39 protein-coding genes (2 of these 39 cut by a window edge) are annotated in these 57,671 nt (G+C 62.2%); 24 read left to right on the top strand and 15 right to left on the bottom strand.

Annotated features, from left to right (window positions below; translation table 11 throughout):
• The 4 genes in view from I6F17_RS22945 to I6F17_RS22930 are tightly spaced (at most 3 nt apart) and all read right to left on the bottom strand, a layout consistent with a single transcriptional unit that may run on beyond the window.
• On the bottom strand, positions 1 to 551 hold the beginning of the coding sequence (locus I6F17_RS22945) for a 3'-5' exonuclease (protein ID WP_225127892.1). The gene continues 1,645 nt to the left of window position 1, outside the view; the window shows 551 of its 2,196 coding nt (coding positions 1–551); it begins with the start codon at positions 549 to 551; its stop codon lies beyond the left edge, outside the window.
• Complete coding sequence (locus I6F17_RS22940; RefSeq protein WP_225127893.1) at positions 548 to 6,943, bottom strand: DEAD/DEAH box helicase; 6,396 nt, start codon at positions 6,941 to 6,943, stop codon at positions 548 to 550. Before I6F17_RS22940 ends, I6F17_RS22945 begins: the two co-directional genes overlap by 4 nt.
• On the bottom strand, positions 6,940 to 11,754 hold the full coding sequence (locus I6F17_RS22935) for an N-6 DNA methylase (protein WP_225127894.1): 4,815 nt from the start codon (positions 11,752 to 11,754) through the stop codon (positions 6,940 to 6,942). Before I6F17_RS22935 ends, I6F17_RS22940 begins: the two co-directional genes overlap by 4 nt.
• 3 nt (positions 11,755 to 11,757) lie before the next feature.
• Positions 11,758 to 14,703 (bottom strand): DEAD/DEAH box helicase, encoded by a 2,946-nt coding sequence (locus tag I6F17_RS22930; RefSeq protein WP_225127896.1) that lies wholly within the window; start codon positions 14,701 to 14,703, stop codon positions 11,758 to 11,760.
• A 278-nt stretch (positions 14,704 to 14,981) separates the two neighbouring features.
• On the opposite strand from I6F17_RS22930, the gene I6F17_RS22925 reads away from it, so the two are divergent.
• Positions 14,982 to 15,476, top strand: coding sequence for a hypothetical protein (locus I6F17_RS22925; RefSeq protein ID WP_225127899.1), 495 nt, complete (start codon positions 14,982 to 14,984; stop codon positions 15,474 to 15,476).
• A 435-nt stretch (positions 15,477 to 15,911) separates the two neighbouring features.
• On the top strand, positions 15,912 to 18,011 hold the full coding sequence (locus I6F17_RS22920; protein ID WP_225127901.1) for an ATP-dependent helicase: 2,100 nt from the start codon (positions 15,912 to 15,914) through the stop codon (positions 18,009 to 18,011).
• Positions 18,012 to 18,702: 691 nt separating this feature from the next.
• Here the strand turns inward: I6F17_RS22920 and I6F17_RS22915 are convergent.
• Positions 18,703 to 19,080 carry a DUF1127 domain-containing protein gene (locus I6F17_RS22915; protein ID WP_225127903.1) on the bottom strand — a complete coding sequence of 126 codons (378 nt, stop codon included), beginning with the start codon at positions 19,078 to 19,080 and terminating at the stop codon, positions 18,703 to 18,705.
• 103 nt (positions 19,081 to 19,183) lie between these two features.
• Between I6F17_RS22915 and I6F17_RS22910 the strand changes: the two genes are divergently transcribed.
• Entirely contained in the window at positions 19,184 to 20,764 is a 1,581-nt protein-coding gene (locus tag I6F17_RS22910; protein WP_225127905.1) for a winged helix-turn-helix domain-containing protein, read from the top strand.
• Positions 20,765 to 21,008: 244 nt separating this feature from the next.
• Here the strand turns inward: I6F17_RS22910 and I6F17_RS22905 are convergent, their stop codons facing one another.
• Complete coding sequence (locus I6F17_RS22905) at positions 21,009 to 21,593, bottom strand: cupin domain-containing protein (RefSeq protein ID WP_225127915.1); 585 nt, start codon at positions 21,591 to 21,593, stop codon at positions 21,009 to 21,011.
• A 211-nt stretch (positions 21,594 to 21,804) separates the two neighbouring features.
• Here I6F17_RS22905 and I6F17_RS22900 point away from each other — a divergent pair, with 211 nt between their 5' ends.
• Positions 21,805 to 22,560, top strand: a complete 756-nt coding sequence (locus I6F17_RS22900; protein WP_225127917.1) for a ThuA domain-containing protein — start codon at positions 21,805 to 21,807, stop codon at positions 22,558 to 22,560.
• A gap of 865 nt (positions 22,561 to 23,425) precedes the next feature.
• Positions 23,426 to 23,974: a recombinase family protein gene (locus I6F17_RS22895; protein WP_225127919.1), complete on the top strand. Its 549-nt coding sequence runs from the start codon at positions 23,426 to 23,428 to the stop codon at positions 23,972 to 23,974.
• Positions 23,975 to 24,864: 890 nt separating this feature from the next.
• On the opposite strand, the gene I6F17_RS22890 is transcribed toward I6F17_RS22895, so the two are convergent.
• The 7 genes from I6F17_RS22890 to I6F17_RS22860 form a co-directional block, all read right to left on the bottom strand.
• Positions 24,865 to 26,220 (bottom strand): primase-helicase family protein, encoded by a 1,356-nt coding sequence (locus I6F17_RS22890; protein WP_225127921.1) that lies wholly within the window; start codon positions 26,218 to 26,220, stop codon positions 24,865 to 24,867.
• Positions 26,207 to 29,269, bottom strand: coding sequence for a toprim domain-containing protein (locus I6F17_RS22885; protein WP_225127924.1), 3,063 nt, complete (start codon positions 29,267 to 29,269; stop codon positions 26,207 to 26,209). The genes I6F17_RS22890 and I6F17_RS22885 overlap by 14 nt, the downstream gene beginning before the upstream one ends.
• 57 nt (positions 29,270 to 29,326) lie before the next feature.
• Positions 29,327 to 30,154, bottom strand: coding sequence for a hypothetical protein (locus I6F17_RS22880; RefSeq protein WP_225127926.1), 828 nt, complete (start codon positions 30,152 to 30,154; stop codon positions 29,327 to 29,329).
• A gap of 5 nt (positions 30,155 to 30,159) precedes the next feature.
• Positions 30,160 to 30,453 (bottom strand): hypothetical protein, encoded by a 294-nt coding sequence (locus I6F17_RS22875; RefSeq protein WP_225127937.1) that lies wholly within the window; start codon positions 30,451 to 30,453, stop codon positions 30,160 to 30,162.
• A 60-nt stretch (positions 30,454 to 30,513) separates the two neighbouring features.
• Positions 30,514 to 30,813 carry a hypothetical protein gene (locus I6F17_RS22870; protein ID WP_225127939.1) on the bottom strand — a complete coding sequence of 100 codons (300 nt, stop codon included), beginning with the start codon at positions 30,811 to 30,813 and terminating at the stop codon, positions 30,514 to 30,516.
• Between the two features lie 154 nt (positions 30,814 to 30,967).
• Entirely contained in the window at positions 30,968 to 31,249 is a 282-nt protein-coding gene (locus tag I6F17_RS22865) for a hypothetical protein (protein WP_225127940.1), read from the bottom strand.
• Between the two features lie 764 nt (positions 31,250 to 32,013).
• Positions 32,014 to 33,273, bottom strand: coding sequence for a tyrosine-type recombinase/integrase (locus tag I6F17_RS22860; protein WP_225127942.1), 1,260 nt, complete (start codon positions 33,271 to 33,273; stop codon positions 32,014 to 32,016).
• A 381-nt stretch (positions 33,274 to 33,654) separates the two neighbouring features.
• Here I6F17_RS22860 and I6F17_RS22855 point away from each other — a divergent pair, with 381 nt between their 5' ends.
• The 5 genes from I6F17_RS22855 (at position 33,655) to I6F17_RS22835 (ending at position 40,279) form a co-directional block, all read left to right on the top strand.
• Complete coding sequence (locus tag I6F17_RS22855; protein WP_225127944.1) at positions 33,655 to 34,461, top strand: enoyl-CoA hydratase-related protein; 807 nt, start codon at positions 33,655 to 33,657, stop codon at positions 34,459 to 34,461.
• A gap of 43 nt (positions 34,462 to 34,504) precedes the next feature.
• The gene (locus I6F17_RS22850; protein WP_225127946.1) at positions 34,505 to 36,376 is read left to right on the top strand and encodes an AMP-binding protein; all 1,872 of its coding nucleotides are present in this window, start codon (positions 34,505 to 34,507) and stop codon (positions 36,374 to 36,376) included.
• 158 nt (positions 36,377 to 36,534) lie between these two features.
• Complete coding sequence (locus I6F17_RS22845) at positions 36,535 to 37,662, top strand: acyl-CoA dehydrogenase family protein (protein ID WP_225127949.1); 1,128 nt, start codon at positions 36,535 to 36,537, stop codon at positions 37,660 to 37,662.
• Positions 37,663 to 37,780: 118 nt separating this feature from the next.
• On the top strand, positions 37,781 to 39,025 hold the full coding sequence (locus I6F17_RS22840; RefSeq protein ID WP_225127952.1) for an acyl-CoA dehydrogenase: 1,245 nt from the start codon (positions 37,781 to 37,783) through the stop codon (positions 39,023 to 39,025).
• Positions 39,026 to 39,034: 9 nt separating this feature from the next.
• Positions 39,035 to 40,279, top strand: coding sequence for an acyl-CoA dehydrogenase (locus tag I6F17_RS22835; protein WP_225127954.1), 1,245 nt, complete (start codon positions 39,035 to 39,037; stop codon positions 40,277 to 40,279).
• Positions 40,280 to 40,346: 67 nt separating this feature from the next.
• Here I6F17_RS22835 and I6F17_RS22830 read toward each other — a convergent pair whose 3' ends face one another.
• On the bottom strand, positions 40,347 to 41,942 hold the full coding sequence (locus I6F17_RS22830) for an ABC transporter substrate-binding protein (protein ID WP_225127956.1): 1,596 nt from the start codon (positions 41,940 to 41,942) through the stop codon (positions 40,347 to 40,349).
• Positions 41,943 to 42,140: 198 nt separating this feature from the next.
• On the opposite strand from I6F17_RS22830, the gene I6F17_RS22825 reads away from it, so the two are divergent.
• From I6F17_RS22825 to I6F17_RS22770, 12 genes are all read left to right on the top strand, one after another.
• Positions 42,141 to 43,802, top strand: coding sequence for an ABC transporter substrate-binding protein (locus I6F17_RS22825; RefSeq protein WP_225127965.1), 1,662 nt, complete (start codon positions 42,141 to 42,143; stop codon positions 43,800 to 43,802).
• A 245-nt stretch (positions 43,803 to 44,047) separates the two neighbouring features.
• Entirely contained in the window at positions 44,048 to 45,001 is a 954-nt protein-coding gene (locus I6F17_RS22820) for an ABC transporter permease (RefSeq protein WP_225127967.1), read from the top strand.
• 3 nt (positions 45,002 to 45,004) lie between these two features.
• On the top strand, positions 45,005 to 45,910 hold the full coding sequence (locus I6F17_RS22815) for an ABC transporter permease (RefSeq protein ID WP_035997066.1): 906 nt from the start codon (positions 45,005 to 45,007) through the stop codon (positions 45,908 to 45,910).
• A gap of 3 nt (positions 45,911 to 45,913) precedes the next feature.
• Positions 45,914 to 46,975, top strand: coding sequence for an ABC transporter ATP-binding protein (locus tag I6F17_RS22810; protein ID WP_225127969.1), 1,062 nt, complete (start codon positions 45,914 to 45,916; stop codon positions 46,973 to 46,975).
• Positions 46,972 to 47,169 (top strand): hypothetical protein, encoded by a 198-nt coding sequence (locus I6F17_RS22805; RefSeq protein ID WP_225127988.1) that lies wholly within the window; start codon positions 46,972 to 46,974, stop codon positions 47,167 to 47,169. The genes I6F17_RS22810 and I6F17_RS22805 overlap by 4 nt, the downstream gene beginning before the upstream one ends.
• The gene (locus I6F17_RS22800) at positions 47,166 to 48,581 is read left to right on the top strand and encodes an amidase (protein WP_225127990.1); all 1,416 of its coding nucleotides are present in this window, start codon (positions 47,166 to 47,168) and stop codon (positions 48,579 to 48,581) included. Before I6F17_RS22805 ends, I6F17_RS22800 begins: the two co-directional genes overlap by 4 nt.
• Positions 48,578 to 49,555, top strand: coding sequence for an ABC transporter ATP-binding protein (locus I6F17_RS22795; protein WP_036040492.1), 978 nt, complete (start codon positions 48,578 to 48,580; stop codon positions 49,553 to 49,555). Before I6F17_RS22800 ends, I6F17_RS22795 begins: the two co-directional genes overlap by 4 nt.
• 102 nt (positions 49,556 to 49,657) lie before the next feature.
• Positions 49,658 to 49,927, top strand: a complete 270-nt coding sequence (locus tag I6F17_RS22790; protein ID WP_035997080.1) for a GlsB/YeaQ/YmgE family stress response membrane protein — start codon at positions 49,658 to 49,660, stop codon at positions 49,925 to 49,927.
• A gap of 254 nt (positions 49,928 to 50,181) precedes the next feature.
• Positions 50,182 to 51,930, top strand: a complete 1,749-nt coding sequence (locus I6F17_RS22785; RefSeq protein ID WP_035997082.1) for a type I secretion system permease/ATPase — start codon at positions 50,182 to 50,184, stop codon at positions 51,928 to 51,930.
• Positions 51,931 to 51,940: 10 nt separating this feature from the next.
• Positions 51,941 to 53,272, top strand: coding sequence for an HlyD family type I secretion periplasmic adaptor subunit (locus I6F17_RS22780; protein ID WP_225128001.1), 1,332 nt, complete (start codon positions 51,941 to 51,943; stop codon positions 53,270 to 53,272).
• Between the two features lie 264 nt (positions 53,273 to 53,536).
• Positions 53,537 to 55,006: an AMP nucleosidase gene (locus I6F17_RS22775; RefSeq protein WP_128266493.1), complete on the top strand. Its 1,470-nt coding sequence runs from the start codon at positions 53,537 to 53,539 to the stop codon at positions 55,004 to 55,006.
• 45 nt (positions 55,007 to 55,051) lie between these two features.
• Positions 55,052 to 55,360 carry a DUF1488 family protein gene (locus I6F17_RS22770; protein ID WP_225128003.1) on the top strand — a complete coding sequence of 103 codons (309 nt, stop codon included), beginning with the start codon at positions 55,052 to 55,054 and terminating at the stop codon, positions 55,358 to 55,360.
• A gap of 16 nt (positions 55,361 to 55,376) precedes the next feature.
• Here the strand turns inward: I6F17_RS22770 and I6F17_RS22765 are convergent, their stop codons facing one another.
• Complete coding sequence (locus I6F17_RS22765) at positions 55,377 to 55,859, bottom strand: CinA family protein (RefSeq protein ID WP_225128005.1); 483 nt, start codon at positions 55,857 to 55,859, stop codon at positions 55,377 to 55,379.
• Between the two features lie 145 nt (positions 55,860 to 56,004).
• Here I6F17_RS22765 and I6F17_RS22760 point away from each other — a divergent pair, with 145 nt between their 5' ends.
• Positions 56,005 to 57,063: an amidohydrolase family protein gene (locus tag I6F17_RS22760; RefSeq protein WP_225128008.1), complete on the top strand. Its 1,059-nt coding sequence runs from the start codon at positions 56,005 to 56,007 to the stop codon at positions 57,061 to 57,063.
• A 24-nt stretch (positions 57,064 to 57,087) separates the two neighbouring features.
• On the top strand, positions 57,088 to 57,671 hold the 5' portion of the coding sequence (locus tag I6F17_RS22755; RefSeq protein WP_035997110.1) for an amidohydrolase family protein. Its footprint extends 529 nt past the window's final position; only the first 584 of its 1,113 coding nucleotides appear in the window; the start codon lies at positions 57,088 to 57,090; its stop codon lies off the right edge, out of view.

Below are 57,671 nucleotides of genomic sequence, written 5' to 3'. Positions count from 1 at the left end.
GCCACGAGCGCAAACAGGATATCGTAGCTGGTTGCGTCGAACGCATCCTGGCTCTTGTCGAGGTCCTCCTGGTCGCGCAACTGTCGGACCTTCAAAAGTTCTTCGGCAAGGATCCCAAGCGCCAGAAGCCGTTCATCCGGAATCGCGGCGAATAGGGCGGGAGCTTCCGCGGCGGTCGTCTTTGCTGCTCCGACTTCTTGCTCGACGTCGACGGCCTCGACCACTCGGATTCTGTTTGTGGCGGCGTCGATGCGCACGTCTCGCTTCTCGGCCCAGCGATAAGCATCATCGTGGTTGTTCACGTGCAGAAACATGACGTCGGTCCCGGTGATGAACGCGATCGCGCGATAACCCTGGTCGATCCGGACTGACTTGACGCCGCGGTCACCGGTGCCCCTCACGCTCTCGAAATTCAGGCCGTGAGCCGAGGGGTCGCTCATGAAGCGCGTCATCATGTCGAGGAACTTCGCCGATATGCGGTCGGGAAGCTTCTTCAGCGATCGCAGACAACCGAGGTCGTAGGAGACCCTGTATTGTGTTGCGGCATTCATGCGGCTCTTCCTTCAATCTTACGCAGCACCATGGCGACAACCTGCGTTACTGACTGGCCGGTTTCAGGCTCGAACACGATGAGGTCCCACTCCGCTGTCTCGAAAGGCTCTTCGCAGATGGCGAGGCGAGCCTGCGACCATCCGAGCTCGATCATGCCGACGACCTCCCCCTCGCTAGTCACGTCGAAGCCTTGCCGATCGGGCACCGGCGCATCGGCTGCCCGCAGAGCTTCAACCAACGACCTGAAGCCTTCGCCCGCGAGGGACAGTATCTCGAGCCAGGCGCCCTCAATCGGGGCAGTTCCCACAGTATCGACATCGGGCGCCTCAAGCGTGTCGAGGCCTTGGAATTCGACGTGGAAGCCGGGCAGGTCCTGCAGAAAGTTGACGAGGCGCCACAGCCCGCGCCAAGCCTCGGAGTATCCGGGCGCGACGGTCTGGTCGCCCGGAACACCGGGCAACGTGCCGCGCAGCAGCACTCGGCAGTCATCGACCTCGTCGCGCCAGCTGCTCGGCGCTACTTTTTTCGTCGAAAGGTAGACATCCAGGTTGCGGTCGACGATGTGGCCAAACAGGTCGGACTCTTCGAGGAAGAGACGACCGTCATCGGACAGTGCCGAGATGCGGGGCAAGGTGGCGATGTCGCGGCCACGTCCGACGACGGTGCGCACGAGAACGGAAGCCGCGGCTCCGCAATCGATTTCCGGGTACGAGAGGAGATAGAAAAGACCCTCTAGTGATGTTCGATTCTGCAAGAAGTCTATTTCCGTCTGCAGGTCGGCCATTTCCGGCCTCGCGAGCACGTTTGCCAGGATGCCCGCGTGCGCGGCACCAAGCCGAGCTTCGGTGAAGGGGTTGGGCGGGGCCGCCGCGCCTTCCTCTAGATCCTGCCAGCCCAAGGTCCAAACGCGCGTATGGCCTGACCGCATGAGGAGCAGCCGTGTGGTAAGATCCTCGACGACCGTGTCCGCGTGGTACTTTAGTCCATCCATTTCTACAACGATCGGCCTCGCATTTGAGCCTCCGATCGGGCTGAAAAGGAAGTCGACGCGTTTTCGAGGTACGTCGCGGAAGCGCCTATCGATTTGGACCTGTGTTTCGATGTTCCAGAAATGGCTCCTATCGCCTTCGCTGATCTTGAGGACATGGCCCTTTCGACCGCCCTCGAGTACGTGCGGCTTGACGCAGCCTTCCCCGAAACGCTCGACCAACTTCTGGATGAAGCGCGACTCAAGCTTGCTTTCGACAGCGAAGTTGCGCACCCGAGCGTCAATGCCGGTCTCCGTTCGCGTCAGGTTGCTCCAGCTGGCGAGGATACTGTCCATCATCTGCAGCGCGGTGTCGCGATCCGGCTCGCCGGCGCCAAACTGGGCCCGATAGGATTTGACGCAGCGGAAGCAGCCCGTCTTGCCCTCGACCGCAACGCAGGGGCAGGTTCGCAGTGCCTGCGCGGCAGCCTCCACTACGGTTCGCATTGAGTCAGGATGCTGGGCGAGTTGCCGTAGATAGCCGGATCCTCCAGGGACCGCGTCATATAGAAAGAGGCTGCGGATGGCGGCAAGGCCGTCGAGTTGGGCTTCAACCACCGTACTTCTGATGTGGTCGACCTTTCCTGCAAAATGTGTGCGCATGCCAAGGTTGATGCCGGCAACGAAACTCTTGATGTCGTCATGGGAGGCCTCCCCCATGACGGGGACGATCATCCGGATCGACTCGGTTTCGAACTTTCGCATCAAGAAGACTTCGGCTTCCCAAGCCTCTCGTGCTAGCTCGCCATCATCGTCGCGCTTCACCTTGCACCGGGCCGTGTGCTCGCCAGGGTCGTCATCGCCACGGGGCGGCCGTTGAACAGTCCCGCACTCACAGCAAATTCTGAACGGGCGCGATTTGCGGTTCTCACCCGCAATTCTCGGTCCGACCGGTGCGGAGGCACGTGGCCCAAAATTAAAGTCACGAAAACCGCAACGCGCGATGAATTCGAATCCGAAGGGAGCGGTGGAGCCGTCGTGATCCTGACCGTACCAGGACGTCTCGATGTCGGCCGGACCATAGAAAGGAACAAGGCTACGGTCATACCGCTTTTGCTGCCGTTCGTCCGAATCCCTAATCGCGGCCTGTTGCTCGCTGGTGACCGCAATGACTGTCCTCAGATCGATGGCATTGTGCGTTGAGCCTCCGTCTCCCCACATTTCGTCGCCGCAACGCGGGCAATTAGCGGACGCCTCGGCTGTCGCCGTGAACTCCACATGTGAACAATTCTGGCAGAACCGAAATGTAGTCTGATCTTGCTTGTTAAGGTCGATGCGTTCGATCTGGACCTCGCGACCGCTGGCGTAAAACGTCTGGCCGAGCGCAAATTCCGTAAGCGCGTTGCTTGCAGGTCGCACGTACTCGCGGGTGACGAGATTGTCTCCGTTCTCGATTCGGCGCCCATCGTCCGATTGTCGCGACAGGATCGACTTTAGTTTGACGCCTTCTTCCGGGAAGGCGTAGTTCGGCAGCACCCCCTTGTCCGTCAGGTAGCGCAGCACTGAAACGTCGTCTATGCTCTGGCGGATCGCATGGTTGATCTGCCCCTTGTCACGCTTAATCTCTGCAAGACGCTCGTTCAGCTTTTCCTCGGTCATTTCGTGCGCGCGGCGCTTTACCCGTTTTGCCTCAGCATCGAGTTCGTTCCGGCGTGTGATAAGCTCCTCGCGTTCGGTCCTGGCTTCGTCGAAGATCGAGCGGATCTGCCAGATCAGCGACTGATCGTCCCGTCCGGCGAGATATTCGGTTATGCGGCGCGAAATCTTGGGTCGTATTGCGACTTCGGCGGGCAGCAATGCAATGAAGCGCTTGGCGATCTCTGCACCGTTCTGCTCGAGGAAGAGGAACCAATCGAGTGGGAAGCCGTCGCCGCGGCTTTCATCGAGCTGGCGGAGGACATTGCGCACTTTGCCATAGTCGCCCGTCTGCTCGCCGGTCGCGACGAAGCAATCGAGTGAGAAGGCGGCCGCTTGGCGCAGCAGCACCGACAGGGCCCCGATGTACACCCCCGGCGCGCGGACTCTACCCGACAGCATGGCCTGCGGATCTTCCCAGAACTGCAGGTCGTGTTGCCGAGTGGTTGCGATCGTGAAGTTCAGCGAATTGCCGTCGCGCCGGCCGGAGCGGCCGATCCGCTGGATGTAGTTGGCCTCTTCGGGCGGCACCGAGCAGAGAACCAGTGTCGACAGATCGCCGATGTCGATGCCCATTTCAAGGGTGGGCGTGGCCGAGATCAGGTTGGGGGCCCAGGGTGCCTCCTTGTCAATGAAACCCCGCTCGATTTCGCGGCGCTCATCGACCTCCAGGATGCCGGTGTGTTCGAAGCCGACCACGCGATGATTGCGGTCGGTGTCGAGCAACGCGGTCGCCGACGCCGGAAGGATGTGATCGTCCTTTTCGAGGGTACCGTGGCAGGCGATGCGGGTGCAGGGCGATCCGACGACGGAGGAACTGTCTTCGAGTGCGATTTCCCGCCGGCGGCAAGCATTGCACCGCAGATGGACCACACGATCAGTGACGGTGATGACTTCGGGCTCGATCACATAGCCATGATCGGTCGAGGGACCGACCCTGTCGATCCGACGGACAATGCTTGCGGCCTCGAGGCAGTCCATCGTCGTCTTGAAGATGATGTCGTACTGTGAAACCAACGCGAGCGAGATCGCCGGGAAGAATTTGTCAGCCCAGTCGCGATACCAGTTGGTGGAATGGTCCTGCAACAACGGCTGATATCCTGCGCACGAGCGGAGCAGCGTCACCGGCGCCGGCGCGGGTCCTTTGCGATGATTAGGGATGGGTAGCACATCCTTGATGCCAAGTGATCTGGCAGCCGCAAAATAGTTGGGTCCTCCTATGTTCCGCGGCGGGCTTTGCATCCCCTTGACGATATACTCATGTCCGACCGCGCCTCGCCGCCGCATCTGTTGCAGTAGTCCGCAGATGAAACGAGCGGCGCTCTCGCGGCTCATCTCGAAGTGACCCGATGCGACGTTGGCAAGTCGGCCTGGTAGGCTCTCCGCGACAACATCGACCATGTCTGGCGAGACATCTGCCACCGCGATGCCGGAGGCCTCGAGCGACGATGACATATGAGACAGGTAAGTTAGGTCCTCGAAGTACTCCCAGCCGAGCATCCACTCGACATGAGACATAAACCGGTCGCCGTCCGGCAGATGGTCGCTTCGCAGGAGCTGTTGATAGGGATCCCGCCAGGTTTGGTCGCGCGTTATGAAGCTTGCCGCAAAAGACTCGTCGCCGAGTTCGGCCCGAAGCTTCGCGGGCAGTTTCTTGATCACGTCAGACAGCGTTAGGCCCTGCGTCTCGCTCTGCCTCAGCGCCTTGAAGAGGGACTTGCGGACCACCGAGACGGTGTTGCGAATTTCGGTCACCGCCGCGCGCTGTGCAGCGTCCTGCACCGAGTCGGAGAACATCAGAAGACGCGGCTTGGCTTGCGGATCCTCCTCGTTGTGCTGAGAGGCATAGAGCGTGTTGGCGAGCGCCGCAGTTATTCGCGACGCGCGCAGGCCGAACAGTAGAAGGCCGTGACCATAGCCGCACGCGGGGCAGGTGCGGTCGACCGAGCCGCCGGCGGTCGGATCGTATAGCCACACAGGGCTGCGTGTGCCCGGCTCCAAGCCGTTGTCGTGGTCGCCCGGAATGAATTCGAGGCTCTCGCAGTCGAGCAGTCCGGTGACGACGCCGCCGCGACCGGAGGTGCCGGCTTTCCGGCTGACGCTCTCGTGGTAGATCATCCGTAGCCGGGTCGACCTGTCGTCGAAGTACTCCTCGTAGAGCTCGTTGAGCGGCGCGCCGAGGCTATTGCCAGCGGGAGGCAGCCGGCCGATATGTGCCGTGGTGCCACAGCGCGTGCAGTTCACGAGTGGCAGCATGCGCTTCAATGCGCTCTCTTCGCGGTCGCGCGCGTGGGCGAGGTCGATTGGCGAACGCTTGTTGTCGGCCTGCCAATGCGGCAGCGTTGCGACCATGCCTGCCATTTCCCGCACCCAGGTCTGGATGCGCACACCAAACAATGGCTGCGGCACGGCTTCAGAGCCTGATCGCGCCCACGCCACCAGCGAGACGATCAGTTCGGCTAGTCGGACGCGCGCATCGAGTGTCCTCTTCGAGAGCGCCTTGACCTTGCCAAGCTGCTCGGCGATGGCGCCGAGCTCGAGAGGCGCCTGGGCTTCGGCAATGATGCGCACGACCCTCTGGGTCGCGACGTGTTCGCGCAGCAACCTTCCGAGAAGCAGACGCCAGGCGATCGATGCAGGGTCACCTTTGTGGATCTGCTCAAGCTCGCCATCATCAGGCTCAGGGAAGAGACACTTGGCGAGGTAGCGCGCCGTCTCTGCCTGGCTCAGTCCCATCGAGCGATCGAGCGCCGTCTCGACCTTCGCGTCATCGGGCCACTCGAAATACTCAGCCTCGGGGAAAAACTCGTCCGGCGTCTGGCGCGTTTCGCGGATGACGGCTTCCTCATCGAAGGTCTCGCCAAAAATCGTGCCAGCATATGCGCGCAGTTCCGCGGCAGCATCCGCGCCTGAGCCTAGCGTTGCGGACGATCCCACGCAGACTAGATGTCCAGCAGGCGTGCCGAGGCGATGCTTCAGCCGGCGGATCAGCAGCGCGAGGTCCGCGCCTTGAGCGCCGTCGAAGGTATGCAGTTCATCGACCACAAGGAAGCGCAGCGTTTCCGGCGCGTTCGTCGCCCAGAGCGGCTGGTCCCTGCCGCGCAGCAGCAGATAATCGAGCATCTTGTAGTTGGTCAAAAGGACGTCCGGCGGCCTCTCCCACATGGCGGCGCGCCGCGTAATGACCTCCTGCTCGGTCATCGCGTCACTCGGGGAGACTGGCTCGGCGTCGGCATAGATGCCCGCCCGCACGCCATTCAGCGAGGGAATCTCGTTGATGGCGCGCGCAATGCGCCGCGCCTGGTCGGTCGCGAGCGCGTTCATCGGGTAGATCAGGATCGCTTTGATGCCCGGCTTGCCTAGGTTGACGCGGCAGTGCTCGAGGATCGGCCAGAGGTAGGATTCGGTCTTGCCGGAGCCGGTGCCGGTCGCGACCAGCGTCGATCGCGGGCTCTTGCCGCCAAGACGTTCGAAGGCCGTCAATTGGTGCTGGTAGGGGGCAAAGCGCAGCGGCACCTTCGGGAACGGCTGCTCGAACGGTTCGCCTGGCGCGACCGACTGCTTGAAGGGCATCGCGACCGAAATCCACGGCCCCTTGATGTAATTGGCGGGTTCGGCGAGGAAGCGCTCGACCGTGCCGTCGAAGGCGAGGCTCGTGGTGTTGAGCGTCGCGCGAACCAGATCCTTCAGGCTCTGTTCGACCTGGCGGCTGAGAATGATAGGATTCATGCCGCCTCGCGCTCTTGATGCTTCTCAAAATAGGTCCAGGCGCGTTTGTAGTCCTCGACACGATCGCAGGTATCAAATGGTCCTTCGTACGTTCGAACGACCTTGTGCGGCCCACCAGGCATATAGTCGACCACGGCCTCGCATTCGAGATACGTCTTGCCTGACGTGAGGATTTCCTCCCACCTCCTGCCGCTCGGGCTTCTACCATCTTCCAAGAAGCCTATGCCGGGCAGGCCCTTAGAGCATGTCCACACGATCCTGCCATTCCGGTCATACCAAGTGCCGGCCTCGTTCTGCTGTAGGACGGGAAAGTAGATTCGGTAAATGTCGATCAACTGATCGAGCTTCAGTCCGAGAGCTTGAGCTACTAGAACATCAATTTCCACCAGCGCCATGCGGCGAGCGAAATCAGTGCGGAGCGCGGCTGTGCGATCCCATGTGGCCGGGCCTTTCAGAGGGCCGTCGATGGCGAGGCGTGGATCAGCTGAATGCCAATGATTTGGCGTCAGCGCAGGAGCCTGCTCGTTCCAGAGGTCGGCATAGGCGTTCGTCAGGCATGCTAGACGGAGGGCGCGATGCCTAGCCGTGTCCCCGGGGTCGACGAAGGGCAAGTTAGCGATCACGCTCGCATATATGTTTCCTTGACGAAGCCCCTTAATCAAGAAGTCCAACGGAATAGCACTGGTCAACGCGCTGAACGTCAGCAAATCGCACTGCTTTGAGAACCCCATGCTCTCTAGCGAGTTAATGTGCGCAGTCTTAGGGGGAATGATAGCTGTCGATAAACTTCGTTCCGTTCCCAGATCAACGCGACGTCGATACGCCATTCGATACGTATCAATGTGGGAGGCTGTTTTGTCCCATTCGCATTTTGGCAGCAGTCTCCGAACGTCAGTCTCTGACTTTGCTAGCTGATAGTTTGCACGCGGTCGGTATGCATCATCTATTAGATGAAGATCTATCGGATCATAATCCTGAGGTACCCGACAAACTCTTCTTGGAGTTTTAGCAAGCGGATTTCCGCAGAAAATCACAGGCGACGACAATATGATTGTCCGATCATCTCCAACCCAATCCGTCCTTTTTATAATCGTTCCTGCGTCTTGCGCTCCGCTCTCATGTAAAAGGCCATCGCTTTCGAAAATAACGCCGCTTTCTCGAAGAGTTGGTAGACTGGAAAACAATAGGAACGCGTCCTGAATATCGGCGCTTAAGAATTGATAAAACACTGGATCGTGGGACTTATCAGCGTCACCTTGCTTTGTTGAAAGATTCAAAAACTCATTATCAATGTGAAGAATACGCTTCTTGTGGCCTCGCGTATCCCACGAACCGTTCCATTTGATCCCAGGGACTTCACCCGCACCATCATGTCGATATGAATCCTCCACCTGAGAGGCAAGGAACGCATTTGTAAATTGTTCGAATGCGACTGGAGCCGACGCTCCCCTGTATACGTTCAAGCTAAAGAACTTCGTATGTAGAACTTCCGAGAAATTCTTCGCTACTATTTGATTGCTAAAATTGAAATGCTTTGAGATGCGTGAATACCAATGCTTTCTGAACTCCCCACCTTTGGTCTCAGCCAAGTGGCCGTCCTCGTGGATAAGGCCTATTGAACCCGTCTCAGAGACGAGGCGGAATGAAAGGTCAACGAAGCAACGGTACAGATTGTTGTGACCACCTCCGGCAAAAGGGTTCATCACTGCCGACCCCGTGGCCGTCATCGCTCCCTTCGTCGTTGCGTAAGCATCCAAAAATGCCTTTCGGTCAGCACCCTTTGAAAGAAGACCAGGTAACGCCTTGCGCGTATCGAACGCAGAAAGCCCACGAACGACAAAGCCCGGATCAATGTCTCCGAGCATATCGGCTTCGTTCCACACGGGCTTCGCCCAAGGAGGATTGCCAACAATCACGTCGAAGCCGCCGCGCTCTCTCAGGACATCAGCAAAGATCAGGTCGTAGTGCGTGAACCGCTCGCGCTGAGCGACCTCGCATGCAACGCTGAGCCATTCGACCTCCTGGATAAGCGCATCGACGTTAGTTTCGTGGAAAAGCGCTGCCTGCTTCTTCTTTGGCGCCGGCTGCGAGCCTGCATTCTCATTGGCCGTGATCTGGTCGAACAGATCGCGCTCAGGTGCGGAATATTCCTCGATGCTCGGAACCGCGATCGATCCGTCCGGTAGGAAGCCGCCTTCAAGGATCAGTGTCATGCCGTGCAGAAATTCCTGACGCGACGGCAGCAGATGCGCCTTGTCGAGCGGCCACAGCCACAGGGCGCACCAGGCGTCCATCGCCGTCTTCAGTCGCTTGTAGGGCAGCGTGTTGGAGGCGCGGTCCGCGCCGATCAGCTTTTGCAGGTGCCGGTCCTTCTCGTGGAAGTCGAGCCCGCGAACGCCAAGCATTTCTTTGTCTGGCCAGATCGTGATCGCGTCATTGGTCGAAGCGCGGCTTTTTGCGAGATCGTCGGCCACGATGTTGAACAGGTTCTCGGCGATGCGGCTCAACTTCTGCAGCAGTTTGATTTCATGGGGCTCGAGCCTGGTGAAGAAGCCGTCCTTTCGCCAGGCCTTGATCTTTTTCTGCGCGTCGGCAGCAAATCCGGCGATCGACTTGTCGGAGTCGAACCGTGCCATATCCTCGGCTGGCAGCAGGAACTGCCAGATGTGATCTTCAGGCAGGCCGCCGCGCCAGCCGATCTCCTGCGGCTTGTGGCTGTACCAGAGATCGTCCTTCTTTTTCGCCGACATCAGTAAGGGTGCATAGGACGCGCGTCTCGCGCCGACGAGCGAATTGCCAGCGTGGAGCTGGTCGCGGAACCAGGGCGAAAACTCGCTGGCATGCAGGCCATTGAGCCACAGTGAGATCGCGCCGAGCTCGGTCGCGACTGGGTTCAGGTCAACGCCGAAGCAATTGCGATCGGAGATGAAGGCCCGAACTTTCTGCTTTTCCACCGCGACCTGGTCCTGCGGGACCGTCTTGCCGGTCTCCTTCTGCTTGCGCTCGAGATAGATGTCGGCGAGCTGGTTGGTCGCTTCCACCAGGAATGCGGCCGATCCCATTGCCGGCTCGAGGATCTTCAACTCAAGGATCTCGTCGGCCGCAAGGTCCTTGCAACGCTCCTGCAGCGCATGTTTCACCAACAGCCGCGCCAGCGCCTCGGGCGTGTAGTAGGATGCCGACTTCTCGCGGTCGCGGCCGGCCAGGCGGTAGATAAAGCTACCCTTGGGATAGACCCGGGCCTCTGGCCCGTTGAAGACGAGCTGCTCCGGCTTGAATTCGGCGGCGCGACTGCGCGGCACGAAATAGCTCGGTGCCAGAAAGTCGACATCATCCTGTCGCGACACGGTTTCGGCTTCGCGCTCTTCTTCGCCGTTTTCGTCTTCCTCATCATGACTCGCATTGGATGATTCCTCATCCTCTTCGGCATCCAGCGACCCGCGACCCTTCGGCGGGCGAAGCTCGATCAAATCCTGCTTAGCGACCACACCGGTGAACGAGATCAGCGTTTCGTAGACGGCGCCGAGCTGACCGATGCCGAGCTTTGCGTATGAAATCCGCGCCGTGCCGTTGCTAGATTGCTTGAGTGAAAGGAGACGGATGACTTTTTGTACGGCCTCGTTACGAAGCCTGATCGAGTTCAGGATCGGCGTGCTTTCGGGATCGAGCAGCGAGACCTTCACGGCCGGAAGGCGCATCGCACCCCCGCTGCCGCTGTAGAGTAGGCCGAGCGTACGCTGCAGGCTCTCCCAGAGATAGGTGCCGTTCTTTTCGGCCGGCGTGCGCAGGCGGACGGATTCTAGTTCGCGTAACGCCTCGATGCTGTAGCCGCTGGCGTAGACTGGATCCTTGAGGTTCAACACGTTCAGCCGCGGATTGGCCTCGGCGTAAAACAGAAACAGTAGGCGATACATGTAGCGCAGGCATTCGAGCGACAGTTCTGGTCCGTCGATCCAGACGCCTTTGCGCGGACCAGCCGGATACTTGCCCTCGGTGACGTCGAGTACCTCCTGGCCGAGGATCTCGATAGCGTCTCGGACAGTCCGCTTCAGCGAGGTCGTGACCGTATTTGCGTTGCGCTGGGCCTCTTCCTCGATGCGGTCGGCGATGGGTACGCCCTGATGCGGCACCCGCGCCTCGCGCGACAACAGGCACGCCATGGTTGCGAGTGTGTCCTTGTCCTGGCGCGAGAAGATCTCCTGCAGATCGAACCGGAGGACGGAGCGCGCCGGCCACTTGTGACGGTCGACCAGCACGATCTGGGACAGCCCGAACACGATGACGAGCCGGGGAGGACAACGCAGCTCGAAAATGCCGTCGCCTAGGATTTCCTCGATCGCACGCTCGGTCTCGGCGAACTCGCGTTCGTCGTACGGGAACTGCTCGGCCCGGAAATTCAGCGACAGCGGGTCCGTGCTCTCGTCATCGACGCTAACGAGCGGTGCTTCGATCAGCCAAGCGACATCGCGTCCCTCGACATCAGCAACGGTCGCCAACGCCGGGATAAGGGTCTCGCCCTGGAGCGCAGTATGCAGGCTCTTTCGTTCGTACTCATAGCCGAGCGCCGTCACGAGCGCGTAAGTGATCTTCTGGCGCCACTCGGTGCCGTTGGCGGCATCGGCGGCGTTGCGGATCTTACGCAGCGCAACGAGATACGGCTCACAGCAGCCCGCGAGGCGATCGACCGGGTTTTCGCCATCGACAGCCTTGGACCAGCGTGATGTGATCTCGCGCAGCTCGTCCTGCAGCGAGTCCGAAAGTGCGCCAGCCGGGAAGAATTCGGCCTCGTTCTCGATACCGATCAGATCCATTGCTCACCCAACGAACACGGCCTTGATTGCAACGAACGGATTAGGGTCGTCCACTATCCGCCGCCGGCTTGAGTGCCAGGCTGCGAGGTCGGCGAAGATTGTGTCGATCTCGGCCGCGCGATTCTGGCGCCGGGTTTTCTGACGACGCTGCTGGATGGTCAACTGCGAACCGTTCTGAGGGACATCCGCAAATTTCATATCGAGATCGGCGCGGAAGCGCGCCTCAAGGCCGGCAAGTCGTTCGAGCGTGGCGTCGAGGCTGGTTTCGATCTCGGCCTGGCGCTCTTTGCGCAGCTTGACGAGGTGCGACTGGAACGCATCGACAGCCGGCGCGAGCGTCCTGGCCGCGGTCTCCTCGTCCGGCTTGCCCTTGTTCGGGATGCTTCCTGAAAGGCCGGTACGGGCCACGAAATCACTGACCTGCTCGATGCCGGTGACACGGCCGTTTCGCAGCGTCACCGCCGCCCAGCAGTCCACTACCGGTGCGCCAAGTTCATTCGGCACGGCGCCATGCAGGATGACAGCGACCTCGCCCTCGGCAAGGCGGCCACGCAGGTTGCAGAGCGGCGCGCTCATTTCCGGGAAGAACGTCTCCGCGCGGTTGCCGAACCAATCAAGGATCGGATGGCCGTCCCACAGATACTGGACGTGCGGCCAACTCCGCTCGTCGGTCTTAGCCTGCGCGATCGCGGTGTTTATGACGTCGGCGCGGTCGGACAGCTCGACCGTGCCGCCCTTGCCGACGGCTTCGACCGGCATGTAGCGGTCGTCCACTTCGTCGGTTCGACTATAGCCAAGTCCGCCGTCGCTCATCATGTCGCCCGGGATTGGAAGGCTGATAATGCGGGCAGTCTGGTCGACGTCTGGCGCGGTATCGAAGACCCTCTCGTTCGGTTCGGCGAGCCTTTGCAGCATTGCCTCGGTGTAGGCGAATGTGTCCGGAAAAAGCCGTGGCGGCATTTCCACGCGCGACGCACTTGTTGTCGGCGCGGCCAAGGAGCTGTCGACGCCCTGATAGTCGCCAAACAGCGCGTCGAACTCATCGTCGACGGTCCTGACCCTTGATGCATTTGCGGCGCGTTGATCCATTTCGCCGGCGAAGGTTTCCGCGCCCCTGCCATCGCTGACGGCCCTGGCGACGACTTCCTCTTCGCGCTCTACGTCGCCGGCACCGAGGAAGACGGCGGGATCGCCGACGCCGTCCTGGGCCGCCTGGTCCTTCTCAACCAACTTCTCAAGCACCCACATGTCGCGCACTTTTGGATGACGGCTTTCGCCGACGAAGTAGTAGATCTGCGGCGGCCGGTCCTGCCCATAGCGGTCGATGCGCCCGTTGCGCTGTTGGAAGCGAAGCAGCGACCAAGGCAGGTCGAAATGGACCAGCCGATGGCTCTGAAAATGCAGATTGAGACCTTCGGAGGCCATGTCGGAGGCGAGCAAGATGCGAAGCGGCGACCGCTCCTGGCCGAAATCCTCAAGCACCTGCTGTGTCTTCACGTCCGCCTCGACGCTGGCACCGTCGACGCGTCCGATCATCTCAGGCGAGAGGCCAAGATCAGCGGTGAGGCGCTCCTCCAACCATGCGAGCGTCCGGATGCGTTCGGAGAACACAACAAGACGATCGCGCGGGTCCTTGCCGGTCCATTTGATGTCCTTCACCAGTTGCAGGAAGTCTTGGTATTTCCGAAAATCACTGGGTTCGATTGAGGTAAGCAGTTCGGCCAGATCGGATAGCTTCTGCTTGTCGGTTTCGCTGCCTTTGCCTGTGCCCCGCTCAATGCGGGCAATCCGTCCCCTCACGGTCTCGAGGCAGGCAGCGGGGCTGGAGAAAATCGCTTTCGCAAGCGTCGTGCGGAAAAGATCGATGGCGCGGCTTGCTGGTGCATCCATGTCGAGATCTAGCTTGAGCTCGGCGATCATGGTGTAGGCCGCTTCCTCCTTCTCGCTCAAAGGGAAACCGCGGCGATGAAGCTCGCGCGGCGGGATCGTCGACCCGAGCGCCGCCAGCACTTCGGGGGAAGTCCGGAAGCGGCGGATAACGAGATCCTCGATGTCGTCGCGATGCAGTTTTTCGGGATCGGGGACTCGTGTCGGGTCCAGCATCTCGATCAGGCTTGCAAAGCTTTCCCTGGAGCCGTCATGCGGTGTCGCGGTCAGCAGCAACAGCGAGTCGGCCTTGCGCGACAGAAGCTTCGCGAGCTTCGATCGAAGGCTCAGATTGCCGCCGCCCCTGACTCGCTTGGCGGCGTTGTGGGCCTCGTCGATGATGATCAGATCCCAGCTTGACTGCTCGATCGCTGCCCGGATCTGGCTGTCCTGCTTCAGAGTGTCGATCGAGACGATCGATCGGTCGAACTGATCGAACACGTTGTAGTGCGCGGGGATCTGGTTGCGCATCCGCCGGATAGCCGCGCTGTCGAGGCGCGACAGCGGGATCGAGAAGCGGGTCCAGAACTCCTTCTGGAACTGCGCCAGCATGGCGCGGGTGGTGACGACCAATATCCGCTCGGCCCGGCCCCTGAGAATCAGCTCGGAGGTGATCAGGCCGGCCTCTAGCGTCTTGCCAAGACCAACGTCGTCGGCGATCAGCAGCCGCACCCGGTCCTGCGCCAGCGCCATTTTTACCGGGACATGCTGGAAGGCGAGATCGTCGATAGCGGCCTTGCCGAGCGTCAGTGGTTGCGATGTCGTGGTTGGCGTGGACCTGAATGCCGACTCCAGGAACAGCTTGGTGTCGAGAAAGCCGGCCGAGTGGTCGCGTTCGAGCGCAATCTTCGCTGGGTCGAGCACAGCGTAGTCGTCCTCGAGTTCGACAACAAACCGCGCCGTCTTGCCCTTCACGAGGCCGGACATCCCGCGGCAGGAGACGACATTGCCGTGCGCCCGCCGCTCATGGCCCGTGACCTTCCAGGTCGACGACCGCACCCGGATTAATGTACCGACGTTCATGGAGTTACCCGTCCCAATGGCAGACGGTCCCTCAAACAGCCTGAGAGTTCAATAGGTTTTTGGGGTCCAAGTCATTGATCTTTTGGATAAAAGTGAATCTGTGGAAAACTGTTCGCCGGGGAGCTCAGGTCCATTCCTCCACGCACGCGCGAAGGACAAAAAATCGCACGGCCGCTTCGGGTCCATCAGCCGCCGCCAGCCGAGAACAGCCTTTGTCCGGTCCCACCCGCTGCGACTTAGTGCGCCTTCCGTCCCTCCGCGCGGTTCACGACAGTCTCTTGCTCAGCCAGAGCAAGGTCAAGCAGCATGCGACCCTCCTTCGGCAATCCCCCGAGCGCCAGTTTCTCGATGGCCATCATCTGCACCAACAGCCCCTCGATCTCGGCGCGAGGGACCTGCTGTATCCGCTGCCCGACACGTTCTTCGGCGCTCAGCGCGTCCTTTCCATTTCAGGTATACTGGTCGCGTCACTGAAGACAGGAGGCGACCATGACCAGCACGAGCGGAAGCGGCGCATCATTAACCTGCTCGACAGTCTTGCGCGTCAGGAGGCGGACCTCGGCGCGAAGGGGACGAGCTGGAAGAGCTCATCCGCGATGTGCTGTATCGGCTCAACGATGTTCGCCAGGGAAGTGCCGAGTAACCGCATGATCGTGCGCCATCTCAAAGGTCTGCGCGAAGGCAGTCAGCTTGGCCGCCTGATCTTTGAAGAGTTCGACATGGGAGATCGACCATGGGTGCCCCCTGAGGTGTATGGCTGGGATCCCGATTGATCGGCCAGACCACCCATAACACCGGGTGCGCGACGCCGCCTCCGATCTCGCTTCTGACCAGACCGCGCCGCACGATCTTCTCCCGCGGCAAGCCGGTGATGCGTGCCTCGTGCGGGTCGCTTAAGATCGGTCGCGTGTCAGCCCATCTGGCGCTCACGACTTAGTTTAGGACGCGATTTCATAAATCTCCCCGGCGGACCGCTTGGCAGCGTCTGCTATCTCCCGATAGCGACTAAATTCCGCCGCGCAGCGAAATGACGTGATGGGCCACTGGACTCGGCCAGGGCCCCTTCATACTCCTTGGAGCCATTGCCTGACGGAGCCAAGCGCGGGTCGCGGGCGGCACCCCGACGTGGGAAATGGCTTGCCAAAGCAACGCCTGGTTGATCTAAATGGCTATTTCTTATTGATTGTTTGTCCGGCGAGAGACCACCCATGGGTACCGTCACGACCATCAGGCCGACGCTGTCGCTGGACGACGAGTTCGCTAACTTCGATGTCCGGGAGGAGCTCGAACAACAGCTTGAGCAGCGGTTGCGCGAAGTCGACGTGGACACACGGCCCGCTCTCAAGGCCTTTCAGCCTGCAGCGGACGATGACCAGTTGTCCCTCATTCACGCGCCGCACCAAACGCTGCGGCTCATCGCCCCGGCCGGGTCAGGAAAGACCCAGACGATCATCAACCGGGTGTTACACCTCGCTAAAAAAGGCACCCGGCCCGAGCGCATCCTGTGTCTGACGTTCGACAACTCCGCGGTGACCGCGTTACGCGAGAAGGTCACCGAGCAACTCGCTGCTCTGTCCGCTCCTCACCAGAGCTTTCAGATCAGCACGCTCAATGCCTTCGGCTACCGGCTTTTGCGCGAGCACTTTCAAGCCGAGCACAAGCAGATCATCGAGGCGCCCCGCATCTGGCGGTTGATCAAGGAGCTGAAAGAGACGCTGGCGTCGACAGACGAGGGGCGGAAACGCCATGATGCGCTCCCGGCCTCGTTGCGATACCGGTTCTACAGTGAGTTCTTCGGTCTGCTGAAGAACGCCCTGTTTGATCCCCGTGCCGCAGTGCCGCAGAAACTTGCGGACTTCATGCTCACGAGCAAGAGCGCCCAGGTCTTCTTCCAAGCGGGGTCAACCTCCGAAGAGAAGAAGTTTGTCATCCAGGCTGTCTATTGGTTGTTCAAGGAGTATGAACGCCTGCTTCAACGCGAACAGCGCATGGACTTCGACGACCAGAAGCTCCGCGCCTTGCGATGCCTTGAGACCTCCACAAGCGTGCTGGCACTGGTACAGCGCCAGTTCGACGAGATCATCGTCGATGAGTTCCAGGACATCAACGAGCTGGATTTCGCCTTCGTGGCGCTCATCGCCCAGCGAGCCCGACTGGTCATCACCGGCGACGACGACCAGGCCATCTATGGTTTCCGGGGCTGCACGCCCCGTTACATCATCGAGCTGGAAAAGCACCTCGGCCGTCCAGTCGAAAACTTCGAGCTCAAACGCAACTACCGGTGTCCACGCAATATCGTCGATCACGCGACGCGCCTGATCCGGCACAATCAGTGGCGCGTCGAGAAAAATCCCATTGCGCATCGCGCCGACGATGCCACGATCAAGGTCATCGAATCCACCACGGCCACCGCCGAAGCCAAGATGATCGCCTCAACGATCGAGCGGGTGCGCAGGCGCAACAAGGATCTTCGGCCCTCGGATTTCGCTGTCCTCTACCGCACCAACGCCCAGAGTCTACCCATCCAGTTGCAGTTCATCTTGCGTGACATCCCCTACAATGTGCGAGAGCAAGACAATATCCTGCACAACGACGAGCTGGAAAAGCTCCTTGGCGTCCTGCGTGCCAAGCTCGCGCTGAATAAGGGTCAGCAGCCCGACTCGGGCGATGCCGTTCTCAGCTTGCGATCCTATTTCCAATACGTCGATGAACGCATTCTGGGGCAGCTCGAGCGGGCCTTCGACGCCGCCCCGTCCTTCTTCGACGCCCTCTCCAGCCGACCGGTGCTGGCGCTCCTGCCGAAACTGCGGGAGAGCAGGTTCGCCGCCGTGATGCAGGAGGTCGTCAAGGCGCCCTCCCTGTTCAAGACGCTCGACATCCTGGCCAAGGATTTCCGGGGTCTGCGCGGCATGGTGGGCAGCCTCGAAGACGTCGTCGACAACGAAGTGCCGCTCGGCGAGGTCTACGAACTGGCGGCCAGCTTTCGCGGCCGGGTTGACGCGTTCGTGGATACAGTCGACGGCGCACTCAAGCGGGCCAAGGAAGCCAAGGCCGGTGACGAGAAAGATGGCGTCGCCCTGGCCACCTATTTCAAGGCGAAGGGCCTGCAATGGCATACGGTCATCCTGACCAGTTGCAACGAAGGCCTTATTCCGCACAAGCGCGCCCCCGTCGAGGATGAGCGGCGTCTGTTCTATGTCGCGCTGACCCGTGCCTCCTCCAATCTGATTGTCAGCTACCTCAAGACCTCCTGCAAGACCCGGGTGCCGCCGAGCACGTTCCTCGCCCAGGCGGGGCTGCATGGCTAACTCCTACCCGCGCCGCTGTCGCTATTGCAACCGTTGGATCTCCATGCGGCAAATGCCACATGGGCGATACGTTGCGTTTGAAAACAACGAACCTCACAGGTGTGAAGTCGTTCCGGCGCCGCCGCAGCCTCGGCCCGCGCAGCGACCGGCTCCTGTCGATCCGCTTGACTTTCCAGACATTGACATTCCGGAGACCGTCGTTGAGCCTGTGCGTCCTGCTCCGCCCGCGCTCGAGCCGATCGTGCGCTCATCTCCCCCGCCGCCGCGCCCGCATCCGATGGAGCCGCCCGTTTCGCCGGCGCCGCGGCCCCGCCCGTCACCACCGGTCAGTCCGCAACCTCGGCCGCAGCCCGCGGGCGTCAGTTCACCGTCGCAAAGGCCGACCGTTGCGGTACCGGCGCCTGAAGTTGCTGCGCGTTCGCGAGTACGGTTCACCGATCTACTTGGCATGGGAGCTTACAGTTTCTTTACGGTTTACGTCATGATTGGAGTGCTACACTCTATCGCTTTTTCGCTCTTCGTTAGCCGCGTGACCTGCGCGACGACCGCCAAGACGATCATCTCGATCTTCTGTAATACGGGCATCGGCTTTTCCCATCTGGTCGCCGCGCTCGGGTGGCCTTGGTATTGGCTGTAGGCCAGTTCGCCTGAAACAAAGGCCGAAGACCGCGATAGTTTTCCGCGCATTGCATTAGCGCGGTTTGACGCGTGTTTCTGGAAGGTGCTTGTCCCAATGTGGGTGGATTTGGCCGTCCACTGTTGGCTGGTATTGGACCCATTCGGCTCGTATGCCTCTCGGGTCGATATCTCTGTTCGACACGACGTAGTCAATCTCGCTTCGCGTCGTGCTAATATCCATTAGCTCGCGGTCCGTCAGGCGGCTTAATTCCGATTGCAGCCTCCGGCCTTTGCGCCACACCTGAAATGCCTGCCAGTAGGCTTCGAGCGGACTATAGACCGGCTGGTTGGTAGTTGCTGGATGCTGCAACTTGGCGATCTCGTGGACGATGCAATTGCGGTGCGTCCTGTCTGCTTTTTCACAGGATGAACATGCCGCAGGGTGAGCCACCGCGCCTGACGTCCGGCTTACATTTTCCTTACCGCCGGCTTATTCTTTGACCCCCGAGCGCCGTCAAAGCGCGAAAATAGAAGGCCACCTAGGGGATCCTGAAATGCGCTATTTCTTCGAGGAGTACGCATTCGATACTGACCTTCGCGAGCTACATCGTGGGTCGATCCCTATTCCCATCGCGCCACAGGCCTTCGACCTACTCCAATATTTGATCCGGCACAGGGAGCGCGTCGTCAGCAAGGACAATCTCATCAACGCGGTTTGGAATGGACGCATCGTCTCAGATGCCGCGCTGACGACCCGCCTGAATGCCGCTCGGGCAGCAATCGGCGACGACGGTGACAAGCAGCGCCTAATCAAAACATTGCCGCGCAAAGGCTTCCGCTTCGTCGGCGCAGTGCAGGAAATGCAGAAACCCGCAACTGCGCCGGTTAGCTCGGCAGCGCAGAGCGACGACACGGCGCAAAAGCCGTTTTCGCCACCTCGTCTTTCGATCGTGGTGCTGCCTTTCGCCAATCTCGGCGGCGATCCCGAACAAGACTACTTCGTGGATGGCGTGACCGAAAACCTCACGACGGACCTATCGCGTATAGGTGGCTCGTTCGTCATCGCACGTAACAGCGCCTTTTCATACAAAGGTAAAGCCATCGATGTACGGCAGGTCGGACGGGAGCTGAACGTCCGCTACGTGCTCGAAGGCTCTGTACAGCGAAGCGGCAACCGGCTTCGGGTGAACGTGCAGCTTGTCGATGCCGAAACCGGCAATCACCTGTGGGCCGAACGCTTCGATAAGCCAGTTGCCGATCTGTTTGACATGCAGGACGAAATCGTATCGAGGCTCGCCCATGCGCTACGCGATCAACTCAATGTAGCTGAGGCGCGGCGAGCAGAGCGCTCGCTGCATCCGGATGCACTGGACCTGATCTTTCAAGGCAGGGCCTGCTTTTGCAGGGGGAACGCCCCCGAGCACCTGACACAGGCGAGCGACTTCTTCAATCGTTCCTTGGCCATCGACCACCACAGTATCGGAGCATTGGTCGGCATTGCACTCGTCGATCTGACAATGGGGATGTCACTATTAACTGACGACCGAACCGCGCGTCTTTCGGCCGCCGAGACAAATGCGGTCAAAGCACTCTCGCTCGCGCCTGACCATGCCGGTGCCCATGCGATTTTGGGTGGAGCGTATATTTCTACAAACCGCGCGGCTCAAGGAATCGCTGAGTGCGAGCGAGCGTTGGCGTTGGATCGCAATCAAAGTACAGCGCATGCTCAAATCGGTCTCGCAAAATATTTTCTAGGACGTGGGGCAGAGACTGTCGCCCATATGAATGAAGCAATTCGCCTCTCTCCTCGCGATAACTTCGCCTACAGCTGGCTGGTAGTGGCCGGCTTCGCCAAGTTGCAGCTTAATGCGGACCGCGAAGCAGTTGACTGGTTTCTCCGCAGTATCGAAGCTAATCGCAATTATCCTTTAGCGCATTTTGGGCTTGCAGCTGCACTAGCGCTGCTTGGCTCGTTGGATCAGGCAAGAGCCGCGGCAAAGGCAGGACTTGCACTCAATCCAAGCTTTACGATACGTCGCTTCAGCGAGGGCGCATCGAGTGATAATGCAACCTACCTCGCCAATCGCCACCGCGTTGCTGACGGCATGCGTATCGCGGGGGTGCCGGAGGCATGATGTCTGCCATCCGTCTTGGCCGTGTGAAAAACGCCAGGGCGCCTGACGGCGATAGAATACGTTATTCGTTCAAGACCGTCTTAGCGGTAAGCCTCGCAAGCGCATTCAGCGCAAGCGAATTCAACTTAGAGGTCGACCTGAAGAACATCATTCTTCGTCGCGTTTTGATTTTTGAGTTTTCACACAGCCAGGGTCAATTTCGGACTCAGCGTCTTAGCGCTTGGAGGCAAATCTCTGAGGGCACCTAGTATTCTGTCCCATATTTGAGACCGATTGCGTTGATCTGCTCCCGCGTCAATTCTTTTCGCGGTTCGCCGGGTCGGCTGCAGGTTTCGCGAAAGAAACCGTCGAGGCCTGGGGGCACCATGATCCACAGCAGAACCATTTCCTGATCTGGACTACTGAAACCATGCCAGGTGTTCCTGGGTATGAAAATCGTTCCACCTCTTTCGCAAGAATGATGCACATCGTTGAGTGTGACCGTGCCACTGCCTTCCAGAACATAGAAGGCTTCGTCCCTGTCGAGATGTCGGTGAACTGGAATGCCTGAGCCCTTGGGTAGCTGCTGAATGCCCAGGCCAAGATTATTGGACCCCGTTACCGGGTCGGCCTTGATGAAGATGTTGCCGCCATCACGAAAATGGATCAGGTGTTCACCCTCTCCGGGACCAAGCACATAGCCCTGTGGCACCGGGTTAAGCGACTTCGCCTCGATCTCCTCGCTGTTTGGCATCGCGTGCTCCATTGGCCGATATTCAACAATGAAAAAGCCACAATAGCAGAATGCTCCACTACGAGCGACGCCCATGGTCAAACGGCTTTTGGTCAAAGGCTGCCCTCGGCGTCTCCACGATGGCTTTCCGCTCAGCCGTCGGAAGCGGACGGTGCGAGGCCAAGAGCGGAGGTCAGCCACGGGCCATTAAGCGACATTGTCAAGTCGAGGCTATCAATTGAACCTCGGGCGTAGGGCGGCGCCGCAGGCGCGCGGCGCGCCGATATGTGCTAAGCTTTTCTGGCCGGTTAAGCATCGGGAGAGGATTGTGACGCGACGCGAGTTCATCGCACTCGTCAGCAGCGCGGCGGCAATCCGACCGCTCGGCGCGCGTGCAGAGCGCCCGCCAGAACGTGTCCTCTATTTCACATACTCGGCCGGCTATCGGCACGACGTCATACCACTTTCCGAAGCAATCCTGACGCAGCTTGGAAGGAATTCCGGTGCCTTTGAAGTCATCGCAACGGAAGACTTGTCTGAATTTTCGATCGGGAACCTCGAGCGGTACGCCGCCGTGATGTTCTACACAAGCGGTGAAATTCCGATGAGCGGCGCCCAAAAGATAGCACTTCTCAACTTTGTGCGCTCGGGCCGTGGCTTTCTCGGTGTTCACTCGGCCACGGACTCATTCTACACCTGGCCAGACTACCTCGATCTGATCGGCGGCTACTTCAACGGTCATCCCTGGCATCAGGGTGTGACCATCGAGGTGGCTGATGTTGCAGATCCAGTGGTGGCGTTTCTGGGGAATTCGTTGCAGTTGAACGATGAAATCTACCAGATCAGCGACTTCGACTATCGCGGATCACGCGTGCTCCTGCGCCTCGACCAAAGTTCGGTGGACCTCAATAAGGCCGGTGTGAATCAACGCTTCTATGGTTGGCCGCTCGCCTGGAAACGATTTTACGGGGAGGGGCGAGTATTCTATTCGGCGCTTGGCCACGAGGCGTCGGTCTGGCAGGACCCGCGCTGCCAGAAAATCCTCACTAACGCTATCCTCTGGTCTACGAGAAGGTTGGCCTAGAGCAACCGGACTGCTGTGCCGCTTGTGTCTTCCCAGAAGCGGACGTCGGGTTCATTCGCGGGCTTTCGAGCAGCCTTCCCTACCCCTCACGGCTCAAGCGCTGATCACCGTGAACCTGCCCATCGCACGCCGTCTGGACTGCCAGGCCTCTGCGTCAGATTTGCGATGCATATGAAGATGGCGCTCCGGCGTGAGTACCAAAACACCACGCCCCAATCCTCACCGACCGCGCAAAGAGCAACAGCGGCCTTACACGTCACCCAGGCAAACAGGCGCCCGGGAGATAAATCTTCGGAGACATTTCTGGGCTGAACCACTGTCCACCTCGCAAACCTTTCTTCGAGGCGCACCGACGGTCAAAGAATAACACCGCCGACTACGCCCTTCCCACGGTAGCCATTCAGGCCGCTGGCACTCGGGCTCCATAGCGGGCGGTGTCTGGTCAAGGCTAGTGGGGGAAGGAAGCGATGGCAAGAGTGGGCGAAGGCCGCTTCTGGTGAGTCAATTTGACTCACCACGCCACGACCGCAACGCGCCGCAGTTCGCAAAAGGAAAATTTTGCCGCGGAGTATTGCGAACGTTTCAGATCCCGATTTTGGGGGCCACCAGGGGGCGGTGCCAGAGCCATGCCCTCGGGCCGGTGCTTCGGCAGTCTGCCGGGCGCCCGCTGATAGGTTCCTCTTGAGACGCAGCCGCAGATACCGGTCACGATCACACCCCCCGCGGACCATGCATCGGGTCGCTGATTGTCGCCTCCGACGACACCGCATCTTTCAAAAACTCTACGTTCTGAAAGATCGAAATTGCCCTTGCATTATCGCGCTTTTTGGATTCCAAAAGTGTCTTTTTCAAAATGGGGGAAGAAATGAAAATTGGATATGCGCGAGTCAGCTCGGGTACGCAGGATCACGCTGCGCAGATCGAGGTCCTGAAGGCCGCCGGATGCGAACGCGTGTTCAGCGAAAAGGTCTCCGGCAAATCGATCAACGGTCGCCCAGAGTTCGCCAGGTTGATGAAGACCATCGCCCCAGGCGACGTGCTTGTCGTCTCGAAACTGGACCGCTTGGCACGGTCGAGCCGCGACCTACAAAACATTCTGCATGACCTACAGGAACTGAGCTGCGACTTTGTCTCGCTCGGCGAGAGCTGGTGCGACACCACGACCGATGTTGGCCGGCTGGTCATGACGATCATGGGCGGCATCGCCGAATTCGAACGCAACTTGATCCGCAAGCGGTGTGAAGAAGGTATCCAGAGGGCCAAGCGAAAAGGCACGAGATTCGGCAGGCCCGCGGCGCTCGATCCCGGTCAGCGCAGACGTGTTGCGGAGCGCTACGCTGCTGGTGAGACGATGGCGGAGCTCGCCCGGGAGTATGAAGTCGGTGAAGCGACGGTCTGGCGGGCACTACAGTAGCTTTTAGCGATGCTTCTGAGGGCGGCTGCCTGACAAGCAGCCGACGACCTCTCCAATGCGATGCAGTGCCCCGTGATGAGTCGTGAGAGTCGGGCCTGAACATCCCGGCGCCGTCGCACAAGGCCCTTCCAGGGCCTCCGTAGAGTCTTGCCGACTATGTTCTGTCGGCCTGCGTTGCCGCAGCACGCCCACAAAAGCATGTAGTGGCAGGAGTTGTTCGAGGCGCTACCCAGCGAGTCCTACAATTGATGTGGAAGTTACTTAAAGTAAACCCTCGCGGTACGCCTTCTCTCGTCGCCGAAGCCGAGCAGTCAGCATCCTGCCGCCGTGGCATTGGCAGACGCTAATCCACCGCATCGCGAGGTTGCCGCAAGGTGCTCCGTTCCTCTTGAGAGCCATACATTTGCGAAACCCCGGCCTGCCTCGCTTAAACCGGTACTTGGCAACTGCTCCATGCCACGCCGCGTTGCCTGACCCTGATGTTCGCGGCATCTCCGGCCTCCTACGCGTTCGACACATATTAGCAGAAGATATGTGTGGCGATGAGGATCGTCGCTGATGCCGTTGGTGGTGATCACTGATCGGCAGTGATTTCCCTATATGGCCCCCATATTCTAATAAAACGAAGACACATTGTTTGCTCGTAGGTAGACCACCTACCAAACACTGATCACTGACCGACTATGTTGATCCCGCTCGGTCGAACTGCCATCAGATTAAATCAGTCCCGGTCAGTGAAATCAGTGGTTCCGCGACAATGTTTAGGCGGCTATGCAGCTCTCCAGCTTGTATCACGTGACTGAAGTCGGTGATGTCAGTGGCTGTGTCGAGAGAACCTCGTGCTTTTTTACGAGAACGACTGCCTTCTCAGAGGGAGCACGTCATGCACCTTAGATGCTGCTCAAGGTCTTTTTAAGCCGCTGGACGTGATTACGCGCGGCCAGTTGCCGCTGCTCTGGCGCAAGCTTGGTCCGCCCGTAAAGCGTCTGCCTGCGCCCCTCGATCTTCCAGAGCCCGTCGCTCCTGTCCGCATCAGGGTTGCGAACAGAAACGTAGCCGCAGGTTTCCATCCTGTAGGGGATTGATCGCCGGTACTTCTTGTCCAGCAGCCATTCCAATGACGCACCTTGCCGCGTTGAGACCAACATCCCTAGCGTCACCACATCGGGCCGGCCGAGCTCATCGAGGGCATCGGCAATTTCGGAATCCTCCGGTGCTTGGCTCGCATGGACGATCTCAAAGAAGGCCTCGGTTTGGCGGGGAATGGCGCCGGCGTTGAAGGATGACAGGTCCCGTTGCGCCAAATACGCACCAACGTGGCCTGCGCCCCCACCCCTCAGCCAACGCCATTGTTCGGTCCAGAACTTTGCGCTGAAGTCCTCCTTCTTGCTCTCGGACCAGACCACAAAATGGCGGCGATCGTCATTATCCAGGTAGACACCGTCGGACTTGTGGTTGGTGGTGATGCAGAGACCAAGCACATTCGGCACGTAGATGCGCTTTTCGTACTTATCGACACACGACAGCACATTCGGCGGGCTCGCGGCATAACTTTTGATGCGCTCATAGAGGGCAAATCGGTTCGCGCGGCCTCCCTCGCCGAGATCGTGCGCTTCATTCAGGCGCAACACCACCGCCTTCACAAACGGGTTGTTCTTATCCAACAGTTCGGATGATGACACGTTGTGAAAGTTCCATTCTCCGACCGCCTTCTCGACCGCCTCCAATATCCAGTCCTTGCCGATGCCCTGACCGCCGCCCATGACCAGCGCATGGTTGATCTTCTCACCGGGAAACTGCACGCGGTGGGCCAGCCAATCGATTATGTGCTCTGCGTCGTTTGGGTAGAGCCGCTGCACGTGCTCGATCCACGGGCTCGCCAGATCGGCATCGCCGGGGACAGTTCGCGGGGGTTGGTAGAGATTGAGGACATGTGCGCCGGGGCGGTCCGTCCAGCCTCCGTCAAACAGCAGCTTGTCCTCGATGATTTCCGGCCAGCCCGGCATCCAGGTAACTTGTTCGACGCGACGGTGCTGCTTCAGCCAGTCCGACGGCTTGATCTTCACAAATTTTCCGTTCCGCTTCTCGCCGAGTATCTTCGGAAGAATGCTATCGACGCTCTCCTTCGGCCACGTCGTGCGGGCGGGCATGAACATGAACCGGTTGGATTCAGGGATAGCATAAAAATCCTCCAAGCTGATTGCACCGTCAGCCGAACGGAGGTCTGGCGGCTTAAGCAGGGACATCCTGATCCCTCATCAAAACGAGATCATTGAAATCGGTGTCAGGCGTCGGTGGCATCAGCGGCACGACGGTCCGACCGTGCCGGCGCCAGTGCTCAGCCACGACGGCTGCGGCCATCTGGCCCTGTTGGTTGGAATCGTTGTCGATGAGTAGGAATAGACGCTGCACGCCAGCGACGACTGGCAGCGCGGCCATGTTCTTGGTGGAGAGAGCGGCCCACGCCGGCGTTAGCGACCGGCCACAGTGCGGGATCCGGGTCGCAGCAGCGAGCACGGTCTCAAGTCCCTCACCAATTACGAGATCAGACGAAGCAGGCCACAGCTTGACCACGCCGGTCCGGCCAAGCATGCGCCGCTCAACCTTCAGAACGCGGCCGTCGCGCTGCAGCAGCGCGGTACGCTGGATCCCGACCGGCTCGTCGCTGATAGGATCGCGCAGCAGGGCGATCAAACACGGCCGGGAGCCCGCACCAAACATGCAATCGGGATGGAAGCGAAGGCAGCCCTGCACGTCGTCCGGCAGCCGGGTGACGTCGATGTGCCGGGTCTCGTCCAGATATCGTTCGGCGATAGTGCCCCCCAGAGGCACACTCGAGGCCCAGATTGATAATGCCTGCGACAACTTGGCAGCGGCTTCATCGCGGCAACGGTGGATAGCTGGAGCTGAGGGCCAGTCTTTGATGGCGCTGATAGCGTCCTTGACAGTCATGCCCTCGACGCGCGTGAGCCAGTCCAGGCGCGTTCCGTGCTCTCCGCAACCAAAACAGTGAAAATGGTCAGGATAGATGGCGCAGGACGGCACGACCTCCTCGTGGAACGGGCACACCACTTTATTGTCGGAAGAGAGCGGTAGGCCGACCAACTCGGTCAGTGGTGCGACGTGGTCTGGAAGCGTCGCCAAGAATTCCGTATCATCGTTCAAATCGAGGATAATCGGGTCATCGACCGTCCCGATGTCCCGGCGAGTGTCCTCAATATAGATCTCGATGGCGCGTTCGAGAGCTTGCTCTTGCTCTTTTACGGGGTCCGGCGGCAGCTCACTTTTGGGTTCGGCAGGTTGCTCGGGCGGCTCAAGATAGTGCGCCCCCGAATGCACTTTGCCGCCCAGCGGCAGCCCGGCAGCCCAATCGGGAGACTCAAGAAGAACCGTCAGAAATGTTGCATCTGAGAGCGAGCCGCAGGGCACCTCGACCGTGACCTCGTCGTGGCAATGAAACACCACGGGAATACCACGGCATTCGAAGCGATCGATTGCTGCGGCCAAGAGGTCACGCGCTGTGCCCTGAACAACGTTCTCGACGAAGACGCCGAACCAGCCGCGATAAGCCTTCCATTGACCGCGCGCATTGTCCATGAATTCGACATCAGGGGCCGCGTCCTCGAACTTTGCCGGAACGAGGTGCGCTTGCGGATATGTGATAGCGCGACCGCTCGGTAGCGTCAGCGTCAGATTGCCGTCGACGAAACTCGCAATGATCGGCGGCTGCGGTGCAGGCGCTACCAAGACCGGCTTGCCGACCTTGATCGCGATCCGGATCGCACGCGCCAGATCCTTCCAGAACTTTGTCGTAGCGGGGTGCGCGCTGCGCCACTGGCCGATGATCGCCCTGATCTCGTCATCGCTACGCGGGTCGTTGGGAACAATCCGGCGCCATGCACCAACAGACCCACCGAAGCCGGAGGCGAGTTCGCCGGCCTTTCCGAGCTGGCGTTCTACCTGTGAGATATCTGCATCCGCGGCCTTGCGCAGCATCCTCCGAGCGATCACGCGATACGGCTCGAGCTGCTTGTCGCCGGTCCGCTGGAAAGTCGCATAGGCCTCTAGCTTCCAGTGCTCGCCCGCGAGCCATGCCAGCACGACACTCTCAATCGCCGAAAAGTCGCCAGATTTGAGCTCACACCCCGGTGCGGCACAGAGTGCCGCGCGTGAGATATCGCCGAGCAGCGCGAGCGGATTGCCGTAAGCAGCAATTGCGGCACGATCTCCGCTGCAGACGTGCTCGACCACACAGAGCGGGAGGTTGCTCTCGTTCTTTTTCAGGTTCTGGAGCTGGGGGCCCAAGCCCGACCACCGACCCGGTGCGCCGCCGTACATCCGCAGCGTGCCTCGCATCCGATCGTCAGTAACCGACGCATAGGCAAGCATCCGCTTGAACTTGTTCACGCTCGCGCGTGCAGCAGTACGACGAAGCTCGAGCAGCTGAGCGACATAGTCATCGGGCTTGCTCGCCAGCATCTTGGCGACCGCACTCTTGGTCAACGAAGTCATATTGTGGCCGCGGGCGTTGATGGCTTCGAGGAACCGCTTCACCTGATCGGAGCTCGTAATGGCCCCGTGGGTGAGCTCCTGAAGCTTGAGGCCGATGGCGGTCCGCTCTTGGATTGCGAGACCGTGCGCGGCTGTCGCAAAGTCTCGGTCGAGGCGGATCCCACGGTCATTGATCGCGACGTCCTCGAGCTGATAGCGGCGCTCAGTCGAAGAGAGCGGTTTCAGCTTCGTCGACTGCCAGGCCGCGCGCATCGTAATGACATCGAGCCGACACCTCTCATAGAGAAGCTGGAGCTTTTCGGGGTCTTCATCCCAGGTCGGCATCGCGTCCCCCTTACGCTTGCGATTGCTTGTGGGCCGGGAGACCGCAAGCATAGCTCTCCGCGCTACGGGGTCCTTCCTGTAGGGTAAGCCGAGGGCCTGGGCGAGCAGATCGAGTTCGGCGGGATAGGCGTTCGCCAACGCGAGCCGTTGGGTGCAGTGCTGCACGTGGTGCGGGATCGCGGGAAAGAGAAAACGAGGTACAAGGACATTTTCGAGGATCGCGCGCTCGAACTCGTAGTTGTGCGCGACCAGCTGCCAGAGTTCTGGTTCCGAAGCCACGCGATAAAATTCATGCGGCACCGGGCTTCTCGGCAACCACAGCATCGGATCATTGCCGTCCACGGCATAGACAAGACAGAGGGGCTCGGTTGTGGCGTCGATGGCATATGCGTAGGCGCCGCATTCCCGCAGGTTTGCAGTACTCCGCGTCTCGATGTCCCAGAACAGTGTCGGCATCATTCCTTTCCCTCGGCGGCCAGAGAAGAGCTGACGCCCCTCTCTGATCCGGTCGATCGCCTAAAACACGATTCTGTCGTTCAGCATTTCAGCGGTGGTGACCGGCTTCACGTCGGTCATGGTGGAGAGCGTCTCGCTAGAGACGTCGATGAGCGGCTTCGGCTTCGTCTGGCCTGTGTTGGCTTGATGCTGATCACGAGCCTGCTGGGTGGACCTCGCCGAATTGTCCGAGAAATTCAGCGCCGTGACCGAAGCCGCTGCCTTCTCGGCGGCAGCGGGGCCGGTGAGCTGAGGAGCCGGCGGGGCCGCCGGAACGGCGTTCCCTCCGTCTCCCGGCGTCCGCCAGCCGATGATCTCGAAGTGCGGGCGCCTGCCTTGGCCGAACTTCATTTTCATCGGCCTGCTGCTGAGGTTGACCAGCGGCATGCAGCGAGTCCCTCGCAATGACCGCATGGTCATGACCGACTCTTTCAGGGCATCGTAGGCGATGTGGGCACCGACGGTCGCACCCGAGTACGTGTAGTTTTCCCCGGTCGACAGATTGACCAGGTAGACCATCACCGTATGCGCCCAAGGCGGACGCGGTTTGCCATCCACACCCAATTCCCATTCCTGAATAGGAATCGCGGCGTTCAATTCACCGGCGTTCGGCAGCGGCTTCTCGAGGATGTACTCAGCCTCATTGTTTTTCCACCGGCGCAGGATCTCGCCGACATCGACCACCAACAAAGGCGACGGTGCCGCGACACCATCGCGGTCGACCCAACCCTGCTTGTCATTCCATTTGAGGTAAGAGCCTCTCCCAATTCGACGGGACGGGAACGAGCCTGAGAAGCCGTCATCGGCCTGCGGCGGTCCATCTTGGGAGGTCGTGATATCGTTCGTCATGTTTGTCACCATTCAATCTGTTTGTTTCGCTTTTGCTCATCGAACTGGGCTACGCCCCAGGTGGCGCCGCTCTCGCGGAAAGGTTGATCGGATCGGTCGTCGGCTAGGTCTTCGGCTCGATCACCAGGATGTCGCGATGACAGCCAGAGCAGGTCAGGCCGGTGCGGGCCGCCCACGCTGTCGATGCTCACATCGGTGGCGCGCAGTTCGGCTCCGCAATGCGGGCAATGAGCTCCGGCGGCCAAGCGCACGACGAGACCAAGGATGAAGGCGCTCTGAACTTGCGGATTGTTAGCCATTGTGGGTCCCTCGAAATAGAAAAGGGCGCCATCTCGCGATGACGCCCCTCTGTCAGCTCGCTACGACGTGACCTCCTTGATGAATCCGACCAGTTCATCGAGGTCGTGCACGGCGGTCTCGATCTCGACCAAATCGGCTTCGAGCGCCTTGCGCCGATCGTTCAGCTCATCGCCGAGATCGAACGGCTCGAACACCTCCAGTTCGCCCAAGGCCATACCGCAGCCGAGGGAGACGCGCTCGCCGACGTCCTCGATCCGCTCGGCGATGTGCTTCAAGAGCCGCACGACGACGTTGACAGGGGAGTCGAGGGACGCTACCGCAGGGGAAGCGACAGTGGTTCCGGTCGCAAGATTGGGCATCAGAAGCCCTCCTTTCTTGATCGACCAGGTGCATCGGTTTCTCAGGCGGGTGCACCTGGTTCAGCTCCGCTCCTGCTAGCCAATAATTCGCCGCGGCCGAGCGGCGGTTGCCGCGGCGAAACTCAGACAGCAATTTCACTGTGGTCGGCGCTGACTACTCGGCGGCAACGACCGTACGGGTGTTCGTGTCGGCCTCGCGCTCGCGGCGCCACGCTGCGGCAGCCTCGACGCTGATGAGCGTCCGGCCGCCGACCTTCATCGTCACCGGCCCGAAGCCAGCGCGCTGCATGCGAAAATAGGTGTCGACGCTGATGCCGTGAGCTACGCAGAACTGCCGGATCGAGTACGCCATCGGCGCAATCGAGGTTTCATTTGCCAGTTTCGCGAGATCGGCGGTGACGCCAGGCTTGCGGCCAGTGACTTCTCCGCGCGCCATTGTGTGCAGCTCCTGTTGAGTGGATCGCTGCGATTAGGCGCCAGCTTACGACCTTGAGGAAGAGGGAGATCGGGGGAGATCGGGGAGGATCTGAAATAGCAGCCAGATCAGCAAGTTAAGCGCGATAGTCAGAATTCAATCGATAGTTTCGCTAAAACAGAATAAGCAACACAAAACCGAAATCTACTGCCCCCTCAGAAACTTAAGATGTTTACGCATGTCGCTATCGTCAGGTGCATGGCCAGTTGCGCTCTCGCAAAATTTCAGCATCTCTGGCGCCCTAGGCATTTTCAAGCCCGCCATGAGCCTTCGGATCACTTCTCGAGCAACGAGCATCTTCCAATCATGTGTAGGCGCTGGCCCTGGCGGCTTACGGGGCAACCGCACGTTCTTTTCGGTGTGCGCCGCAAGCCAGAGGCTATCGACATCCGGTCGCCATACAAAAAATTCCCAGTGCTCTCTGGACCGAAAGCGTGGAGTTATCTGAAACTGGTGGTCGATGATCATAATAGCGCGACCGCGCCAGAACGAGCCAAGCAGTTCTTCGTACTCTCCAGTCACCATATTTCGCCGCATGGATCGAAGCTTCTCGCTCACCAATGCTTCGATCACTTGAGGCGTCGCTAGGTCAGCGTACCGCCCGCCGGTGAGCTGCTCCGAACGGATGTGATGCGCTAATGCCAAAGAAATCCAGCGTGGATCGCCGAACGGAGGCGGCTTCTCCTTTCGCGATACAAGCTGTTTGCTCTTGCGCGCGCACATAGTCACTGCACCAGCCCGACAACACTGTTGGCGACGGCTGACGCCGGCGCGTGATGCAGCAGCGCCGCTCGCGCGATCTCGTCACTATGATCGGTGATGTGTTTAGAGTAGGTGCGCTCGATTTCAGCGCTCGACGTGTCATGCGATGCGGCGACAAGCCTAATCGGCAGACCGCGCAGCAGCGCGCGGACGATGCTCGAATGGCGCAAGGCGTACATCGTCGCTCTTGAATCGAGATTCAGAACCTTGACGATCCTGGCGACGTCCTCGCGATAGTCGTCGGAGCCGCTCCACGGCTGGCCGTTATTCTGCAGAAGCAGCGGCGCATCGGCAGCGCGTCCCTTGGCGGCCTCCTTGAGTTTCGTCGCCAGCGCCGGAGTGATCGGCACGCTGATACGCTCGGCCTTGCGCTTGGCACGATTTTTCGATCCGCCCTTAGCTGAGCGCGGCATCGTCAGACGCGGCTTGGCGCCGCCATGCAGGTCCTCGACCAGCAGCCGTGCGGCTTGCGACGGCCTCGCGCCGGTCACCGCCAGCACATCGACGAACAGACCTAAGTGGGCATCGACGCGGTAGCCGGCGGCCACGAACCGGCTCACGTCGCGATCTCCAAGGATGACATTGCGGGCGACGGTTGCATCAGGCAGCGACTCGAGGCCGGCCTCCCATGCACCCGCGTTCTGGATGCGCTTGTCGCGGGAAGCGGCAAGATTGAGCGCGGCTCGCAGGCTTTTGCAGTAGCGCACGACGCTGGACGGCTGCAGGCCCTTGGTGAGCAGACCGTCGCGCCAGTTGCGCAGCTCTTTGGCTTCCAAGAGCGCCACAGGCTTGCCGAGCAACTGCGAGCTGAGATGCCGCCGTAGTCCACTGGCGTTGTAGATGCTGGCGCCGCGAGCTTCGAGGTCGCGCTGATAGTCGGTCAAGGCATCGTCCAGCGAGACCGGCGCAAAGCCTATTGCAATAGCCTCAGGTTCGGCGTCCGCCTCACCCCGCGCCAGCTTGCGCGCCTGCGCTAGGGCCTGATCGTAATTGAACACGTACTTGCCGTCGGCCGGCTCCAGATCGTCGGCGATGCCGAATTTCTTCAGCCAGCTCGTGCGCCCATCGGCAAAACGAACGCTCCACGTTCCGAAGCCGCTTTCATTCCGGCGATAGCCAAGTGCAATGTTTGGCGCGACGCGAACAAAATAGCTTGCCTTACGCGCCGTGAGCTTGGCGCGAGCGGTGGATGTTTCCAGTGTGATTTTGCGGGGCTTTGGCATGGGCAAACGGCTCACAGTGTAGGGCGCGTGTAAAAAACAGCAGAGGCCCTGCGCCTGTTAGCGCCTGCATAGCATGCGCGTGTTGTTTTGGTTTTTCAATGCCTTACTTGCGAGTGCAACGCTAGCAGGCGCTAGGCAGCAACTTGCATATTCTCTCCTTGTGGGAGAAGGTGGCATAGGCGGCCTTAGGCCGCCGTTCTTAAGAACGCCGAAGCGAAGCTTCGGCTACGGCGCCGGATGAGGGGTTGTCTCCACAATCTCATTTGTGGAGGCAGACCCCTCACACAAGCGATTGTGCGGCTAGCGATTTACATGCCCTCTCCCGCAAGGGGAGAGGGCGCAGCAATCGGCGCCGCGACTCGCGGCAAGTGCGAGGCCCCCATGTCCCAACCGCTGCTGATCGAGCATGACGATGGCGTCGACCGGGTGACGCTCAATCGCCCCGAGCACCTCAACGCCCTCGATCCCGCGCTGATCGAAGCGCTCAACGACTATTTCCAGGGCCTGCAACGCAATCGCGACACCCGCGTCGTCGTGCTCAAGGGCGCCGGCAGGAATTTCTGCGCCGGCCTCGATCTCAAAGCTGCGATGGCGCGCCGGGCCGGACAGCAGGAGCCACCCGGTGTCACGGAGTCGCTGGATTCGCAGCGGCGCATCGCCGACATCGTGATGCTGATGCGGCGCTGTCCGCAGCCGATCCTGGCGCTGGTGCAGGGCGCGGCCGCCGGCGGCGGCTTTGCGCTGGCGCTGGCCTCCGACATCCGCATCGCGACGAGATCGGCGCGGATGAATTGCGCCTTCATCAAGCTCGGGCTCGGCGGCTGCGACATCGGCACCAGCTATTTTCTGCCGCGCCTCGTCGGCGTCTCCGTCGCATCCGAGCTGATCCTCACCGGGCGCTTCATCGGAGCGGAGCGCGCGCTCGCGGTCGGCCTCGTCTCGGAGGTCGTGGACGAGGACAAGCTCGATGACGCGGCCGCGTCTTATGTCGAGGCGATGATGACGGCCTCGCCCGTGGGCCTGCGGCTATCCAAGGAATGCCTCAACATGAGCGTCGATGCCGGCTCGCTCGAAGCCGCGATCGCGATGGAGGATCGCAACCAGGTCCTGTGCAGCCGCTCGGAAGAGTTTTCGGAAGGCATCAGGGCCTTCCTTGAGAAGCGAAAGCCTGTCTATATCAGGCGCTGAACGATGAAGATCCGCAAAGGACAATAATTCCGGGAGACGCAAAATGAGTGGAAGCGCGGCGGCAGTGATGACGAAGCCCGTCTTTCGCAAGGTCCAGTGGCTCGCGCGCGACATCGACGTCGAGCGTCGCGGCGACGGCACGGTGGTGCTGAAGTCGCGCATTCCGCTGCAGCCTTATGAGAAGCACATCCCGGCGTCGCTGGCGAAATGGGCGAAGGAAGCGCCCGAACGCATCTGGCTGGCGCAGCGCGGCGGTCCGAACCGCGAATGGCGTAAGGTGTCCTATGGCGAAGCCAAGCGCATTGTGGACGCGCTGACGCAAGGCCTGCTCAATCTCAAACTCGACGGCCGGCCCGTCACGATCCTCTCCGGCAATTCGATCGAGCATGCGCTGATGACGCAGGCCGCGATGCAGGCGCGCGTCCCGGCAGCGCCGGTGTCGCCGGCCTACTCCTTGATGAGCCACGACCACGTCAAGCTGAAGTACCTGTTCGAACTCATCAAGCCGGCCGTATTGATGGTGCAGGACGGCCCGACCTTCGAGAAGGCGCTGAAGGCGCTCGACCTCCGCGGCGTCACAGTCGTTCACGTCGCGCGGCCCTGCGAGGGCATCAAGAGCGTCAGCTTCGCCGAGCTCGCGGCAACGCCTGTCATGACCGATGTCGAGGCATCGATCGCGAAGATTACGCCGCAGACCGTCGGCAAACTGCTGTTCACATCAGGCTCGACCGGCATGCCCAAGGCCGTCATCAACACGCAGGAGATGATGTGCGCCAATGCGGCGATGATGATGCAGGTGCGGCCGCGCGATCCGAACGGGCCGATCTCGACCATGCTGGACTGGATGCCCTGGAACCACACCATGGGCGGCAATGCCGCGTTCCACCCGATCCTGGTCGACGGCGGCACGCTCTATATCGACGACGGAAGGCCGATGCCGGGCCAGTTCGAGGAGACGCTGCGCAATCTGCGCGAGATCTCGCCGACCTATTATGCCAACGTGCCGGCCGGCTATGCCGCGCTGGCAGCGGCCATGGAGAAGGACGACGCGCTCTGCCGTTCCTTCTTCAAGAATCTCTCGATCATGGCCTATGGCGGCGCGCGTCTGCCCGACGATCTCTACAACCGCATGCAGGCGCTGGCGGTGAAGACGACAGGCGAGCGCATCGTGTTCTACACCGGCTGGGGTTCGACCGAGACCGCGCCGACCTCGACCGGCACCTATTGGGACACCGAGCGCGTCGGCCTGATCGGCCTGCCGTTCCCCGGCGTCGAGTTGAAGATGGTGCCGTGCGGCTCGAAATACGAATTGCGCCTGCGCGGCGTCAATGTCACGCCCGGCTATTTCGGCCAGCCTGAGCTGACGAAGAAGATGTTCGACGAGGAAGGTTTTTATTGCATCGGCGATGCCGGCGTCTTCGTCGACGATTCCGATCCGGTGCAAGGCATCATCTTTGCCGGCCGCGTGGTGGAGGACTTCAAGCTCACCACGGGCACATTCGTACATGTCGGCTCGCTGCGGACCGATGCCATCGCGGCCGCCACGCCCGTGGTGCACGACGCGCTGGTCGCGGGGCAGGACCGTCCCTTCATCGGCCTCCTGGCCTGGCCGAACCTGCACGCCTGCCGCCAGCTGGTCGGCAATCCCGATCTCAGCTTTGCGGATGCTGTGAAGCATCCCGAGGTGATCGCTTGCTTCAGGCGCGGCCTGGAAGCCCACAACCGTGAATGCGAAGGCGCCAGCAGCCGTATCATCGCGCGCGCGATGCTGATGGTCGAGCCGCCCTCGATCGACGGCAACGAGCTCACCGACAAGGGCTACATCAACCAGCGCGCCGGCCTGGAACGCCGCGCGGCGCTGGTGGAGCGGCTCTATGCGGACAAGCCGGATCAGGATGTGATCGTGCTGAAATGAAGACGACACTCGCTCCATTCGTCATTCCGGGGCGCGCGCAGCGCGAGCCCGGAATCCATCGGGCCGCATATGCGTGGCGAAATGGATTCCGGGTTCGCCGCTGCGCGGCGCCCCGGAATGACGGCAATAAATGACAACGAATAAGAGGTAAGCCCGCCATGAACTTCGATTTCTCCGACGATCAAAAACAGCTCCGCGACCAGGCGCGCAAGTTCCTCGCCGAGAAATGCTCGCCCAAGGCGGTGCGTGTCGTGCTCGACGGCAAGGCGCCTTACGACCAGGAGCTCTGGAAGGGCCTCGCCGAGATGGGCTTCCTCGGCGTCGCCATTCCGGAGGAGTTCGGCGGCGCCGGCGCCGGTCATCTCGAGCTGTGCGTAATCGCGGAAGAAATGGGCCGGGCCAACGCGCCGGTGCCGTTTTCCTCGACCGTGTACCTCGCCGCCGAAGCGCTGCTGATCGCCGGCAGTGACGCGCAGAAGAAGAAATGGCTGCCGGCGATTGCTTCCGGCGAGGCCATTGGCACGCTGGCGCTGTTCGAGGGCAAGGGCAACCCGTCGCCGAAGAACGTCAAGCTGACGGCTGCGAACGGCGTGCTCAACGGCGTCAAGAAGCCGGTCGCCGACGGTGCGATTGCCGATTTTGCGGTGGTCGCCGCGCGCACGGGATCGAGTGGGCGCGACAATGACATCTCGCTGTTCCTGGTCGATCTCAAAGCCGGCGGCGTCGATGTGAAGAGCCTCACCAATCTTGATCCGACCCGCGGACAGGCCGAGATCACCTTCAAGGATGCCAAAGCCGAGCCGCTCGGAGCTGCGGGCGACGGCTGGAGCATCCTCACCCAGGTGCTCGACCGCGCCGCGGTGCTGTGCGCGTTCGAGCAGGTCGGCGGCGCCGACCGAGCGCTGGAGATGGGCCGCGACTACGCGTTGGACCGCATCGCCTTCGGCCGCCAGATCGGCTCGTTTCAGGCGGTCAAGCACATGCTCGCCGACATGTACGTCTCGGCGACGCTGGCGCGCTCCAACAGCTATTACGGCGCCTGGGCGCTCTCGACCAATGCGGCCGAACTGCCGGAAGCCGCCGCTGCGGCGCGCATCAGCGCGACGCAGGCGTTCCAGCACTGCGCCAAGAACAACATCCAGGTTCACGGCGGCATGGGCTTCACCTGGGAATTCGACTGCCACATGTACTATCGCCGCGCCCACGCGATGGCGCTCGGGCTCGGCAGCCTCACTTATTGGGAAGATCAGCTGATCGACCGGATGCGGAAGAAGAACGCGGCGTAACGACAGGTGCGTAGGGTGGGTTAGCCGAAGGCGTAACCCACCATCGACCGGCAGTGCTCGACAGAATTGGTGGACTACGCCTCCGGCTAATCCACCCTACGGACAGCAGAGAAGCAAGATGAACTTCGACGACACCCCGCAGGAAGCCGAGTTCCGCGCCACCGCCCGCGCCTGGATCAGTGCCAACGCGCCCAAGCAATACGAGGACGAGCTGCGCAAATCGTCACTCGGCCGCACCGTGCTCAAGAACGCTGACATTCTCGAAGTGGCGAAGGCGTGGCAGAAGAAGAAGGCCGACGCCGGCTGGGCCTGCCTGCACTGGCCGAAGGAATATGGCGGGCGTGGCGCCTCGCCGATCGAGCGCGTGATCTGGCAGCAGGAGGAGGGGCCGTTCGGCCAGCTGTCCCGCATGTTCATCATCGGCCACGGCATGTGCGGGCCGACCATGATGGCGTTCGCGCGCGAGGAGCATAAGCGGACCTATCTGCCGCCGCTCGCCTCCGGCGAGAAGGTCTGGTGCCAGCTGTTCTCCGAGCCCGCCGGCGGCTCGGACGTTGCGGGCTTGCGCACACGTGCGGAGAAGGACGGCGACGACTGGATCATCAACGGCCAGAAGATCTGGACCTCGGGCGCGCATTATTCCGACTACGGCATTTTGCTTACGCGCACCGATCCAACCGTGCCCAAGCACAAGGGCCTCACCATGTTCTTCCTGGACATGAAGAGCCCCGGCGTCGAGGTGCGGCCGATCAAGCAGGCGAGCGGCGCCTCCGACTTCAACGAGGTCTATTTCACCAACGTCCGCATTCCCGACCATCAGCGTCTCGGCGAGGTCGGCGACGGCTGGAACGTCTCGCTGACCACGCTGATGAACGAGCGCAGCGCGATCGGCGCGGCCGTGTCGACCGGTTTCCCCGAGCTGTTCGAGTACTGCTCCAGCCTGATGCTCGACGACGGCCCGGCTATCGAGGATCGCGCGGTGCGATCCAAGCTGGCGAACTGGGCGGTGAAGGCGAGCGGCCTGAAATACACCAGCATGCGTGCGATCTCGGCGCTGTCGAGGGGCGAACGCCCGGGGCCGGAAAACTCCATCGGCAAGCTGGTGGCGGGCTCCATGATCCAGGACGTCGCGACCTATGCACTGGATCTGCAGGGCGCGGCGGGCGTCGTCAGCGGTGAGGATGCCGAGCTCGCCGGCCGTTTCCAGGCCATGCTGCTGCGTGCGCCGGGCACCCGCGTCGAGGGCGGCACCGACGAGATCATGCGCAACATCATCGCCGAGCGGGTGCTGGGCCTGCCAGGCGACATCCGCGTCGACAAGGACGTGCCGTTCAACAAGATCCCGACGAAGGGAAGAGGGTAGAGGTCCGCCATGAATTTCGACGACACCCCGCAGGAAGCCGCGTTCCGCGAGACCGCGCGCAAATGGATCGAGGCCAATGCGCCGAAGGAGCTGCACGGCGAGCTGTCAAAGTCCTCGCTCGGCCGCATCCGCCTTGCCAATCACGACATCGTCGATGTCGGCAAGGCCTGGCAGAAGAAGAAGTTCGAGGGCAATTGGGCCTGCCTGCACTGGCCGAAGGAGTATGGCGGCCGCGGCGCGACGCCGATCGAGAAGGTGATCTGGCAGCAGGAGGAGGGCGTCTACGGCAAGCTGACGCAGCCGTTCCAGATCGGCGAAGGCATGTGCGGTCCGACCGTGATGGCGTTCGGCAGCGAAGATGCAAAACGCCGTTACTTGCCAAAGCTCGCATCGGGTGAGGAGATCTGGTGCCAGCTGTTCTCCGAGCCGTCTGCCGGCTCCGATGTCGCAGGCCTGCGCACGCGCGCGGAGAAGAAGGGCGACAATTGGGTCGTCAACGGTCAGAAGATCTGGACCTCGGGCGCGCATTATTCCGACTACGGTCTTTTGATCGCGCGCACCGATCCGAACGTGCCCAAGCACAAGGGTCTCACCATGTTCTTCCTGGACATGAAGAGTCCCGGCGTCGAGGTCAGGCCGATCAAGCAGGCCAACGGCATGCAGGAGTTCAACGAGGTCTATTTCACCGATGTCGTGATCCCCGATAGCCAGCGGCTGGGCGCCGTCGGCGACGGCTGGAACGTCTCGCTGACCACGCTCATGAACGAGCGCATGTCGATCGGCGCGCGGCTTGCGACCGGCGTCCCTGAAATGTTCGAGTTCTGCTCCAATTTGATGCTGGAGGATGGCCTCGCCATCGACGATCCCGCCGTGCGCTCGAAGCTCGCGAGCTGGGCGGCCAAGTCGAACGGGCTGAAATACACCAGCTACCGCACGATCTCGGCTCTGTCGAAGGGCGAGCGGCCGGGCCCGGAGAATTCAATCGGCAAGCTGGTCTCGGGCATGATGCTGCAGGATATCGCGACTTACGCCATGGACCTGCAGGGTGCGGCCGGTGTTCTCTCTGGCAACGACGAGGAAACGGCGCAGGGCCAATTCCAACAGATGCTGCTGTCCTCGCCCTCGATGCGCATCGCGGGCGGCACCGACGAGATCCTGCGCAACATCATCGCCGAGCGCGTGCTGGGCCTGCCGGGCGACATCCGCGTCGACAAGGACGTGCCGTACAACAAGATCCCGACCAAGGGGCGGTGATCGCGCGCCGCGTGGCTATCCCGGGTGGGCAAAGGCGCCAAGCGCCGTGCCCACCCTTGCGTGTTGCTCACTCCACTCCGATCGTCGTCAGGTCCTGAAACCAGTGCTGCGCCTGCACGAACTGCTTGATCTTCGGTGACAGCGCGTGCGGATTGGTGTCGTGGACGACCCACACCAGCGTCGCATCGTCCACGATCAGCGCGTGCGCCTGCGCCAGCAATTGGTCCTGCCTGGTGCTGTCGAACGTCTGCTTGGCCTCGTCGATCAGCGCGTCGACCTTGGGGTTCTTGTAGCCGCCCCAGTTGACGCCGACAGGCGCGATCTGGCCGGAATGGAAGAAGCGGACGATGGCGTAGAGCGGATCCGAGGTGACATAGGCGATGTTGTTGGAGGTGATGCCGGCGTTCATCTCGTCGGCGGCGCCCTTGCGCCAATGCGTATAGAGCGTCTCCAGCTCGACCACCTTGAAGTCGATCTCGATGCCGATCTCCTTGAAGCTCTGCTGCAGGAATTCATTCATCGGCAGCGACAGCATCTGACCGGTGCCGCCTTGCGCGATGATGAAGGTGGTCTTCAGCGGCTTTGCTTTGGAATAGCCCGCTTCCTCCACCAGCTTCTTGGCGGCGGCGAGATCATATTTCAGCTCGAAGCTGGGCTTGCCGAACCACGGGCTCGACGGGTCGACCTGGCCCTTGGCGGGCTTCGCGAGGCCGTTCATCAGGCCGACGACTTCGTCGCGGTTGATCGCAAGATTCAGCGCCTTGCGCAGGCGGATGTCGGTCCAGGGCGAGCCCGGTAGCACGCTGAGATGATAATCCCACACATGCGGCGTGACGTTGTCGACCAGCTTCATGCCGGCCGCCTTCAGCTGCGGCACGGCATCCGGCGCCGGCGTTTCGATCAGGTCCACCTGGCCGGCAAGCAGCGCGTTGGTGCGCGTCAGCGCTTCCGGCATCGGCACCAGCACGATCTTGTCGACCTTCGGAATGCGCTTCTTGTTCCAGTAGTCCGGATTCTTGGTTAGCTCGGCGAGCTCGCGCGGCACCAGCTTCGTCAGCTTGAACGGGCCGGTTCCGGAGGGCTGGCTGGCGAATTTGTCCCAGTCCTTGCCGAGCTTTTCATATTGCGCCGGGCTCGAGACCAGGAACCACAGCATCTGATAGGGGAAGAACGAATCCACCGTCTTGGTGGTGATCTCCACCGTGAAGTCGTCGATCTTGGCATAGCTGGCGACGGAGGGAAGGCGGGTCTTCACCTGCGCGCTCTGCCGCTTGTCGAATTGCGTCGCCTTGTCGTTGAGCACCTTGTCGAGATTCCAGATTACCGCATCGGCGTTGAAATCGCTGCCGTCGTGGAACTTCACGCCCTTGCGCAGGGTGAAGCGCCACTTCGTCTTGTCGGCGTCGTCCACCTTCCATTCGGTGGCGAGGCCCGGCACCAGCTTGCCGGGGCGGTCGGCGACGTCCATCTCCCAGGCCACCAGCGGATCGTAGATCGTGTAGGCCGTGAACTGATAGGCGCCGGCGCCACGATCTGGCTGGCCAGTGGTGAGTGGAATATCCGCCATCGAGATGCCGTAACGCACCACCGTTTCGGCGTGCGCCGCGATTGCAGACACCGCCAGTGCAAGCACGGCGAGACAGGTCGATAGACGAATACGCATGGCCCAAAGCTCCAGGGGAATCTGGGACCAGACCTGCAATCTTGATGCCAGAATAGGCAGCGCGCCGATTTCGCCCGTGCGTCATCACAAGGACTTGTCGTCGCAGGGGCAATTCGCAGAAAAAGTTTTCCCTTGGCATAGCCATTGCATACGATTGCATCAAAATTAATCATCGGAAGCCGGAAAGGGACTGAGGCGATGTTTATCAAGAACAACAACACACGTGCGGCGCTGATCGCGCTGTTGGCGCTTGGCAGCGCGGCCGCATGGCCGCGGGTGGCGGCTGCCGAAACTGTGCTGCGCATCGGCATGACTGCTGCCGATATTCCGCGCACGCTCGGCCAGCCCGATCAAGGTTTCGAGGGCAACCGCTTCACCGGCCTCACCATGTACGATGCGCTGACCAGCTGGGACCTGTCCTCTGCCGACAAGGCGAGCGTGGTGATCCCCGGTCTTGCCACCGAATGGAAGGTCGACGATGCCGACAAGACCAAATGGACCTTCAAGCTGCGCCCAGGCGTCACCTTCCATGACGGCTCGCCGTTCAATGCCGACGCGGTGGTGTGGAACGTCGAGAAGGTGCTGAAGCAGGATGCGCCGCAATTCGACGCCAGCCAGGTCGGCGTCACGGCCTCACGCATGCCGACGCTGGCCTCCGCGAAGAAGATCGACGACATGACCGTCGAGCTCACCACCAAGGAGCCCGACAGCTTCCTGCCGATCAACCTCACCAATCTGTTCATGGCGAGCCCTGCGAAGTGGCAGTCCTTCTACGACAAGGCCGAAGGCGCCGACGCCAAGGCGAAATCGCAGGCCGCATGGACCGCCTTCGCCAGGAGCGCCTCGGGCACCGGCCCGTGGAAGATGGCGAGCTTCACCCCGCGCGAGCGGCTCGAGCTGGTCAAGAACCCGGACTACTGGAACAAGGCGCGCGTGCCCAAGGTCGACAAGATGGTGCTGCTGCCGATGCCGGAAGCCAATGCGCGGACCGCGGCCCTGCTGTCCGGCCAGGTCGACTGGGTCGAGGCGCCGGCACCGGACGCGCTGCCCGAGCTCAAGCAGCGCGGCTTCAAGCTCTATTCCAACGAGCAGCCGCACGTCTGGCCGTGGCAGTTCTCGCGCGTCGAGGGCTCGCCCTGGAACGACATCCGAGTGCGCAAGGCCGCGAACCTCTGCGTCGACCGCGAAGGCCTCAGGGACGGTCTGCTCGCGGGGCTGATGGTGCCGGCGTCCGGCACCTTCGAGCCCGGCCATCCCTGGCGCGGCAATCCCACCTTCCAGATCAAGTACGACAAGGCGGCTGCGCAAAAGCTGATGCAGGAGGCCGGCTACGGTCCCAACAAGAAGCTGACCGTGAAGACGCAGACGTCGGCGTCCGGCTCCGGCCAGATGCAGCCCTTGCCGATGAACGAGTATCTCCAGCAGGCACTGGCCGAATGCTATTTCGACGTCCAGCTCGACGTCATCGAATGGAATACGCTGTTCACCAACTGGCGCCGCGGCGCAAAGGATCCCAGCGCCAACGGCTCGCACGCGACCAACGTCACCTACGCGGCGATGGACCCGTTCTTCGCGCTGGTGCGCTTCCTGCAGTCGGGCATGGCGCCGCCGGTCTCGAACAATTGGGGCTTCATCAACAACCCCAAATTCGACGAGCTGGTGAAGAAGGCGCGCCAGACCTTCGATCCCGCCGCGCGCGACGCCGCGCTCGCCGAGCTGCACGCAGCCTCAGTCGACGACGCTGCCTTCCTCTACGTCGCCCACGACGTCGGTCCGCGCGCGATGAGCCCGAAGGTGACAGGCGTCGTGCAGCCGAAGAGCTGGTTCATCGACTTCTCGCCAGTGTCGATCGCGCAGTGAGGTGAGTACGCTCTATCGACGCGTCATGCCCGGGCTTGACCCGGGCATCCACGTGTCTCCTCCAGCTCCGTCATTGCGGGATCGTCCGAAGGGCCAGACCTCAGGTGCGCAATTGCGCACCGGGGAATCTCGAGATTCCGGGTTCGATGCTTCGCATCGCCACCGAATGACGAACCAAGAAAACGTGGATGACCGGGACAAGCCCGGCCATGACGACCTCTACGCACTAACCTGAGTAATCCAACGTGCTCGCCTATACCGCCAGACGCATTGTCTACGTCGTCCCCATCGTCATCAGCGTGGCGCTGGTGTGCTTCCTGCTCGTGCACATCACGCCGGGCGATCCGCTGGTCGCCGTGCTGCCGGCCGATGCGTCGCAGGAGCTCGCCGCGCAGCTGCGCGCCGCCTATGGCTTCGACCGGCCGCTGCCGGTGCAGTTCGGCCTGTGGCTGCTGCGTGCCCTTCATGGCGATCTCGGCAATTCCATCGCGACGGGGCGTCCGGTGCTGGCCGAGGTCATGCGCGCGGTCGGCAACACTGTCACGCTCGCGATTGCCGCCGCCATCATCGGCTTCACCATGGGCGTCCTGCTTGGCCTGATCGCCGGCTATTTCCGCGAGACCTGGATCGACAAGGTCGCGACCTCCTTTGCCATCGCCGGCGTCTCGGTGCCGCATTACTGGCTCGGCATGCTGCTCGTCATCATCTTCTCGGTCCAGCTGAACTGGCTGCCCGCGGTCGGCGCCGGCCCCAGCGGCTCCAATTCCTGGGCGTGGGATTGGGCGCACCTCAAATATCTCGTGCTGCCGGCGATCACGACGTCGGTAATCCCGATGGGCATCGTCACCCGCACGGTGCGCGCGCTCACCGGCGACATCCTCTCGCAGGATTTCGTCGAGGCCTTGCGCGCAAAGGGCCTGCACGAGCGCGGCGTGTTCCGCCACGTCATCAAGAATGCCGCGCCCACCGCGCTCGCGGTGATGGGGCTTCAGCTCGGCTACATGCTCGGCGGCTCGATCCTGATCGAGACGGTGTTCTCCTGGCCGGGCTCGGGTTTCCTGCTCAACTCGGCGATCTTCCAGCGCGACCTGCCGCTGCTGCAGGGCACGATCCTGATCCTGGCGCTGTTCTTCGTCTTCCTCAATCTTCTGGTCGACATCGCCCAAGCCGCGATCGACCCGCGCATCAAGCGGGGCTAGCCGATGAGCGAGCTCCCCCTGTCCGCCACCGCCAGCGACGCAGCGCTGCAGGCCGCGCCCGCGACCAAGGCGCGCGGCTATTGGGCGACCGTCGGCCGCCGCATCATGCGCGACAAGGTCAGCATGGCCTGCGCGCTGGTGCTGCTGCTGATCTTCCTTTCCGCGATCCTCGCGCCGTGGCTCGGTCTCGAAGACCCCTACAAGGGTTCGATGATCCGCCGCCTCCGCCACATCGGCACGACAGGCTATCCGCTCGGCACCGACGAGCTCGGCCGCGACATGCTGGCCCGGCTGATCTATGGCGGGCGGCTGTCGCTGGTCATCGGCATCCTGCCGGTGATCCTGGCCTTCTGCATCGGCACCTCGCTCGGCATCATTGCCGGCTATGTCGGCGGCAAGCTCAACACCGCGATCATGCGCACGGTGGACGTGTTCTACGCCTTCCCGTCGGTGCTGCTGGCGATCGCGATCTCCGGCGCGCTCGGCGCCGGCATCCTCAACTCCATCGTGGCGCTCACCATCGTGTTCGTGCCGCAGATCACCCGCGTCGCCGAGAGCGTCACCACCGGCGTGCGCAACATGGACTTCGTCGAGGCCGCCCGTGCCTCCGGCGCGGGCGCTTTCACCATCATGCGCGTCCACATCCTCGGCAACGTGCTCGGCGCGATCTTTGTCTATGCCACCAGTCTGATCTCGGTCTCGATGATCCTGGCGGCCGGTCTGTCCTTCCTCGGCCTCGGCACCAAGCCGCCGGAGCCGGAATGGGGCCTGATGCTGAACACGCTGCGCACCGCGATCTACGTCAATCCCTGGGTCGCAGCCTTGCCGGGCGCGATGATCTTCGCGGTCTCGATCTGCTTCAATCTGCTCTCGGACGGCCTGCGTAGCGCCATGGACATCAGGAACTAGGCCATGAGCGAAACCAACACCTCCGTCGAAATGCTGGAGCCGGTCGAGGACCGCGGTGGGCTCGCGCAGCCGCTGCTGCAGGTCAACGGCCTGACCAAGCATTTCCCGGTGCGCGGCGGCCTGTTCGCCGCCAAGCGCACGGTGCGTGCCGTCGACAATGTCTCCTTCTCCGTCGCCAAGGGCGAGACGGTCGGCATCGTCGGCGAGTCCGGCTGCGGCAAGTCCACTACCGCGCGGCTCCTGATGCACCTGATGCCGCGCGATGACGGCGACATCATCTATGACGGCATGACCGTCGGCCAGTCGCTGAGCCTGCGCGAGCTGCGCCGCGGCATGCAGATGGTGTTCCAGGATTCCTACGCCTCGCTCAATCCGCGTCTGACGATCGAGGAGTCGATCGCTTTCGGTCCCAAGGTCCATGGCATGGCCGATGGCGCGGCGAGGGCGCTGGCGCGCGAGCTGCTCGGCAAGGTCGGCCTGCGCCCGGAAAACTTCGCCAACCGCTATCCGCACGAGATCTCCGGCGGCCAGCGCCAGCGCGTCAACATCGCCCGTGCGCTGGCGCTGTCGCCGCGGCTGGTGATCCTGGACGAAGCCGTCTCGGCGCTCGACAAATCCGTCGAGGCGCAGGTGCTCAACCTGCTCGCCGATCTCAAGCGCGAATTCGGGCTCACCTATCTCTTCATCAGCCACGACCTCAACGTGGTGCGCTACATCTCGGACCGCGTGCTGGTGATGTATCTCGGCGAGGTCGTCGAGCTCGGCCCGGTCGACCAGGTCTGGGACAGCCCGGCCCATCCCTACACCCGGGCGCTGCTCGCCGCGATGCCGTCTTCGGACCCCGACAGGCGCACCGAGACGCCGCCGATCACGGGCGACCCGCCCAATCCGATCGATCCGCCGCCGGGCTGCCGTTTCCACACCCGTTGCCCGTTTGCGGAGCCGCTCTGCGCAAATGCGACACCAAAGCTCACTGCGCTGGATAATATGGGCCACGAGGCCGCGTGCTACATGGCGATACCGGGTTCAGGCCATAGCCGCGCCCCCAGGGGAGACACCGCATGACGAGACCAACACCGAAAGAGATCAAGCCGATCGCGCATATCGCCGGCGTGCCCGTGGACGACGAGATCGCAATCCGCATCTCCAACGCCATCGGTCCCGCGTTTGAGGGCTTCGCCGCCATTGCCGGCACGCTGCCGTTCGACCTCGAGCCGGCCGGCTATGTTCTTGCGCAGACGCAGAAGGTGTCGAAATGAGCACCGAATCCGCATTGATGACGCTCACCGAGGTCGCACGCGCGATCGCGGCCAGGCAGGTGTCGTCGCGCGAAGCCACCCGCGCGCTGCTACAGCGCATCGGGCAATGGCAGCCCCACCTCAATGCCTTCATGTCGATCGAGGCCGAGGCTGCATTGAAAGCGGCGGATGCCGCCGATGCCGAGCTCGCCAAGGGCAATGTCCGCGGTCCCCTGCATGGCGTGCCGCTCGCGCACAAGGACATGTACTACGATGCCGGCCACGTCTCGACCTGCGGCTCGCTGATCCGCCGCGATTTCGTACCGAACGTCACGTCCACCGCCTTGCAGCGGCTCAAGGACGCCGGCCAGGTCCGGCTCGGCACGCTGCATCTCGCCGAGTTCGCCTATGGCCCGACCGGGCACAACGCTCATTACGGTCCGGTGCGCAATCCCTGGAACGTCGCCCATATCACCGGCGGCTCCTCATCCGGCTCCGGCTCGGCGGTTGCCGCGCGCCTGACCTATGCGGCGCTCGGATCGGACACCGGCGGCTCGATCCGCATGCCCGCGCATTTCTGTGGCGTCACGGGGCTCAAGACCACCGTGGGCCGCGTCAGCCGCGCCGGCGCAATGCCGCTGTCGCAATCGCTCGACACCGTCGGCCCGCTGGCCCGCACCGCCGAGGATTGCGCGCTCTTGCTGGCGCTGATGGCCGGGTCTGATCCCGCCGATTCGACCTGCAGCCACGAGCCGCTCGCGGACTACGTCGCGGCCACCAAGGCGTCGCTGAGGGGTCTCAAGATCGGCGTGCCCGCCTCGTTCTATGTCGACGATCTCGACAGCGAGGTCGCGCGCGTGCTGGACGAGACCATCGCGGTGCTCAAGCGCGAGGGCGCCGACATCGTCAAGGTCGAGCTGCCGGACCAGCGGCAATTGTCCTCGGCCAGCCAGCTGGTGCTCGCCGCGGAAGCTGCCGCCTTCCACAAGCGCTGGATGATCGAGCGTCCGCAGGACTATGGCCCGCAGGTCTTGATGCGGCTTCAGAACGGCCTCGCCGTTCCCGCCATCACCTATCTCGAGGCGATGCGTTGGCGCGGGCCGGCGCTCGCGGCCCACAATGCCGCGACGGCAGGCGTCGATGCGGTGATCGCGCCGGCGTCCCCGGTGCCGGCGCCGACGATCGAGGAGAGCGACGTCGGCGGCGGCCCGAACGCGCCGGCGCTGTTGCAGCGGCTGACGCTGTTCACCCGCCCGGTGAATTTCCTGGGCTTGCCGTCACTGACCATTCCTTCGGGATTCACCACGACCGGCCTGCCGGTCGGCATGCAGCTGATCGGCCGCTCCTTCGACGAAGCCACCCTGCTGACCATTGGCGCCGCGTACCAGCGCGTCACCGACTATCACGACCGATTGCCGAAGCTGCCGTCATGACAAACCTCGTCGAGATCTCAGGCCTCAACATCCGCTTCACCGGCGAGCGCACGGTCTATGCCGTGAACGATCTCAGTCTCTCGCTCGGCAATAGCGAGGTGCTGGGCCTGCTCGGCGAATCCGGTTCGGGCAAGAGCGTGACGCTGCGTGCCTTGATGCGGCTGTTGCCGAAGAAGCGCACGCAGATTTCGGGCACGGTCAACGTCATGGGACAGGACGTGCTGGCCATGAACGACGAGCAGCTGTCGTCGTTCCGCGGCCAGACCGTCTCGATGATCTTCCAGGAGCCGGCGCTTGCGCTCGATCCGGTCTACACGATCGGCGCGCAGATCGCCGAAAGCGTGGTGCGCCACGAAGGCAAGAGCTTTGCGGAAGGACGGGCGAGGGCACTCGAAATGCTCGAGGTCGTGCGCATCCCGTCGGCGAAACGCCGCCTAGACGCCTATCCGCACGAGATGTCCGGCGGCATGCGCCAGCGCGCGATGATTGCGCTGGCGCTGGCCTGCCGGCCCAAGATCTTGCTCGCGGACGAGCCGACCACCGCGCTCGATGCCACCGTGCAAATCCAGATTCTGCTCTTGCTGCGCGAGCTGCAGCGCGAGTTCGGCATGTCCGTCATCTTCGTCACCCACGACATCGGCGTCGCCATCGAGATCTGCGACCGCGTCGCGGTGATGTATGCCGGCCAGATCGTGGAGCAGGGCACGCTTCGCGACATCGTCCGCTCGCCGGTGCATCCCTATGCCAAGGGCCTGCTCGCCTCCACCATCCACGGCGCCAAGCGGGGCCAGCGGCTGGAGACCATCCCCGGCACGCCGCCCTCGCTGGCCGAGAAGCCGCGCAATTGCTCCTTTGCTCCCCGCTGCAGGCTCGCCGAGCCACGCTGCCTGGAGCAGTTGCCCGGGAATGTCGCCGTCGGGCCGGGTCGGGCGGCCAGATGCGTCCTGGCGGAGCCGGCCACCGTGCTGTCATAGTTCGGATGAGTTGAACCGTGCTGTGCGAGCCTTTCCAGCATTCACACCCCGTTCATTCCGGTTCCCGTTCCATGGCGCCGTTCACGGAGAGGGACCTCACGGATGTACATTTCCAATGAAGGCCTGCTCGTCATCCTGTTCGTCGGTCTCGTCGCCGGTTGGCTCGCCGGCAAGATCGTGCGGGGCGCCGGGTTCGGCCTTATCGGCGACATCGTGATCGGCATCTGCGGTGCGCTGGTGGCGAGCCTTCTGTTTCCAAAGCTCGGCATCCGCCTCGGCACCGGCTTGATCTCCCAGATTGTCTATTCTGCCATCGGAGCGGTCATCCTGCTGCTGGTGGTACGCCTGGTGCGCGGCGGGGGCCGGCTCTAGCCTCTGCATTCGGCTGAGCGGAACTTGAGCCGCGCTTTTCGCGGAAGCGGCTGAAAGCCTGCAAGAAAAAGCCGCAAGCCTGTGGAATTCCGGACTTGCGCGGAAGGCTGTCGGGGGTAGATGTGGCCCATGAGGCCTCGGATTAAATTCGACCGCGTTGGACGGCCGGAAAACAGATGTTAATCCAAGGCGAGTACTCCTTGAATCGCCTTTGAAATCAGGGCTTTGCCCGGTAGCCGAAAGAGATCAGACTGATGGCAGCCATCCCTGGCGTCCGCCGTTCGGAGCTCGGTGACGCCTTGCGCGCTTGTCGCACGGCCTTCATCGGCGTCGGCCTGATGAGCTGCATGATCAACCTGCTCTATCTGACCGGGTCGATCTTCATGCTGGAGGTCTATGACCGGGTGCTGCCGAGCCGCAGCATCCCCACCCTGGTCGGCCTGATCATCCTCGCCAGCTTCCTCTACATGGCGCAGGGCGTGCTCGACATGATCCGCAACCGCATCCTGGGGCGGATTGGCACCGCGCTCGACGAGGCCCTCAATAAGCGCGTGTTCGACACCATCGTGCGCCTGCCGCTGCTGGTCGGCAGCCGCAACGAGGGCCTGCAGCCGCTGCGCGATCTCGACAATGTCCGCTCCTTCCTCGGCAGCATGGGCCCGAGCGCATTCTTCGACCTGCCCTGGCTGCCGCTCTATCTCGCCATTTGCTTCGCCTTCCATGTCCTGATCGGCGTCACCGCGCTGGTCGGCGCCATCATCCTGGTCGGGCTGACGCTGGTGACCGAGTTCATGTCCCGCCAGCCGGCGAAGGAGGCGATGGGCCTCGCCGCCCAGCGCAACGATCTCGCCCAGGCCAGCCGCCGCAACGCCGAAGTGATGGTGTCGATGGGGATGGCCGGCCGGATGAACCAGCGCTGGAGCGAGGCCAACGAAAAATACCTCGCCGGCAATCAGCGGGCGAGCGACGTCGCCGGTGGTCTCGGCGCGGTCGCAAAGGTGCTGCGGATGATGCTGCAATCGGCCGTGCTCGCGGTCGGCGCCTATCTCGTCATCCACCAGGAGGCGACCGCCGGCATCATCATCGCCGGCTCGATCCTGTCCGCCCGCGCGCTCGCGCCGGTCGATCTCGCCATCGCGCATTGGAAATCCTTCGTCGCGGCGCGCCAGAGCTGGCAGCGTCTGACGCGCCTGTTGGAGCAGATGCCGGCGCAGGCGATGCCAACCCAGCTGCAGGCGCCCACCAGCCGGCTCTCGGTCGAGGGCGTCGCCATGGTGCCGCCCGGCGATCAGCGTCTCGTGGTGCAGGATGTCACCTTCGCGCTCGCCGCCGGCAACGGCCTCGGCGTGATCGGCCCGAGCGGTTCCGGCAAGTCGTCGCTGATCCGCGCGCTGGTCGGGGTCTGGCAGCCGGTGCGCGGCAAGGTGCGGCTCGACGGCGCGGCGCTCGATCAATGGACGAGCGACGCGCTCGGCCGCCATATCGGCTATCTGCCGCAGGACGTCGAATTGTTCGGCGGCACCATCGCGCAGAACATCAGCCGGTTCGATCCCGAGGCCACCTCCGAGGCGATCATCGCCGCGGCCAAGGAGGCCGGCGTGCACGAGATGATCATCAAGATGCGCGAGGGCTACAACACCCAAGTCGGCGAGCAGGGCGCCGCGCTTTCCGCAGGTCAGGCCCAGCGCGTGGCGCTGGCGCGCGCGCTCTACGGCAACCCCTTCCTGATCGTGCTCGACGAGCCCAATTCCAATCTCGACACCGAAGGCGACGAGGCGCTGACCCGCGCCGTCCGCTCGGCGCGCGAGCGCGGTGCCATCGTCGTCGTGGTGGCGCACCGCCCGATCGGCGTCGAGGCGGTCGACCAGATCCTGGTGCTGCGCGACGGTCGCATGCAGGCCTTTGGACCGAAGGAGCAGGTGCTCGCCCAGGTGCTGCAGCCGCGCGTGACGCCGCCGGCGCCGATCAAGATCGTCAGCGAAGGCGGAGTGGCCAAACCATGAGCACGAAGCCATGAGCACGTTGGCCATCGGCGGCACCAAGGCGGCCGCGAAGACCGTCCGCGATTCCATCAAGTTCCACCTGATGCTCGGGCTCGCCATCGTGGTGGTCCTGGTCGTCGGCCTCGGGGGCTGGGCCTCGACCGTCCTGATCTCGGGCGCGCTGATCGCGCCGGGCCAGATCGTGGTCGAATCCAACGTCAAGAAGGTGCAGCATCCGACCGGCGGCGTGGTCGGCGAGGTGCGCGCCCGCGACGGCGACCTGGTCAAGTCCGGCGACATCGTGGTGCGGCTCGACGACACCGTCACCAAGGCCAATCTTGCCATCGTCACCAAGAACCTCGATGCGGCGCAGGTCCGTGCGGCGCGCTTGCAGGCCGAGCAGCGCGGTCTCGACCAAATCGAGTTCCCGCAAAGCCTCATCGAGCGGGCGGGCGATCCCGACGTCAAGGCGCTGCTTGCGGCCGAGACCAAGCTGTTCGAGGTCCGCGTCAACGGCCGCACCGGGCAGAAGGCGCAGCTGCGCGAGCGCATCACGCAGCTCAACGAGGAGATCGCCGGTCTCAGCGCCCAGGAAAAAGCCAAGGACCAGGAGATCGCGCTGGTGCTGAACGAGCTCACCGGCGTGCGCGAGCTCTACGACAAGCGTCTGGTGCAGATCTCGCGCCTGACCCAGCTCGAGCGCGACTCGGCCCGTCTCAACGGCGAGCGCGCGCAGTACATCGCCGCGCGCGCCCAGGCCAAGGGCAAGATCACCGAGACCGAGCTCCAGATCATCCAGATCGACAAGGACGTGGTCAGCGAGGTCTCCAAGGACCTGCGCGAGACCAACGACAAGATCGGCGAGCTGATCGAGCGCAAGGTCGCCGCCGAAGACCAGCTCCGCCGCGTCGACATCCGCGCGCCGCAGGACGGCATGGTGCTGCAATCGACGGTGCACACGATCGGCGGCGTCGTCACCGCCGGCGATACCTTGATGCTGATCGTGCCGCAAACCGACGATCTCCAGGTCGAGGCCAAGGTCAATCCGGTCGACATCGACAAGCTCCAGATCGGCCAGAAGACGCTGCTGCGCCTGTCCGCGTTCAACCAGCGCACCACGCCCGAGCTCAACGGTGTCGTCAGCCGCGTCTCGCCCGACGTCACCACCGACCAGCGCACCGGCCAAGGCTACTACACCATCCGCGTCTCGATGCCGCCGGAAGAGATCGCCAGGCTCGGCGACGTCAAGATGATCCCCGGCATGCCGGTGGAAGCCTTCGTCCAGACCGGCGACCGCACCATGCTGTCCTATCTGATGAAGCCGCTGCACGACCAGCTGATGCGGGCGTTCCGCGAGAAGTGACGCGCGACAGCGCGTCGTCTCGGAACGCGCTTAGCGCGCATCGCGGTCTCGTGCCGCACACTCGCTGTCATCGCCCGGCTTGACCGGGCGATCCAGTATTCCAGAGACGTCAGTGATTGAACAGAGAGGCCGCGGCGTACTGGATGCCCCGGTCAAGCCGGGGCATGACAGCGATGTGTGCTGTACGAAAATTGCCCGTCACTGACGCGCTTACGCGTTCTTGCTATAGTTCGACTCAAGCCCGAACAACACGGCGGTCGAACCATGCAGTCTCCTCCCTCCATCCCCACCGCATCCTTCTCCGACGCGTCCCTCGCCGTTGCCCGCCTCGAGGAGATCTACGAGCGCAATACGAAATTCCTGCGCGACCGGTTCGAAGCCTATGTCGGCGGCGAAGCGATCACGATGCGGGTTCGCGCCTACTATCCCTTCGTCCGTATCACCACTGCGACGCATGCGCGGCTGGATTCGCGTCTTGCTTACGGCTTCGTCGCCGGACCCGGCGTGCATGAAACCAGCGTGACGCGGCCGGATCTGTTCCGCAGCTATCTCACCGAGCAGATCGGCCTCTTGATCCAGAACCACGGCGTGCCCGTCGAGATCGGCGAGTCCGCCGAGCCGATCCCGATCCACTTCGCCTATCGGCGCGACATCAATATCGAAGCCGCGATCACCACCAGCGAGAATTCGCCCGTGACACGCTCGCTGCGCGATGCGTTCGACGTGCCCGTTCTCGCGACCATGGACGATTCGATCGCCGACGGCACTTTCGAGCTCCAGCCGGGCGCGCCGGAGCCGCTGTCCCTGTTCCGCGCCGCCCGCGTCGATTACTCGTTGCGCCGGCTTTATCACTACACCGGCACCGATCCCGAATATTTCCAGAACTTCGTGATCTTCACCAACTACCAGTTCTATGTCGATGCCTTCGCGCAAGCGTGCCAGCAGCGGCTGCAGTCCGGCGAAGCCGGGCTCGAAGCTTTCGTCGCGCCCGGCAACGTGATCACGAACAGCGGCGGCGCGATCAGCGGCACCGCGCCGGCTCGCGCACCGCAGATGCCGGCCTTCCATCTGGTCGCACCTGGCTATCGCGGCATCACGTTGATCAACATCGGCACCGGTCCGTCCAATGCGCGCAACGTCACCGACCACGTCGCGGTGCTGCGGCCGCATGCCTGGCTGATGCTCGGCCATTGCGCCGGCCTGCGCAACACGCAGCGGCTCGGCGATTACGTGCTCGCGCACGGCTATGTGCGCGAGGATCACGTGCTCGATCGCGAGCTGCCGCTGTGGGTGCCGATCCCGGCGCTGGCCGAGATGCAGGTCGCGCTCGAGGAGGCGGTCGAGGACGTCACCGGGCTTGAAGGCTTCGAGCTCAAGCGCCTGATGCGCACCGGCACGGTCGCGAGCGTCGACAACCGCAATTGGGAAATTTCCGGGCCTGAGGTGATCCGCCGGCTGTCGCAATCGCGCGCGGTCGCGCTCGACATGGAATCGGCCGCCATCGCCGCCAATGGCTACCGCTTCCGCGTTCCCTACGGCACGCTGCTGTGTGTCTCCGACAAGCCGCTGCATGGCGAGATCAAGCTCGCGGGCATGGCCAGCGAGTTCTACCGCCGCCGCGTCGGCCAGCACCTCGAGATCGGCCTGAAGGCGCTGGAGCGGCTCAAGCAGCAGGAATCGGAACGGCTGCATTCGCGCAAGCTCCGCAGCTTTGCCGAAGTGGCGTTCCAGTAGGCCGAAGCCGCACTTTGCTGCTGACAAGCGGGGCGATTTTCAGCATTGTCCGACGCGGGGCTCGACCGGGACGACTTGATGCCGCTCATGCGCCACAAGATCATTGGCCATGATCTGGAACGGCTGGCCTTTCGCTTCACCATGTTGAACGACGGCGAGGTCGTGCAGTGCCAGATCAGCGACGCCGCGATGGACGAGCTCGCGGGCATGCAGGGCACCGAAAGCAGCGCACGTCAGGCGCAGTTCCTGTCGCTGCGCGAGACCATCGAGCGGGTCGCGTCGGATCTCTACGACGAGGCACCGCGGTTTCAGGGCTATGTGGTGCGGATTTTCATGCGGCATTTGGGACGGTAGCTGTCGCTCCTCTTTCTCACCCCTCCAGCTTCCTCAGCAGCAACCGCAGCGCCGCCGCTGCGAACATCTGCATGTTGCCGAGCCGGTCATTGCTCCCCGTCTCCAGCGTCATCACCTCCATGGCGGGCCCTGCAACCGCCATGCAGCTACGGCCCGCCGAATCGCCGTAGCGGTTGCCGGTGGGGCCGGCGGCGCCGGTCTCGGACAGGCCCCAGTCGCTGTCGAAGCGCGTTCGCATCTGCTCGGCCAGCAATTGCGCGTAGGGCTCCGACGACGACCGAAAGCCCTTCATTCCTTCGTCCGAAATATCCATCAGCACGCGCCTGGCATCGCGCGTATAGACCACCGCGCCGCCGAGGAAATAGGCGGATGCGCCGGGCACCGCGAGCAGGCTGGCCGCGATCAGGCCGCCGGCGGAGGATTCGGCAACCGCAATGGTCTGTTTGCGCGCGATCAGTTTGGCGGCGACCTGTTCCGCAATGCCGACGAGCTCTTTCATGTCGTAACCCCTCATTCCTTCGCAACCGAGCTCAGCCTTCCTAGCATATGACAGGACGCTTGGCTGAGTTGCGGGCGGCGGGCAGGCCTGCTTGAATGGCGGGGACAAGTAGAGACATGCGAGGAAACGTGAGAAGGGAGACGTGATGGCGTCCCTGATCGCCGGCGGCATCGACTGCGACGTGCATCCGGCCGTGCCGCATCTGACCAGCCTGCTGCCGTACCTGAACGATTATTGGCGCGATCAGGTCACGACGCGCGGCATGGTCGACCTTATCTCGCAATCCTATCCGCAGAACTCGCCGATCACCGCGCGGCCGGACTGGCGCCCCGAGACCGGCAAGCCCGGCGAGAGTCTGGAGGCCATGCAGCGTCACGTGCTCGATCCCTTCCAGCTCAAGCATGCGATCTGCAACCCGCTCTACGGCGTTCAGATGGTGTTTTCGGAAGACATGCAGGCCGCCTTCTGCCGCGCGCTGAACGATTGGCTGGCAAAGGAATGGCTCGATCGCGACCCGCGGCTGCGCGGCTCGATCGTGATCCCCACGCAAAGCGTCGAGAAAGCGGTTGCCGAGATCGAGCGCTGTGCACCGGACGAGCGCTTCGTGCAGGTGCTGATGCTGGTCATGGGCGATACGCCGCTCGGCAAGCGCGCGCTGTGGCCGATCTACGAGGCCGCGGAACGTCTGGAACTCCCGGTCGGCATCCACGCCGGGTCCGCCTATCACAATCCGCCGACCGCCGTGGGTTGGGGGTCCTATCACATCGAAGATTATGTCGGGCAGGCCCAGGCGTTCCAGACCCAGCTCACCAGCCTGATCGTCGAGGGCGTATTCGCCAAATATCCGCGGCTGAAAATGGTGATGCTGGAGTCCGGCGTGTCCTGGATCGCGCCCTATCTCTGGCGCCTGCACAAGTTCTGGCGCGGGGTACGGATGGAGACGCCCTGGGTCGATCGCGCGCCGCTGGAGATTGTGCGCAGCAACATCCGCTTCTCGTTACAGCCATTTGATGCGCCGCCGGAACCTCAGACATTAATTCGCCTGTTTGATCATATGCAGTCGGACGAATTGGTCCTATTCTCCACGGACTATCCGCACTGGCAGTTCGACGGCCAGGACGCGCTGCCCGAAGGTCTGTCCCCCGATCTCGTGCGCAAGATCATGATCGACAATCCGCATGCAACCTATCCCCGCCTGAAATGAGCCCGCTGCCAAGGAGGCAAGGCGATGAATATCCAGTTCCGCGAGAACCAAGAAGCCGCTTCCCCACTGAACGTCAAAACCGCAATCGCGGACTGCGACATCCATCCGGCGCGCACGACCCACACCGAGCTCTACCCCTACCTCGCCAAACGCTGGCAGCATCACCTCGAAGTCTACGGCGTCCATGCCTATCAGGGCATGATGGAAGGCCCGCCCTATCCGAAGGCCCAGCCCAACGCCTCGCGCCGCGATGCCTATCCGCCGGAAGGCGGCCCGCAGGGCTCCTCGCTCGCCTTCATGCAGAAGCAATTGCTCGATCCCAACAACGTGCAGCTGGGCGTGCTCAATCCACTCAACACCGGGCAGGGCATCCGCAATCACGAGCTCTCAGCCGCTCTGTGCTCGGCGATCAACGATTGGCAGATCGACAAATGGACCAGCAAGGACAAGCGGCTGAAGGCCTCCATCGTCGTGGGCAATGAGGATGGGCTGTCGGCTGCGGCCGAGATCCGCGAGCGCGCCGGGGACAAGAATTTCGTGCAGGTGCTGCTGCTCAGCCGCAATGTCGAGCCGCTCGGCCAGCGTCGCTATTGGCCGATCTACCAGGC

The organism is Bradyrhizobium sp. NBAIM18 (assembly GCF_020193825.1).
In the GTDB taxonomy this organism is placed as follows: domain Bacteria; phylum Pseudomonadota; class Alphaproteobacteria; order Rhizobiales; family Xanthobacteraceae; genus Bradyrhizobium; species Bradyrhizobium yuanmingense.
This window is presented reverse-complemented; position numbering and strand designations above follow the sequence as displayed.

Coding starts and splice junctions, on each gene's coding strand:
- I6F17_RS22860 (WP_225127942.1), bottom strand. CDS start 33,273: ATGCCAAAGCCCCGCAAAATCACACTGGAAACATCCACCGCTCGCGCC.
- I6F17_RS22815 (WP_035997066.1), top strand. CDS start 45,005: ATGAGCGAGCTCCCCCTGTCCGCCACCGCCAGCGACGCAGCGCTGCAG.
- I6F17_RS22875 (WP_225127937.1), bottom strand. CDS start 30,453: ATGGCTAACAATCCGCAAGTTCAGAGCGCCTTCATCCTTGGTCTCGTC.
- I6F17_RS22890 (WP_225127921.1), bottom strand. CDS start 26,220: ATGTCCCTGCTTAAGCCGCCAGACCTCCGTTCGGCTGACGGTGCAATC.
- I6F17_RS22840 (WP_225127952.1), top strand. CDS start 37,781: ATGAACTTCGACGACACCCCGCAGGAAGCCGAGTTCCGCGCCACCGCC.
- I6F17_RS22775 (WP_128266493.1), top strand. CDS start 53,537: ATGCAGTCTCCTCCCTCCATCCCCACCGCATCCTTCTCCGACGCGTCC.
- I6F17_RS22885 (WP_225127924.1), bottom strand. CDS start 29,269: ATGATGCCGACACTGTTCTGGGACATCGAGACGCGGAGTACTGCAAAC.
- I6F17_RS22805 (WP_225127988.1), top strand. CDS start 46,972: ATGACGAGACCAACACCGAAAGAGATCAAGCCGATCGCGCATATCGCC.
- I6F17_RS22845 (WP_225127949.1), top strand. CDS start 36,535: ATGAACTTCGATTTCTCCGACGATCAAAAACAGCTCCGCGACCAGGCG.
- I6F17_RS22825 (WP_225127965.1), top strand. CDS start 42,141: ATGTTTATCAAGAACAACAACACACGTGCGGCGCTGATCGCGCTGTTG.
- I6F17_RS22880 (WP_225127926.1), bottom strand. CDS start 30,154: ATGACGAACGATATCACGACCTCCCAAGATGGACCGCCGCAGGCCGAT.
- I6F17_RS22780 (WP_225128001.1), top strand. CDS start 51,941: ATGAGCACGTTGGCCATCGGCGGCACCAAGGCGGCCGCGAAGACCGTC.
- I6F17_RS22865 (WP_225127940.1), bottom strand. CDS start 31,249: ATGGCGCGCGGAGAAGTCACTGGCCGCAAGCCTGGCGTCACCGCCGAT.
- I6F17_RS22850 (WP_225127946.1), top strand. CDS start 34,505: ATGAGTGGAAGCGCGGCGGCAGTGATGACGAAGCCCGTCTTTCGCAAG.
- I6F17_RS22895 (WP_225127919.1), top strand. CDS start 23,426: ATGAAAATTGGATATGCGCGAGTCAGCTCGGGTACGCAGGATCACGCT.
- I6F17_RS22800 (WP_225127990.1), top strand. CDS start 47,166: ATGAGCACCGAATCCGCATTGATGACGCTCACCGAGGTCGCACGCGCG.
- I6F17_RS22870 (WP_225127939.1), bottom strand. CDS start 30,813: ATGCCCAATCTTGCGACCGGAACCACTGTCGCTTCCCCTGCGGTAGCG.
- I6F17_RS22790 (WP_035997080.1), top strand. CDS start 49,658: ATGTACATTTCCAATGAAGGCCTGCTCGTCATCCTGTTCGTCGGTCTC.
- I6F17_RS22920 (WP_225127901.1), top strand. CDS start 15,912: ATGGGTACCGTCACGACCATCAGGCCGACGCTGTCGCTGGACGACGAG.
- I6F17_RS22810 (WP_225127969.1), top strand. CDS start 45,914: ATGAGCGAAACCAACACCTCCGTCGAAATGCTGGAGCCGGTCGAGGAC.
- I6F17_RS22940 (WP_225127893.1), bottom strand. CDS start 6,943: ATGAATCCTATCATTCTCAGCCGCCAGGTCGAACAGAGCCTGAAGGAT.
- I6F17_RS22910 (WP_225127905.1), top strand. CDS start 19,184: ATGCGCTATTTCTTCGAGGAGTACGCATTCGATACTGACCTTCGCGAG.
- I6F17_RS22855 (WP_225127944.1), top strand. CDS start 33,655: ATGTCCCAACCGCTGCTGATCGAGCATGACGATGGCGTCGACCGGGTG.
- I6F17_RS22795 (WP_036040492.1), top strand. CDS start 48,578: ATGACAAACCTCGTCGAGATCTCAGGCCTCAACATCCGCTTCACCGGC.
- I6F17_RS22930 (WP_225127896.1), bottom strand. CDS start 14,703: ATGAACGTCGGTACATTAATCCGGGTGCGGTCGTCGACCTGGAAGGTC.
- I6F17_RS22765 (WP_225128005.1), bottom strand. CDS start 55,859: ATGAAAGAGCTCGTCGGCATTGCGGAACAGGTCGCCGCCAAACTGATC.
- I6F17_RS22785 (WP_035997082.1), top strand. CDS start 50,182: ATGGCAGCCATCCCTGGCGTCCGCCGTTCGGAGCTCGGTGACGCCTTG.
- I6F17_RS22830 (WP_225127956.1), bottom strand. CDS start 41,942: ATGCGTATTCGTCTATCGACCTGTCTCGCCGTGCTTGCACTGGCGGTG.
- I6F17_RS22835 (WP_225127954.1), top strand. CDS start 39,035: ATGAATTTCGACGACACCCCGCAGGAAGCCGCGTTCCGCGAGACCGCG.
- I6F17_RS22760 (WP_225128008.1), top strand. CDS start 56,005: ATGGCGTCCCTGATCGCCGGCGGCATCGACTGCGACGTGCATCCGGCC.
- I6F17_RS22935 (WP_225127894.1), bottom strand. CDS start 11,754: ATGGATCTGATCGGTATCGAGAACGAGGCCGAATTCTTCCCGGCTGGC.